A 57671-nucleotide genomic window follows, 5' to 3' on the forward strand; every position below is an offset into this window, starting at 1 on the left:
AGATATGTCTCCCAAAGATATTATGGAGCTTGAAACCACTTATCAAATGGGAGAAGATGAAAAACTTTCATACGATGCAATAGAAAAATACTTAAAGTGCAAGGATTTAAAACAGGCTGGATTTAATGAAGGCGATATCGCTTTAATGATGAGCGAAACAAAGGAAAAAATAGTAGAATGGCTAGAAATAATGAAATTGATGGATGATTATTTGCGGACTAAAGGGTATGAAGGAATATACACTCAACTTGAAGATAGCGAGGATCTTTTTATCAATTTAAACAATACATTAAAAAGATTAATATCTGGTAGTAGTCAAGTAAATTGGGGATATAATAATTTAAACATATCTAGACTTAAGGCAGTATGCTTTGATTACATAAGAGCAAAATACGAAGGTAAAGAATACAGAAATATTATAAAATTAAGCAAGAAGGATGGGGTTTTTTGTAATAAAGAGGCTTGGGACCAATTCAATAAAGAGCATAAAGAAAGTATTGACAAAGTAAGTAAAGAAGAGAAAACCGTTGAAGAGTATATCAAGGAAAATCCCGGTGTCGATTTGACGAGACTTTTAAAAGAAAGAGATTCGCTTTGGAAAAAGCAAGTTGAAGATAATATGAAGGAGAACCTTGGAAAAACGGTCGCTTGGATCCAGAATAAAAATAAAGCTAATGAACCTATAGAACTGTTAACAAAGATTTTAAGCATAATTGATTTAATAGATCCTTATAAACCTACTTTTTATGAGGATACAAAAGTTGAAGATTTAGTTAATGCTATTAATTCAGCTACGTATGATTATAAGAAAATAATAAAAGAGAAAAGGAAGAGTAAGTGATGGGAGCTATTCAAATAGATATTGATAAAGAAAAAAATTCATACATACTAAAGGGTGATTTGATAGAACTTAAATCGGATGTAACAGCAGTATTCTTTTTAAAGGATTTTCTTCATGCCGAGTTTCAAAATCCAGAAGAGATATTAGTTCCATTTGAGAAAGACACTAAAGAGTCAATCCTTAACCAAATTAGAGAAATGTTAATAGAATTTGGTATGGCTGAATATCAATCTGAATATTTAAAAAAAGAGATGGAAGATTTCCTTCAGGAGGATGTTAATTTTAAAGAATTTTCTAAAAAGGCTTATAATATTCGTAATAATAACTGCGACAGTACAGAATTTGATAGCTTTATTAAAAGTTTAGAAGCTAATTTACCTGAAAGGACGTTATACCCTTTACAAGCTTTATGCTCATTCCATCTCGCTTTTTCACAGAATGCTTGTAATTTTTCTGTACCTGGAGCTGGAAAAACAAGTATTGTGTACGGAACATATTGTTATTTGAAATCATTAGATACAAGAGATAATAAGCATGTTGATAAGATACTTGTTATTGGGCCGTTGAGTTCCTTCGGCCCATGGGAGAATGAATATGAAGAATGTTTTGGGGTAAAACCTAATTCTAAAAGACTTTCTGGAGGAGTAAATAGAGAGGAAAAAATCGATTATCTATACTCAACAGAGACAGCAGAGGTGACATTAATATCTTACCAAGGGATATTAAACATTTTTCAAGAATTGGTATACTTTTTAAATAAAAATAAGGTAATGGTAGTTTTAGATGAGGCTCATAGAATTAAAAATACTTCAGGTGGTAGTATTGCATCAACTGCTCTTGAGCTTTCTAGATTTTCAAAATCACGAGTGATTTTGACTGGTACGCCTGTGCCGAATGGGTATGAAGATTTATATAATTTATTTAAATTTATTTGGCCCACAAAGAAAATTATTAGATTTCACCTTTATCAACTAAAGGATATGTCGATTCATCGTGATGAGGAAAGAGTTCGTATGCTTATTGATGATATATCACCTTATTTTATAAGAATTAAAAAAAGTGATTTAAAAATTCCCGAACCGATAGAACATCCACCGATAAAAGTTGAAATGGGTTATCAACAGAGACGGATTTATGAATACATAGAAAATAATTATGTGAGGTCTTTTAATTGCATGCAGGGTACTGGAATTAGAGATGCAATAATAAATGCAAAGCTCATAAGATTGATGCAGACAGCAACTAATCCATTCATGCTAAGAAAACCGATTGATGAATATTATTCACAGGACGGATTTAATGAAGGGGTCTTTATTGATGATTATGAAATCATTCAAAGTATAATTAATTATAAATCAAATGAAGTACCTCAAAAGTTTATTAGAACAGCAGAACTAGTAAAAGAGATTTTAAATCGTGATGAAAAAGTTATTATATGGACTGTATTCATTCAAAACATTTTAGATTTACAAGAATATCTTATGTCAATAGGAATAAATGTTGAAGTCTTGTATGGTGCTGTGCCTATTGATATGGAAGAGAATGAAATAACAGCATATACACGAGAAAGTATAATAAGAGAGTTTCACAAAACAGACTCTATGTTTAAAGTTATTATTGCAAACCCTATGGCTGCCTCAGAATCTATTTCTCTACATAAGGTATGTCATAACGCAATTTTCCTCGATAGATCTTTTAATGTTTCACATTTTATTCAATCAAAGGATAGAATCCACAGGTATGGCCTTGAGAAAAAAGTCAACTATTATTATATTCTATCAAATAATTCAATTGACGAGGTCATTCACGAAAGATTGGCAATAAAGGAGAAAAGAATGATGGAAATAATAGAAAATGAGCCAATACCTCTCTTTAAAAATATAGAGGATGACTATGATGAAAGTGATTTTAAACTCATATTAAAGAGATATACAGAAAGATTAGGTTAATCCTTATTAATCTTTAATAAAGAAATTTAAAGAGAGTTTAAAACATATTTACTATATATACCGTAAGGCTTTCTTCAACCACACAACCACTATAATAAAATATGTTAAGCCAAAAAGGAAAGAAGCGTTTTCAATATTAAATATGATAATATTATTTGTTCTGGTGATTAGGGTTACAAGTGCGAATAAGGCTGACAATACGTGAAAAGCTATTCCCCAGAATACACTTCTTTCTATTTTAGCCCAATATCCAGCTTTTATTAAGGTTTGAATGAAACTTTTATCCCTAATACTAATCATTATTCCTATGCCTGTTAACAAAAAACCAGCTAGTGTCAAATTAATAGTAAGTATAGCATTTTGGTCAACTTTAGTTAAATCAAGTTTACCATTAATATTGATTATCCAAAAAAATAGCTCAAAAAAGAGTAAAGCAATAACAGGAAAGAACCAAATATAATTTTTCCTAAAAAATCTATTTATATCTGAAATAGCATTAAGAACTTTAAACACATTAAACCCCTACCTTCACATGAAGAACAATGTTTTCTAGTAATTCTGCTTTAATAGTATTATATGCTTCATAAAGAGCAATTTTTATTATTTCCTCTGTAAAATTTTCATCAATTTTTATATTCATTCCTTTAGTGAAATAAAGTTCAAGGACGTTGATACATTGCTGATGGTCATCAGTTGGTTTGGCTAATAATTCTAACTTCTCAAGTTTGTATTCATTTTCAAAAGAGCCATTAACTAATTTATAAGTTTCTTTTGTATGATTTATTATATCATGGGGATTCTTCCGCTTTGGGTTTTTACTATCCATGTATAGCTTTAACTGACAACGCTCAAAACCATCCTTTTTAAATTGATTAATAATTTCAAAACTTGTACATAATTTGTTATCACCTAATAGCTCTTCTGGCGGAACTGCAAATGATAACTCAACAGCAGCCACTTCCTCGATTTTATCCAGGGACCTGTTTACATCCCGATTTTTAATAGCATATATTTCTGGATCTAACTCAGCATCATGGTTAATTATATTTTTTAGAATCTTTATATCAGGTGCACCTTTAGCACTCATAACAGATATTATTCCAGTAAAGTAGTCCATATAAAAATATGTATAATCTTCAAGAATTGTGTTGGGAGCCAAACTTAATTCACTATGAGCCAAATTAGTGATATCACGGATTCTGCGCTGCCGCTTTTCATTTCTTGTCCTTCCAATAGTACCAAATAAACAGGTCTTATTATGTTCTAAAATATCTACAAAGTGATCATTACAAATTGAACACGATGAGTATGGACCCCAATCAGGATCTTTATTTGCTTTTATATCATTCATATTAAATCTTTCATCGAAAATTTTGTAAAATGTACTTTCAGGGAAATAATCTAATTGAAACAATTTTTTAATATCAAGTTTATAAAAATAAATATTTTTATACATAGAATTACTCCTTTATTTTATCACAAAAATTCTAAAAAGAGAACATATGTTTTACAAAATAATTCCAAGCTTTACAAAAATATTATCATTTGTTGCTATAAAAAACAATGAAATTGTGTAAGATAATGTCACAATTCTTATAAAATTAAAAAACAGCATATAAATGCTGTTTCCTAAATAAAATTTACTTCCCTTTCAAACCCCCATCCGGGTTATATTTCAGTTTTATAAGTTCGATATAATCTTCCACTTGCTTTAAAGCTTCATCCGGCAAGCCAGTAACATCAAGATTGTAATAGGCCTTTGTTGCAATTTTGGATTCATTAAAATTCTGTATATTTGAACGTCCAAGTAAATAATCAATGGAAACACCGAAATAATCAGCTATTTTGATTAGCATTTCAGGGACTGGTTTACTTTTTCCTGACTCATATTTAGTATACGTGCTTCTTCCAATTTTAAGAGCAGAAGCCACATCAGCTTGGGTTAATTTTTTTGATTCTCTTAATTTCCTAAGTAATTTTTCTTCCATAAGTATACCTCTATATTATTGTATGTGAATTATTTTCACCTTGTAAACGTGAAATGTGAATATTACCCTTCACTTGATATGGAAGTAAATGAGAAATGAAGTGGTTTAAAATCATTAGAGAAAACTCAGACTTAACACAGGGAAAGATTGCCGAGAGAAGGGTGATTAGTAAATTTGAAACTGGAAGTGCGGAACCTTCACCTGACACAGCAAAAGCGATTGCTGTGGTCTTGGATTTTGAATGGACAAAGTTCCTTTATGAAAAGCAAGAATCCGAGGCAAGGGAAATATGAATATCCCTTTTAAAAACAATATTCAAAAATTACGGGTACTTGCTCATATAAAATATTTGAATCTTTGAAATTATTCTTTCTATGGACATAATATAAAGTATCTTTATAAATATTTTAAATAAATGCAAAAAAGGAATGTACTTTTTATTTATAATTTACTTCTTTAAACTCCCATCCGGGTTATACTTCTGCTTTACAAATTCAATATAGTCCTCAACCTGTTTAATGGCTTCATCAGGCAGGCCAGCAATATCAAGATTGTGGTAAGCCTTCGTTTCAACTTTTCCGGTTTTACGGATATCAGATCTACATAGGAGATAATCTATAGATACATCAAAAAAATCAGATAGTTTTCTTAATGTATCGGTATCAGGATCTCTTTCTCCTGTTTCATAGAACCCAACTGATCTGTCGGAAACATTAAGTTGTTTAGCTAATTCCATTTGGGTTAAACCTTTTTCTTTTCTTAATTCCCTTAATCTATTATTCAAAAAATTCACACTCCTATTACATAAATTATAACTAATTGTTCGATTTATTTAAACAATGTGAACTAATTGTACAGAAAAATAAAATAATAACTTGACATCGTACAATATGTTCAATATAATAAATCGAACAATAAGTACGGAGGTGTGCAATGGATACGCTTAAGGAAATAAGAGAATCAACTGGTTTAAAACAATACGAAGCAGCAGAAAAGCTCGACATTTCAAAAGATTATTTGTGTATGCTTGAAAACGGTAAAAGGCAACCAAGTAATAAATTGATTTCAAGAATGTCAACATTATATGATATCAATCCAGAAAAAATTTTTTTAGTATGCAACAGAACAATATGTACGGAAAAGGTTTGCCGAGAATCCGCATAGGAGGCAAGGGAAATATGAACATTCCTATCAAAAACAATATTCAAAAATTACGGGAGTCCAGGGGACTTATTCAGGAAGACCTTGCAGAAGCCTTGGGAGTGACCCGTACATATTTGTCCAAGCTTGAGAACCAGAGGTTTTCTCCCGGGCCGGGCCTAATGCAGAAAGTTTGCTTATTCTTTGGTAAGGAGCTGGGGGAAGTATTCTATATTGCCGGAGGTGATGGAAGTGGCAGTTGAGGCTGATGTGAAGGTTAAGCAGTATATCCATAAGGTGTCGGTTGACAGGAAAACAGGGGAGAAACTTTCCGAAACTTATGAGCCGTATGGGGAAGTGCCTGAAATAACACTTGAGGAACATACCAACAAGCTACTAAGAGCCACAGTCGGAGATGTTGACCGCTATGTTGGCAAAATGCTTGAGGATTTGAAGATGCAGGAGGGGGAGAGAACTCCCCAGGGACTGGAACACCGGGCGGAAGGGGCTTGAGAAGTGAAGGCATGGTATGAAGTGTTTGACAATGCCATTATATTACCAGCTACATTGCAAGTCTATTTCAGTTGGTACATTTCAACTTTACGAATAGGAGGTGAAAGTAAAATGAAGTTTGGAGAAATTGCACGGCAGGCTCGGATCACTTGTGGGCTTGGTACAAAGGAAGCGGCTGGAAAGCTTCACGTCACACGGCAGACTCTTTCAAATATGGAGAATGGCGAAACAATGCCGGATCCTCAGAATGTTTTCAATATGGCCCGGCTTTACAACGAACCTGCTCTGCTAAATGCACACTGCAAATGTAATTGCCCTATAGGAAGGAAACTTAATTTTATACTTCCAAACAAGATGCCCAAAAATCTGACTGCTATTACTGTCAGGAATATGAAGGAAGCCGAGGAGCATGTAAACAGTCTCAAGGAGTTTGCATACCAGAGTGTCACAAACACTGATATGTCCCGTATGCGGAAGATGGTTAAGGAAATACTGGAGGCTGAATACTGGATTGAAACCCTTAAAGAACAGCTTATCAGGGAATATGGTGTTGGTGAACTTGAAAGTCTTATAAGGGAAGTAAATTGCGGATATATTGACGAAGGTCTTGTGTGTTTGTAGGGAGGGGCAGAGTTTATGACAGTCAAACTTGCATTATTGCTCAGAAAGCTGGGCTTGAGTGTTTCCTATGATGGAGACAGAAAGATTGTTTTAGTAGAAAAAGACATAAAAAAGCAGCTATTGAAAGCCGCTAAAATAAATACGTTAATTTGATTCTAGCATGGGCAGTTGGCCTGTGTCAATAAGTATAAAGACACAATTCTGCCTATTTAGAAGGTCGAATAGCAATATTGAGTTATTTAAAATATTACAAATTCTAAGGAGGATTTAAATTATATGAAAGCTACTGGTATTGTAAGAAAAGTTGATGAGTTGGGTAGAGTTGTTTTACCCGTTGAGCTGAGAAGAACACTTGCTATTGAGGAGAAGGATGCTTTAGAGATTTTTGTGGATGAAGAAACTATTGTTTTGAAAAAGTACGAGCCGGCTTGTATATTCTGCGGTAATGCTAAGAAGATTACAAATTTTAAGGGGAAAAATATATGTCCTCATTGTATAGCTGATATTAGTTCGGGAGTAAAGGCATGATCAGTTTAATAAGGTTTTGTCAAAAGAAAATATTTCTTCAGTCGAGGCAACTTTCATTATTTGATTTAGCGGAGGTTGCAGTTCCAATATACAGGAGGCGGTAATATACAAGGTTTTATAAAAGAATATAGAAATATTGTTGATCATTGGGTTTTTCAAGATGCATATGCTTTTAAAGTCTGGAACTATATTCTTCTTAGTGCTGCATACAAAGACTATAAAAAGCCCTGTAAGGGAACAATGGTGACTATTCATTCAGGACAGCTGATCTATGGCCGTCCTGAGTGGAGCAGGCTACTTAATATTCCAGAGGGCAAGCTTAGAAGTATTATTGACCTCTTGAAGCAGGATTCAATGATTACACTTGACACTGTAGGCAGAAGGTATTCTGTTATTACGGTTGTAAACTGGGAGAAGTATCAGGCAAATGACACTTTAGACACTGATAGGGTAAATATACTCCAAAACATAACCAACGATACAACCAACGACAACGCTAGTAATGATAAGGCTTTAAAGGATATTGACAACCAACAAAATAACCAACAGACAACCAACCGAGAACCAAATAAAAAGAATATAAAGAATGTTAAGAATATTAAAGAAATAAAAGATATATATGTGTCAAATCCTAAAACACAAAAATTTGTTCCTCCTACACTTGAGGAAGTACAAGATTATTGTCAGGAACGAAATAATAGTGTGGATGCTGAAAAATTTGTTGACCATTACATAGCTAACGGATGGATGAGAGGTAAATCAAAAGTGAAGGATTGGAAAGCCTGTGTAAGGACATGGGAAAAGAACAGTACCTTGTTTTCCTCCCAGAAAAAGGAGCAGACATCTAACAGGAGCAACTTCGAACAGAGGGAATACGGAGACGAATACTTTGATGGTTCTTTAATAACACGGGCTGAAAATGTAAAAATGATAGAAAATAGATTGAGAAGGAAATGGAGTGATTTTTATGGTTGAATACACTGACACCTTAATTGTTTCAGAATTTAGAATCGGTAAGTCCATTGATAGAATTGCACACGATATGCTTCTGTCGGAGAAAGTCAGAGGAAACAAGGTAGATAAATGGATTTGCAAACAGAAGGTTGAAGCTGCTATTTTAAATTACTTGATACTAAACAACAGGTGCAAAAAAAGAGTAATAGGGTAAGCGGGATTTTTAGTTGGCTGGACTTTGAAAATTGAATAGGTGATATGAGGTATATAACTGTTGCTAGAATGGTAAAAATAAACGAATGATAAGCAGAAAATAATTAAAAAAATAGGCTCATAGAGCCTATTAAAAATTTATTAGAATAATACTTAGACATTAATCACTATACTTTTTCATCATTTCCATAAGACTTATGAATTTTTCTGGGTCATTTAGCAATGTAGGTAAAAGAGTTTCAATTAAAGTAGCTTCACTAGTTTTGGAACCGTTATGTAGTAGTTTATCAGCCAACACAGAAACTGTATTATTATCTTTAGATGATATTTCATTTGTTAATTGCATAATTAAATCTTGAATTTTAAATATTTCTTGTAAAATTTGCTCATTAAAATTAGGTGTCTGAGTTTGTATAACAGGTTTAACATTATCGAAGTTCATACTTTGAATGGTTTTAACTAGCCTGTTTTTGAGTTCATACACTGCATCCAAATCAGAAAGATCATAAAAAAATGTTCTGATTGCAGCCAGATCAAACGGAAGGGGTGTTCCTTTTTCACATAATAGAATTACCGGTTTACTTAAAGAAAATCGGTACCCTAGTTCAAAAAATGCATTAGGGTTATGGTCTGTTAAATCTGCTAACACCAGATCAGATTCATGGAGATTATTAATTATTGATTCAGTAATTGAACCAGTGTCGTTTATCTGATCAACTCTAACAGGTTCAAACTCACAAGACGAACATACAGCAGTAATTATATGCTTAAATAGCGAGTCAGATCGCTTACGCGTTGGAGAGTTGTCGTCTCCGATAGGGCACACAATAAAACATTTTTTCATATGAATCAACTCCTTTATGAAATTTTATCATAAAAAAGTCGATAATACAAAAGTTTTACTAATATCCCATTAAATTCAAATATGTAAAAATTATTACACATTACGCAAAAAAAAAGGGCTCTCTCGCCCAAACACATGTTCATTTTTATTATAACACAGATGCAGAAGAAAACAAGATTAGAGAGAGAAAGGCGGGAGATGAAGTGGAATTTTCAATTGACAAGATTATTCAGATTGGAGTCCAAGCCGGAGTCAGGGAAGCTCTGGACAGGATCAACAAGGAGAAGGAGGAAAAAAGGAAATCAAGGTTTGACAGGAGGTTAAGGAACACTGATTTACTGCTTAAGAATTACAACAAATTTGTTGCACACTGCAACACAGCATTGTATACCAGCAAACAGCTAAAGCAGGCCAATGCAATTGATATTCTGGATGAGGTGGAGGACGATGAGGACGAAGTTTATGTCCGTTCAATTATGAGGACAAGGGAAAGAACATTTCTTATTGTTAACCACATCAAAAGGATTCTTGGGTACTACAAGTACATAACAAAATCCGAGCCGGAAAAGGAGAGAAAATACAAGGTGCTTGTGGGTCTGTATATTGACAAAAAGACTTACAACCAGATGGCCGAAGAGCTGTATTGCAGTACCAAGACTATTGAAAGGGACAGGAAAGATGCCATTGAAGAATTATCGGTTTTGATATTTGGTGTGGATGGGTTGAAGCTGGATGCATAAATGTCCAAAACATGTCGATGCAATGTCACAATGAATGATGTTATTATGTAATCTGAAAAGTACCGTTTCGGGGTGAAGGCCGGAGCGGTATTTTTGTTTTCCTAAAGATTTAAATAAAAGAAGGTGGTTTGAGATGAACACTGTTGACCCTATAAGGGATCCTGAAAAAATCAAACAAATTTGTTCGTACCTAAAGATGAATAATAAAAGAGACTTTATTATGTTCTACACTGTTGCTTATTCAGGACTTAGAATTTCAGACATTCTTAAACTACGGATATGTGATGTTAAAAATAAAGACGTAATCGGGATTCGTGAAAAGAAAACTAAGAAAGAGAAAAAGTTTGAAATAAATCCTGAGTTAAAAAAAGAATTAAAAAAATATTGTGAAGGGAAGAACCCTAACGAATATTTAATACCAAGTAGACAAGGGAAAAATACTCCTTTAAGTCGGGTAAGAGCATATCAGATAATGAAAGAGGTTGGCAATTTATTTGACATACCTGACCTCGGTACTCACACATTAAGAAAAACATTTGGTTATCAACACTATAAACAGTTCAAAGATGCAGCATTGTTAATGACAATATTCAATCATTCAAGCCAAAACATCACTTTAAGGTACATTGGGATTGAGCAGGAAGACATCAATAAGAGCATGAAGAAATTTCGTTTATTTTGATTTGACATTAACATAACGAGAACGTGTTAAACTCATTTGCAATGTTATCCTAAGATGCATTAATACAAGGCTTTACAAGGAAAATGCCAGTTTAACAGAATAGTAGATATGTTAAAGTGAGAAAATTTTTCCTTCTATAATATATGTAAATTTTAATTTGTTGAGGTGTTAATATGATTGATTATAATTCCAAGCGGTGGGAACGGAAAAGAAAACACATTTTAAAGCGTGACGGTTATATGTGTCAGGAAAGCAAAAGGTATGGAAAAAGAATCGATGCTGATATGGTTCATCACATTTGGCCTGCTGATGAATATCCAGAGTACGCATGGGAGGATTGGAATCTCATATCCCTTGCAAATAGCGTACACAACAAGATGCATGACAGGCTTACAAAGAAATTGACAACACTGGGAGAAGCATTGAGGAAAAGAACCCCCCCACCCAATAGCAAAAATAATTAACTTTGGGACACCGGGGATAGGGAGGCTTTTCCAATAGACCGGAATTTTTTAAAAAAAGGGGGTTGTTAAAAATGTCAATGTCACCGGAACAAAAAGAAGTTAACAAAATCATTAAAAACACAATTAAAGAAATGCAGGAAGTCAATACTTACAAACCACAATTTGATGCCACTGTTAAAATTTATGCTGAGACTCAGCAGATTTACAATCGGGCATACAAAGATTTCATTATCAGCGGCGGCAAGATGATGGAGGAGTACACCAATAATTCAGGATTCACAAACATAAGAAAAACAGCAACATATTTGGCTATTGAAAATTTGCGGAGTGACCTGGTCAACTATAGAAACATTTTGGGATTGACTCCATTAGGTTTGAAAAAAATAAATGACGAAATGAAAGCTAAGAAAAAAACAAGCAAGCTCACACAGGTGATGAGTAAGAATGGCTAATTCTAAAGTTAACAATTTTGATATTGTAATGGAGTATGCCAGAAGTATCACAGGCCATAGAAAAATTGCTTGTAAAGAACAGATTCAATGCTGTCAAAGGTTTTTAAAGGACATAGAAAATCCACTATACGACTTTAGGACTGATGATGCCGAATTCGTTATTGAGTTGATTGAAAACACTTTCGTACATATGCAAGGGGAAAAGTTGGACGGCACTCCACTTCGGGGTACGCCTTTTTTATTGGAACCGTTTCACAAATTCATTGTATATAACATTTTGGGGTTTTACCACAAAGGGACCAAAAGAAGACGCTTCAAAGAGGCGTTTATTTTTATTCCACGAAAAAATATCAAGACAAGTTTTGCCGCTGCTCTTGCATGGGCCCTTGGTATTTTGGAAAGGCGAAGTGGCAGCAAGGTATATATTGTTGCAGCGGCCTTGAAACAGTCCCTTGAAAGCTTCAACTTTATCAATTTCAATCTGGAACAGATGGGAGAGAAGGAAAACTTCCGGGTTATCGACAATAATCAGGAACACAGCATTAGCGGGGATTTGGATGACGGTTCTTTATTTATTCAGGCATTGGCGGCGAACCCTGACAGTCAGGATTCACTTAACTGTAATATCGGTATAGCTGATGAAATACTCGCGTATAAGACACCAAAGCAGTACAACATTATCAAGGAAGCAATGAAGGCATACACAAATAAATTGATGATAGGTATTACTACTGCCGGAGACAGTATGACAAGCTTCTGTTATCAAAAGCTTCAGTACTGCAAAAAGATACTAGATAGGACAGTAACCGATGAGCAGTACTTTGTCTTTATTTGCAAGGCAGACGAAAAAGAGAACGGGGATGTTGACTATACAAACCCGGTAATTCATGAGATGGCAAACCCGGCATATGGAGTCTCAATCCGGCCCGATGATATTTTGAATGATTCCTTGCAGGCCATGAATGATCCTCAGTTGAGAAAAGACTTTTTTGCCAAATCATTAAATGTATTTACTGCTGCATTAAGAGCATATTTCAACATTGATGAGTTTAGAAAGTCTGACACAGCTTCCGAAGCAAAGCTGAACATCAAGCCTGAGTGGAGACTGGATAAAAAAATTGAGTTTTTGAAAAACCTGCCCATTGAATGGTATGGCGGTGCGGACTTGTCAAAGCTCCATGACTTGACTGCAGCTGCTTTATATGGAAGTTGTATGACCGGGCGGATGATTAAAATTACAAATGAAAAGGGAGAGACAATAGAAGTCCCTGAGGAAATAGATATTATAATCTCCCATGCATGGTTTCCTATAGTTGCGGCAGCTCAAAAGGCAGATGAAGACAGCATCCCGCTTTTTGGTTGGAAGGATGACGGCTGGCTTGATATGAGTAATTCGGCAACAGTTAATCATGCTGAGATTGTCAACTGGTTTAAAAAAATGAGAAACATGGGCTTTAAAATAAAGCAGGTTGGGCATGATAGAAAATTCTGTAGAGAATATTTTATTGGAATGAAGAAAGCAAACTTCAATATTATTGACCAGCCTCAATATTTCTATAAAAAGTCTGAGGGTTTCAGAAGAATAGAGCAAAAGGCAAAAGACGGCAATTTATATTATCTCAGCTCCCAGGCATATGAATATTGTGTTCAGAATGTAAGAGCGATTGAGAAAACGGATGACATGGTACAGTATGAAAAGGTTGAGGACTCCCAGAGGATCGATATATTCGATGCCTCTGTTTTTGCATGTGTAAGGAAATTGGAAGCATTGGAAAAAGGTAAACTAAGCGGATGGTTTTAGAAAGCTGGTGATGAAATTGAAAAATCCATTTAGAAGGCATAAGACACGGGCAGACCCGGTAACGTTATGGCTTAGCGGTACGGATGCCAGAGACATACTTTGCCCGGAAGGCTATACGCCATTATCCAAAAATGAAGAAATAAGAAGGTGTGTTTTTAAGATAGCTGATTTGGTGTCCAACATGACAATCATGTTAATGGAGAACGGAGAAAACGGTGATATACGGCTGAAAAATGAACTATCAAAGAAGATCGATATATATCCAAACAATAACATGACCCGAAAAAACTTCATTCACAAGCTTGTTACAGACATGATACTAACCGGTAATGCGGTTGCATACCCACAGATAAAAAACGGCTTGATTGATAACCTGAAAATACTTAATGCCGACAGTCTGCATTTTGATGAAGTCGGGGACAGTTATCAAATAAGGTATAGAGGTACACTGTATTATCCTGACGAAGTACTGCATTTTGTTTTGAATCCCGATGATGATTACCCCTTTAAAGGACAAGGCTACACACAGTTGATTAAAGAAACGGTGATGAACCTCCTGCAAGCAAATGCAACTAAAAAAGGGTTCCTGAAAAGCAAATGGAAACCGAGCATGATAATATCAATAAATTCTGATGCAGAAGAATTGCAGGATCCTGAAAAGCGGGCAAAAATTCTCGGCAGCTACACTAAGACAACTGAAATAGGTGAGCCGTGGTTGATTCCGGCCGGGGAGATAGATGTTAAAACAATACAACCCCTTACCCTTAATGACCTTGCAATACAGGACAGTATAACCCTAGACCTGAAAGTTATAGCGGCGGCAATAGGAGTTCCCGGCTTTATGGTCGGAGTAGGTGCTTTTAATAAGGAAGAGTACAACAATTTTATTTCAACGAAGATAATGTCCATAGCCATGATCCTGCAGCAGGAGTTGTCCAAGAAACTTTTATTTTCACCGACAATGTACTTTAAATTTAACCCTAAATCTCTTATGCAGTACAACCTTACAGAGCAGGTTCAGTTTGTGAAGGAGCTTGTTGGCGGAGGTATGCTGAACAGGAATGAAGGAAGGGCAGAGTTTGATTATCCTCCTGTAGATAAACCCGGAATGAACGATTATATTGTGCTTGAAAATTATGTACCTGTGGAGAGGGTTGGAGACCAGAAAAAATTGAAAGGTGGTGATACTGGTGCTGAATAAAAGATACTCCTATTTCAAAAGTGAACTTAAAACCCGGGCAGAAGGTGAAAATGAAAAATACATAGAAGGATATTTCGCAGTATTTGAGCAGGAAACCGAACTCTGGCCCCGGTGTTTTGAGAAGATAGCAAGAGGGGCATTCGACAATTCAATAAAAAATAACGATATCCGCTGTTTGTTCAACCATGACAGCGGATTTGTTTTGGGCAGAACAGCAAGTAAGACTCTTGAACTGAGAGTGGATGCATATGGCTTGTGGGGCAGTGTAAAGATTAACCCCAATGATTCACAGGCAATGGACGTCTATGCACGGGTTGAAAGAGGGGACATATCAGGATGCTCCTTCGGGTTTGAGCCTAAAGGAGAGGACTATGAGGAACGGGATGACGGATTGCACTGGACAGTGAATGAAGCAGACACAATGGAGGTTTCAATATGTACATTTCCGGCATACCCGCAGACAGAAATACAGGCAAGGCAGAAAGACTTTGAGGTGTCTCAAAAAAGAAGCCGGGAGCAAAGGAAGATAGATTTAAAAAAGAAACTGGAGGGGATTAGATGCTAAAACAGCTAAAATTACAGGCCGAGTTAAAGCAAAGAAATGCTGAAATGCAGATTCTACAGGAGAAGAGAACCGATTTTAAGAAAAGGCAGGACGAACTTAAAACGGCTCTAGAGGAAGCCAAGACTGACGAAGATATCGCTCTTGTACAACAGGGTATTGATGACCTTGAAAATGAAATTACTGAAGCTGGTACAGATGAAAAAATTACAAGTGTCTCAGCTGAAATCACACGTATTGAGGGTGAAATTGCTGAAATTGAAGCAAGAGGAAACAATCCAAAACCACCAAAAAAAGAAATTGAAGAAAGAGGAGGAAACAGTATGAACAGGTATCAGGTAAGGGAGCTTTTGAAGACAGGGGAGTACTACGAGAGGGCAGAGGTTAAAGAGTTCTATAACAAATTCAAAAACCTCAGAGCAATCGGTGGCGAAGGGTTGACAATACCAGAAGTAGTTATTAACCGCATAATGGATATATTGGGAGATTACTCAACGTTATATCCATTGGTCGATAGAATAACCGTAAAAGGAACAGCCAGAATATTAATTGATACTGATACTACCGCAGCAACATGGATTGAACAGACTGGCACAATACCAACTGGGGAAGTCGGAACAATTACTGATATTAGCTTTGACGGTTACAAGATTGGTAAAGTTACTTTTGTTGATAACTCAATGTTACAGGATAGCATAATCAACCTTGATGATTACGTAGTCAAAAAAATTGCACGTGCAATATCAATTGGTCTTGACTTAGCAATATTAAAAGGGACAGGAGCTACTGGTAAACAGCCCGAAGGGATTATCCCTCAGTTGCCAACATCAAACAAAGTAATAGTTACAGATCCAACTGGGTATGCCGATATTGTTAAACCGATCGCTGTAATAGACACAGGTAAAGACAGCATAGGTGAAATTGTTGCAGTCATGAAACGTTCTACATATTATAACAGACTGCTTGGATATAGCGTTCAGCCTACTTCTACAGGGGAAGTTGTTGCAAAATTGCCAAACCTAAAGAACCCTGATTTGCTAGGTTTAAGAGTTGTGTTCAATAATAACATGACGACGATACAATCCTTTATGGAGATTTTAGCAAGTATACACTCGTTGAAAGAGAAAATGTATCAATCGACAAGTCAGAGCATGTTAAGTTTACCGAAGACCAGATGGCTTTCAGAGGTAAGGGCAGGTTTGATGGCAAGCCAACCAAGAAGGAAGCTTTTGTGCTTGTAACACTGGAATATACATCTGAGGCATAGGACATGGAAATTATATTAACTCTTCTGAAAATTGACCTTGGTATAACTCATAACTTAAGAGATGCTTATTTCATTTCAACGATTCTGGCAGCACAAAAAGAAATTGAGTATAAGAGAATAACTCTGGATTTAAGTAATGTGGAAGACCAAATGCTATTATCCGACTATGCCGCATGGAAGTACCGGAAACGGCAGGAAGATGTAGGATTACCTCAAAACTTGACATACAGGTTGAGAAACCGGGTAGTGAAAGCGAGGTCACAATATGCTGAAACTTAAAAGTATATCTAATAAGGAAAGCATATCGTTAGACCTTGTTTGCTATCTGCTATCTACAACCGTTAGTGATGACAATATAGGGAATCAGTTGGAAACACCAATGGAGAGGCTTGTTTACTGTGTTGAGTTACCTGTCAATTCATCTGAATTCTATAATGCAGGACAGTCTGGAATAAAACCTGAACATTTGCTTGTTATAGATTTAGAGGAATACGATGGGGAAACAGCCCTTAAATATGAGGACAAGACATATAGCATATACCGTACATATCCGCGGGGCGGCGGGTTGTTGGAATTGTACTGTAACAAGAAAGTGGGTGTTACATGAGCGACCTGGAAGCACAATTGGCAGCAGTATTGTCTGAGTATTCTACAGAGGTAACTCAGGAGGTAAAAAAGACCTGCAAGGATGTAAGCAAGGAAATGACCGAGGCAATCAGACAGGATAGTAAAAACCTATTTGATGGTACGGGGAAATATGCTAAAGGTTGGCGGTCAAAGGTGGAATACGAAGACAGAGACAATATCCGGCTGACCACTTACAATGCAACAGAATATCAGCTGACACACCTACTGGAATTCGGCCACGCTAAAACAGGCGGCGGAAGGGTAGAAGGCAGGCTTCATATTTCTACTAATGAAGAAAAGGCGAAGAAAGAACTTGTTGAACGGCTTGAAAGGGCGGTGCAAAAATGACACAAATAGAGCTGTGCAATCAGCTGAAAACAATTGGATATCCCGTGGCATACCACCATTTTACAACATCGCCGGATCCGCCTTACATCGTTTACATTAGGACTACTGATGATAATATTTCATCTGACTACAAAGTGCATGGAAAGTTTAAAAACTATCAGGTCGAACTTTACACTGTTAAAAAAGACTTGGAAGCAGAGCGGAAAATTGAAGAAATATTAAACACAATAGACCCTGAATACAAAACCTTTGAGGAGTACATACAATCAGAGCAAATGTATCAAGTGGTTTATCAAATCAAAGTTATAGAAAGAAGGTAGAAAAATGGTTACAGATGGTGAAAAGATAGTGTTGGGTAGTGGTACTTTATACTGTATGGAGTTCACAGGGACACTCCCGGAAAAAACAGCTTTAGAAACAGAAGAAAACCAATTAGGGGCTATTCTGGGTGGAGCAAGCTTGGAGTATAAGCCCAAATTTTATGAAGCTAAGGATGACATGGGAAAAGTAACAAAAGTGATAATTACTGAAGAAGAAGCTTCACTAAAATCCGGAATAATGACCTGGAATGGGAAAACACTTACGAAACTTTGTAGTACAGCAAGAGTAACCGAATCTGCCGGGGTAAGAACCGTAAAAATCGGTGGAGTAGGAAATGAAAACGGCAAAAAATATGTCTTACATTTTGTACATGAAGATTCCACCGACGGTGATATTAGAGTTACTATTGTTGGGCAAAATCAGGCGGGATTTTCCTTGGCTTTCAAGAAGGATAAAGAAACAGTGATTGATGCAGAATTTAAGGCACAGCCACAGGACAATGAAGGAACACTTATAAAATATGAAGAGGAAATTCCGGTAGCAGGTTAATTAACAAGGGGCCTTCTGGCCCCTTGAATTTTAAAGAGGTGATAATAATATGTTTGATATAAGCACTATAAACAAAAGATTTTTTCATATAAAAATAGACGGGTTGGAGCTTGATGTGGAGCCGCCAAAAATAAAAGTATTAAAGAAAATCCTTTCCTTATCAAATCAACAGGGCGAGCAGTCAATAGACAAACTGTCCGAGGCGATAAGCTTGATTTTGAGTAAGAATAAATCAAACTATAAAGTGTCCGAAGACATAATTGACGAACTGGATATTGACCAGTATAAAGCAATACTGACTGAATATTTTAAATGGATAGCAGTGGTCAAAAACAGCCCAAACTGAAAATCCCTCGCTGTCCTGATGATACAGACGAGGGACATTATAAACTTAGTTATATTGAAGAAAAGCTGGTATCTGAATATACCGGCTTTAATTTTGCTCAAATCTATGAACTTAACATTTTTGAGTATCAGGCAATACTTCGGGATGCAGTGATATATAAATATATGCAATCGGAAGATGGACAAAAGTATTTAGAAAGGTGCTGGATCCTTGAACAGACCAAACCAGATAGAGCCAAGTTGAGGAAGAATTTCGGAAAGGAGGAATGACATTGGCAGGAGGAACAATAAAGGGAATAACAGTTGAAATTGGCGGTAATACAGGGCCATTAAATAAAGCACTTGGTGATGTAAATAAGACAAGCCGGGATTTGCAGAACGAGCTTAAACAGGTTGAAAGGTTATTAAAGCTTGACCCCACCAACACTGAATTGCTGGCACAGAAGCAGAAACTTCTTGCAGATTCGGTTGATAACACCAAAAGCAAACTGAATACCCTCAAAGAAGCTGAAAAACAGGTTCAGGAGCAAGTTAAGCAAGGGAAAATATCCGAAGAGCAATACAGGGCCTTTCAAAGAGAAGTTGCAAAAACCGAAACCGAACTAAAGAAGGTAGAAGATCAGGCTAAAAAGACCAATAAAGAAATTGATTTTCTTGGAGAAAAATCTGAGAAAATGAATAACTTTATGAAGGGCGCAACAGTTGCGGCAGCTGGAATAGGTACTGGGTTAATAGGTATGGCTGTACAAGCAGGAGCTGCAGCTGACGATATCAATACACTGGCAAAACAGACGGGATTATCAACTGAACAGATACAGAAATTCCAGTATGCTAGTGATAGAATTGATGTATCCATGGAAACTTTAACAGGTTCTATGGCAAAACTCACAAGAAATATGGAAAGCGCACGACAAGGCAGCAAAAACCAAGAAGAAGCATTCAAGGCTTTAGGAATAACCATAACAGACAATGAAGGGAAATTAAGAGATAATCAAGACGTGTTTAATGAAGTAATAGATGCTCTTGGTAAAATGGAGAATGAAACCCAAAGAGATGCATTTGCTATGCAAATATTTGGTAAGTCTGCTCAAGATTTAAATCCATTGATACTTGGGGGTGCCGAAGATTTAAAGAAATATGGCGAAGAAGCGGAAGCAGCTGGTTTGATTTTATCCCAAGAAGCTTTAGATGGTGCTAATACCTTTGCTGATGGGGTAGACAAATTGAAGGCAACTACTATGAGCAGTTTCGGAGTAATTGGAGGTCAAATCGCTGAAAAGTTAGTGCCAGCTATGGAAAACTTGTCTAAATTAATTGAAAATATTGTCAGATGGATAGTACATAATCAAGCTATTGTTTTAGCGACTATCACGGCAATTGGAGTTGGTTTGGCTACTTGGAATATAGTTACTATGGTGCAAGGAATTATTGGGTTTACAAAAGCGCTAGAAGGTGCTACACTAGCTCAAAAACTATTCAATCTTGCAATGACAGCAAATCCTATAGCTTTAATAGCAACATTGGTGGCTGGATTAGTTGCTGCAATAATAGTGTTGTGGAATACAAATGAAGGTTTTAGGGATGCAATAATCGGAATATGGGACAAGATAAAAAGTGCCGTGTCTACAGCCGTTGAAAAAGTGAAAGGTATTTTTAATACCGTAATTGACTTTATAAAAGGTAACTGGCAAGCACTGTTATTAATGATAGTCAATCCTTTTGCGGGAGCATTTAAACTACTCTATGACAACTGTGACGGTTTTAAAAACTTTGTGGATGGTTTTATCAATGATGTGGTTAAATTTTTCAAGGGACTGCCGGGCAAGGTGTGGAATGCAATAATCGGAATTAAGGATAAATTCAATAATCTCAAATCAGAACTTATCAATTGGGCGAATAATAACTTACCTTCGTTTATAGCGAAATTTGTTGGGTTCATGTTGGAGCTGCCAAACAAAATGGTCAATATAGGCAAGAACATTGTTGAAGGGATATGGAATGGCATGTCGGGTGCAGTAGGATGGCTAAAAGATAAAATTACCGGATTTGCAAATGGCATAGTAAACAGTATTAAGTCGGTTCTTAATATACATTCCCCTTCTCGTGTGTTGGCTGATGAGGTTGGAAAATACATGGCCCAGGGAATCGGGGTTGGCTTTGAAGCAGAAATGGGTAGTGTATCGTCAAACATGGCAAAGGCAATACCTGTTAATAAACAGGATTATATACCGGGCAACAACAGTTTATCTAGTGGAAACGGACATTCGGGAGATTACAACCAAACTGTTAACATTTACAGTCCTACACCGTTAACACCGTCCGAAGTTGCAAGGCAGACCAGAAATGCTTCAAGACGTTTAGTTCTGGGGGTGTAAAATGCCAAAGATATTAACATATATAAATAATAAGGGTCGAAGTATTCAAATAGGGTACTTTGATCCTTTCTATTTAGTTAACTTTGATGGAGGTACAAATACCCCTAAGACAAAAATCAATACCTCCAAAGGCTCGGGTCAGGACGGTGAAAGCTATATAGGTAGCACAATAGAAGTGAGGAATATTGTTATTGATTTTCAGATTGAGAACAACTATTCAGCCAACAGGAATCTTCTATACAGTGTTTTTATTCCTAAATCGGAAGGTACTTTGATATTTGAACAGGATAACATAAAGAGAAAAATTTCATGCAGAGTTGAAAGTCTTGACCTTAATGATAATAAAATTCCAAAGACCGCATCACTAAGTTTACTGTGTCCTAGCCCATTTTGGGAGGATATCAACAGTATCCGCAATAATATTGCTTCATGGCTTCCGGCATTTGAATTTCCACTTAAAATAATACCTGATGGTAGTGAAATGGGCCAAAGACAGTTGAGTCTTGTGGTCAATGTAATTAATAACGGAGACATACCACTTGGGATGGTAGTAGAATTTAAAGCTTTGGGAAGTGTGTTAAATCCGAGTATTTTTGATGTTTACAAGCAACAGGAGCTTAAAATTAATATTGAAATGGAGGCCGGAGATATCATAACGGTAAGTACCCTATATGGAAAGAAAAGAGCAGAATTAAACAGATCAGGAATTATAACAAACGTGATTAATGCTCTTGATCCTGACAGCGTATTTCTGCAATTTGAACCGGGAGATAATCTTATCAGGTACAACGCTGACCAAAACCTCAATAACCTGGAAGTATTAATTTACTATACTCCGGCCTATCTGGGGGTGTGATATGGAACTTTACATATATAACAGAAGCCTTGATTTAATTGGACTTATTGATGTGTTTGACAGTTTGAGGTGGCGGAGAAGGTATTTTCAGCCCGGGGAATTTGAACTTCATTTAAAGTACACCGCTGATAGTATGAAACTACTTGAAGAGGACAATATAATTGCTCGAAGGGATGTAGATGAAGCCGGAATAATTGAAGGAATCAGTATAGATAAAGAGGACCTTATAGTCAAAGGACGCTTTTTATCATCCCTCACTGAACGGCGAATAGTAATAAAGGAAACCGTGTTAAATACCACAGCAGAACTTGCCATGAGGACACTTGTCAGTAATATGAATGCAATACCGTTTCTGGAGTTGGGAGAATTAAAAAATTATACAGAAACAGTTGATTTGCAGGTAACTTATAAAAACGTATGCACTACATTAACTAAAATCGCTCAGGTAAGCAATATCGGATACAGGGTTAGATTCGACAGAAAAGATAAAAAGCTTTTGTTTGAATGTTATCGGGGGGTTAACAGAAGTGCAGCTCAGAACGTAAATCCAAGGGCCATTTTCTCCGAAGAATTTGAAAATGTAACCGACAGTAAATATTCTCTTGAAACTGAAAATTATAGGACTGTTGCAATAGTGGGCGGTGAAGGAGAAGGAGCATCAAGGGTAATTGTTACAGTGGGAGATATAACAGGCCTTGAAAGACGGGAACTATTCGTTGATGCCAAAGATATACAAAAAGGTGATTTAACGGACAATGGCTACAAGGCATTGTTAATTCAGCGTGGTAATGAAGCTTTGGCCCAGGCAGTCAAAAATGAGACTTTCGAAAGCAATGTAAACCTTCAATCAAGTTTGGTATATAAAAAGGAGTTTGACCTTGGAGATATTGTTACCTGTAGGAATCGAGCATGGAACAAAGCCATTGATTTTCGTATAACCGAAATCGAAGAAGTATATGAAAACGGTATCATAACACTAACACCTACTTTCGGGAGTCCACTTCCGGAATTGAAGGATATTTTGAAGGGGGAATAAACAGTGCAAAAAAGCAGTTTTTTTAACAGTATAAACGGGGACAGAAAATACAATGCCTCCGATTATGCTGCCTATTTCGGGAGCTTTATCGGAAACGGAGTTTATCCAAATCCGGGTAACAATTTAGCCGTGACAGCTTCAGGTGGAATGAATATATCAGTCGCTGCAGGGAAAGCATGGATAAACGGCTATTACTATGAAAATACTGGTGTATTCAATATTTCAATAGATGCGGCTGACGGAGTATTAAAGAGAATTGACAGGATTGTATTGAGACTGGATCACCTTAACAGACAAATTGTTTTATCAGTTTTGAAAGGAACACCTTCCAGTACCCCTACAGCATCGTTATTAACAAGGACCTCGGACATATATGAACTTGGTATAGCTGACATCCTAATTAATAATGGAGACATAGGAATTAATCAGGCACATATAACAGATTTACGTTTCAATGCAGCCTTGTGTGGCATAGTGTCAGGAGTTGTGGAACAAATAGATACTACAGGCCTTTTCGCCCAGTATGATGCAGCCTTTAATAGCTGGTTTGGCCAGGTGCAAAATATATTAAGCGGTGATGTGGCTGGAAATATACTAAATCAAATAAATATTCATAAGTCAGAAAATATCTACCAATTGGCAGGAGGTACAGCAACAGCTATAACACTTACAATAAGAGAAACATTAGAAAATGGGTTACCTATTAATTTTATTGCAAGTGCAAATAATAGTGGCGCTGATACAACTATAAATGGTAAGCCATTGTACAAACCAAACACTACCACTGCTCCAACACTAACAGCAGGAAGGGCTTATACAGTTTGGTATAACTTAACTAGTAGCTGTTTTTTTATCAAGGCTAGTGCCACAGGTACAACAACCTCTGGTAAGGTACTGGCAGGAGAAACATATAGTACAGAGGTAGACACAGACCAAGTTGGTACAATGACAAATAATGGAGCAGTTACTATTACTCCAAGTCTAGTAGACCAAGTAATTGTAGAAGGATACCATAATGGAGGTGGAAAGGTTAGTGCAATAAAATTAATTGCAGGAAATATTTTAATAGGAAACAGCGGTGACCCAGCACGTACTACCAATACATGGTATACAAAAGTGAGAGAAATTACTACATCATTGTTAGGCGGTACTATTAGAGTTAAATTCTATTTATCGGCAGGCTCATCAACAACTACAGCCTATGGTCGTATATATGTTAATGATGTCGCTATCGGTACAGAGCGTACTGTGAAAGGCATATCCTCAATAATATTTACTGAGGATATATCAATAAATGCAGGGGACAAGGTTCAAATATATATAAAAACATCAAATTCAGACTATGCCTCAAATGTTAACGGTTTTACATTATATATAGCTACTGTAAGTTGTTCAAGTACTTTATAAGAAGGATGATATTTTTTTATTTTTAGAATTAGCGGAGGTATTATATGATTATTATAAAATACACAACAGAGGAAGAAGGACAGCAAATAATTGCTGATAAAACAAGTCAAGGATATACATTAATTGAAGTTCAAAATATAACTGAAGGAAATTTTCTTGGATTTTTAGAACCTAATGAAACTTTACCAGAAAAAGATAAAACCGAATTACAAGTTTTACAGGAAACGGTGGATACATTGGTTGCAGATAATTTAAATTTACAAGCACAAATTGACACTTTAATCACATCAAATTTACAGGAGGTATAAGCATGTTTGAAAGGTTGAATTATTTATACAGTATAGGAAGAGTAACAGCAGAACAACTGGATATTGCGGTATCAAAGGGATGGATAACCGCCGAGGAAAAAATGAAGATAATAGGATAATATCACGAACCAAAAGGATTACTTAAAAATGGGTAGTCCTTTTAATTTACTCAAAATTAGCAACTAAGGGAGGACAGTATGAAGGATTTCATTATTAAGTATTGGATACAGTTCTTATTTGCAATTGTATCGGGAGGGTTGGGAGTGGCGTATAAAGCATTAGCAAAGCGAATACATAAACAGTCATGTGACCAAAAAGCATTAAAAGACGGTACACAATCTCTTTTAAGAAGTGAGATTATACGATGCTATGACATGTATATGGAAAGAGGATACATACACTGTTTTGAGAGCGTTTTAGCAATGTATGATGCATATCACAAGTTAGGCGGCAACGGAACAGTTACAAAACTTGTTGAAGAATTAAGGGAACTACCAGTTAAAACCCATAAAACAATAGAACAAAATGGAGGGATTTTAAATGAAAGGTATTGACTACACTACTCAAACAACAGTTTCACAGGCAAAGGCATTAAAGGCGGCAGGCTACAACTTTGTATGTAGATACTTGGTGCCGGAGAGCATGGCGTGGAAGAGGCTTACAAAAACAGAGGCCGAGATACTAACTAACGCAGGACTAAACATTGTATCAGTATACGAAGCATCAGCAAACGGAGCCTTAAAAGGAGCTATACAAGGTACAAAAGATGGCAAAGCAGCATATTCAGAAGCAAAAAAAGTTGGGCAGCCTGCCGGGAGTACAATATATTTTGCAGTAGACTTTGATGCACAGTCAGTTGATTATCCGGCTATATATGCATACCTGAAAGCAGCACAAACACAAATAAAAGGTTATAACATTGGAGTATATGGCAGTTGTGCAGTATGTGAGGATATGCACAAAAGGGGAATTAAGTATTGTTGGCAGACCTATGCATGCCGAGGCAAAAAGTCACAACATGCTAATATATATCAGTACAAAAATGATGTAAATGTAGTCGATATAAGTTGTGATATGAATGAATCATATGGAAATGAAGGGTTCTGGAATTTAAAACCTGTAAGAAAAGAAATGACATACAACGAAGCATTTAAAATAATATTGAAGAGGTTGGTTCGCCATACGATTATTGGTCTGGAAAATTGCCGGAAGATAAAGCAAAAAAGACCGTATCAAGTTTACCGGCATTATTTATAAAAATAGCCAAGGCACTTAAATAAGGAGAATTAGGATTTATGAAAGAAAAATTTGCAAAACTAATAGACGTCAAAACAATTGTAACCTTTGCCCTTGTGGGCGCAATGATATTTTTTACCGCAACCGGTAAGATAGCCCCCGAAAAGCTTGCATCTATGGCAACCATGGCTGTGAGCTTTTTCTTTGCGGTGAAATTAAATAAACAATAATAAATAGAGGTTATAGCCTGTCGTGATGATAGCCCCTCTAACCTCTCAATATTTAAAAGAGCTTCGGCATAATTGCCGGGGCTTTTATTTTTGAGGGGAGATAATAAAAATATGAATAATTTAGTAACCATAAAAAGAAAAAATGTACTTACAAATAGCTTAATAATTGCGGATGGGACAGGTGTAAAACACAAAAATGTAAAAGAATTGATTTATACATATGAAGATAAATTTAAACAGCTTGGGACTTTAGCGGTTTTAAACGGAAAAAGTACAGGCGGCCGGCCAGAACAATATTTTAAACTTAATGAACCACAGGCCACATTTATATTGACCTTAATGAGAAATTCCGAAATCGTAGTCGATTTTAAGCTTGCACTAACTAAAGAATTCTACCGCATGAGAAGCTTTATTTTGGAACGTCAATATGCAGAATGGCAGCAATTCAGAATAACAGGCAAACAAGTCCGCAGGGAAGAAACAGACATTATACTTGGAAAACTTATACCACATGCAGAATCACGGGGAAGTAAAAATGCAGGCAAGCTTTACATGACTTATTCTAAGCTTGTAAACGCCACGCTAGGAATTTAAACAGGACCAAAGAGACAAGTTACCACTTGCTTATATAGATGCCATTAGATTCCTAGAGAGAGCCATAGAAAACATTATATCTTTAGAAGTAGACAAAGGTACTTATTATAAAGAAATATACCAAGTATGTAAAGCTAAGTGTGGAATAATAAAAGAGTTAGCATTTCTGCCGACTTTACAACTCGGAGCATAAAAAAATTGCCCTCAGAGATTTCCCTCTGAGGGCAAAATAATATCAAAAGCGTCAGCTTCTCGTTTTATTTATTATACTAACTAGGTCCTACGATAAGTAAGCGAATAATTGTATGTAGAAGAATAGGATGAGTCATGGGAGTGTACTCTTATATATGCCTTTTCACCCGGATTAAGTATGAAATATGTTGAATCCCTTTGACTTATCCCGTTGTCTTCAATGTTTTTATTAAGATACGAGATTTGTTTAGTCTCGTTATAAATTACAACCTGCATATCAACATTTGCACTAACGGGGGATTGCAAAGAAAAAGTATAAATGTAAGGTTCGATAGAGCTTGAGGGATTGTATACCATATAAAAATCAGAATCATTTGGACCATCTAGCGGGGTGGAATTTGTAAAAAAATTATTATTAACATCTGTTAGGTTGCAAGCAGTAGCTTCTGTATTAAACTGAAGGGCATCTGCATTTACTAGATTTACACCTGACAATAAAATTGAGACAACTGTCGCTAAAAGTAAAAGTTTTTTTGGCTTTTTCATTAGAATTCTCCTTTTTGAAATTACATTTTGGTTCTTCATAAACTACCTCCATTTTTGTATTTTATACTACCATTTATTTGAAATTATAGTACAAACATACAAATATTGTCAACATAAAATGCAAATTAAAGTTATTGCACATAAAAAAACGAGCCGAGCTTTCTTCTATCTGGATCCACCTTATTACGGGACAGAAAAGTATTATCAGGCTGAATTCAAACCGGAGGATCATGAGACACTTGCTAAAACGTTGAAAAGGTTAAAAGGTAAATTCCTGCTGTCATACAATGACTGTGAGTATGTAAGGGAACTGTACAAGGACTTTACTATTGAGGAAATTCAGAGGAATCATAATTTACTGAACAGATATGAGGGAAAGGAAAAGACGTATTGTGAGGTGTTGGTGAGGAATTATTGAGTTAATTATTAATAAAATTATATGTAATTGGTAAAATTATACCAAAATTATAGAAAATGCTGAAAAAATTAAATTTGGTGTTACAAAATTTTACAAATTTTACACATAATATAATGTAAACTTGGAAAAGTACGCGTACACTATTCAAATTATAGGAGATGATTTATTGAAATTTAAAAATTTAAAAAGGATTTTAGCATTAACATTAATGGTTACGATGATTAGCAGTAGCATGGTATTTGCGGAGGAAGGCAATATTGAATCTACCAAAACCGATGTAAGTTCAAGCTCTAGTCTAAGCGATAAGGAAATAGCAATTAATAATTTGCTTAATGGTGGTTGGACGATGTCTGAAATTAAAGATCTGATTTCAGATTCTGAATTGACTAAATATACAAACTTAAAACCAGTTAAAAGTGTTACAAAGTATTTAAAATTGGTTCAAAAAAAGAAAGATGTTAAGGAGTCTAAAATAAAAAGTAAACAAAGTATACAAAACACTGAGATTGATGAAGATACAGAATTTGTTGAGATAAGTGAGGATCAATGTAAATTTGAACTAGAACAAGCAAAGGCTAAGGAAAATAGTAGTGATGGCAGTGTTAATTTATCCGATACATTGAGTAACACAGGAATATTAAATTTAACGCAATTGGCAAGTACGCCGCCACCTGAAGGTAGTAGTGACTTTTACTCAAACGATGGATATCTTAAGTACACAATTTCAGCATGGTATGCGGGTGGTACTAAATATTCAATAAATTACCGATGGCAGTGGCTGAAAGATCCCAAATATACAAGCGTCGATGTATTCGGTTTGGGACATGATGGAGGGATAGTACGTTCTGTAAGCGACCCAACTACATATGTATATAAATATGATTATTATGTTAATGGTTTTGCTACAGAAAATCAAGAAAATACACCTGAATATATAAAGGCGGATACAGGAGGAGTAGTATTTGCAACTAACCTAAAAGATAGGTCTGAGGCAATAAATGGAACATATGTTTCGTGGTATGGGAATCACAGGGGATACGTGAGCTACTATGTTAATAAGCAGTCTCCAGATATTTCTGTAGCATATGTTTATGGGTGTTATAAGCATCTTCAAAAAACAGTTGAACCAGAAGTAAGTATTTCATGGCCACTGAGTGCAAGTCTTACGGTAAGTCCTAGTGATGACTACGTAGAAGAGTTACCAAATGCAGAATTTGACTTCAGTCCTTATAAGTAAAATCTTTAAGTAAATATTTAAAAAAATATGTAGAGCTCTAATTTGAGCTCTACATATTTATTTTGAATAATTTAAAAGCGCTATTTACTAGATTAACTTATTTAACTTTGGTTAACATTGTTGTTGGTCTTAATAAGGACATAGGACTAAGGTCAGGCAATATAAATGTGGCTAATATAATTAGTGCTAATTTGATTGCGGCGATGTAAAGACTGATATAGCGATTGTAAAAGTGGACGATAAAAATAAATTAGCATCACTTAAATTTGTACATTCCACAAAACGTAACGGGGTGGATAATGTAATTGCAATTAGAATTCCGCTATCAGTATATATAAAAAGTACGATAGTTTAGCGGGATAATCAGTACAACCGATAGAATGGGATTAGGAAACTATAAGTTAATACAAGTAATGTTACCAAATTATGGTTCAAACGGGGGGACAACTTTTTAATTCGAACTAAGAGGTAATAGGAATTAATTCTTTTAAAGCAATCGAATTTGGTATGAGGGACTTTCTTTTTTTATTCCTTCAGAAAATGTACTTTCCGCAGTTTCCAAACTGGAGAGGATGGTAATCTAAAAATACCATATGTAGACATAAGTTTTGCCGAAGATAATTTTAGTAAGTATGGTATATGATATAAAAATAGCAAAACAAGGTATAAAATTAGAATTTTAAAAAAGGTTTGAAATAAAAAATAATAAAAATCGATAATAGGTAAAACCTTTTAATCCTTTAGATTGTCTAATTATAATGAGAGGTTAATTCTCTATAACTAAATGGGAGATATATATGAGGGCTGTTGAATTAGAAAAAGTAAGAAATGCTATTAGAGGTAATAAAAATGCGTTTGCCGAATTAATAGACGAAAGAAAAAAAGACATATACAGGATAGCTTATATTTATGTGAAGAATAATTCAGATACAATGGATTTGTTCCACGAAACAGTATACAATGCCTTTGCAACAATAAAAAAACTTAAAAATCCTGAATTTTTTAATTCATGGATTACAAGGATAACAATAAATTGTTGTATTAATTTTCTGAAGAAAAGAAAGAGAATCACTGAAAATGAGGTACAATGTCTGGATTCAGATGATATATACCAATATTCAGATGGTACACCTGATTTGTCGGAAGTTCTTTCTTCAAATATTGACCTGATAGGAGCAGTAGAAAAATTAGATATTAAGTTGAAAACAGTAATACTTCTAAAGTATTATCAAGATTTTACTATTAATCAAATAGCTGAAATTTTAGAATGTCCCACAGGTACTGTTAAAACCAGACTTAATAGAGCGTTAAACCTTTTGAGACTTGAGCTAGAGGATGTTAAAGGAGGTAATTTTAATGAATAACTTTAAAAAACAATGCGAAGAGATTTCCGTGCCGGATAATATTGATATAGTTTTGAAAAAAGCAATAAGAAAAGGTAGAAATGGTTTAATAACTAAAAGACTAATAACATTAACTATTGTTTTCTGTTTATTAGTGACAAGTTTGATAGGAACAGGCTACGCATACCCTCCGGCGGCTGAAGCATTTAAAACTATACCATTTATTGGTTCTATATTTCAAAAATTTACTGATAATGATTTGAAAATTGCCAGCCTAAATGGATTGACCCACTTTCCAGAACAGCAACAAACTAGAGATGGTGTGACAGTAACTCTTAAGGAATATTATTATGATAGAAGCAATTTTAATTTCGGCATAGTAGTAAAAGGAAGAAATCCATATAACTTTGAAACCCATTTTACATTGTATTATAATAACAAACCCTTAAATAAGGGTAGCGCTGGAGGAAGTACAGAAATCACAAAAGACAGTTTTTATAGATTAGCTGAAATGTCTCTAACTGAGACGCCTCCTGACAAATCTACTTTAAAATTGATTGGGACTGATAATACTGGAAAAATTAAAAAATTTGAGTTTGATATACCTATTGACTACAGTAAAGTGGATCCTTTAACTACAGAGATTAAATTAATGAAAAATATTAAACAGGGAAACAGAACAATTACAGTTAAAAATATAATTTTTACTCCGATTGCAACAACTATCAACTACGAGTATACCTGTCCAAAAGACGAGCACTATGGTATGCAGCTATATAATGAAAATGGAAGATTAGTTGAATCGAAAGGTAACATTGGGTCGCATGTAGTTAATGGAGATTTTACAACGTACTCATTTACTGACACTTTTGAGTCGATTAAAACAGTACCCAAATATTTGACACTAAATATAATTGATACCACAGGGATTAAAATATTGAATAATATACCTATTGTTTTGTTAAGTACAAAATTAGATTTGAGGGAGAATGGCAAGTAGTAACTGTACTCTAAGTAATTTGTATTTATTGGCTATGCCTATACCCACTTATATCCGTTGTTATCTTTGACTGGTACGGTTCGCCTCCACCATCAAAGTCCACAATTGTATAGGTGTCAATCCTATCATTGTAGACAATAACTTTAACGACATAAGTCTGGATGATCCGTTTCTGATCTTCCAGGCTTTTGTTTTTTATGTCGGAATCCTGGCTGAGGTAGTAGTAAATCTGATCTCTGGATGGGGAATTGATTTCAGCCTGACGCTTTGCTTCCTCGATTCTGAAAAGCCAACATCAATGACAACAATGGCAGTTTGGATCAAAAATAAAATAATAAAATAAAAGTAGGAGCATATATTCTGCTCCTACTTTAAGTTGAACCTGTTTGACCAGAGAACCATTTACTGTTTAACACATGTGCCCACTGTTAATCCCCTGTGATACAAGGAAGATCCTTTAGCTGCTGTATTCTATAAAGAGAAAGATGATATATTGCCAAGTAGATACATTTTAATCATTGCAAAGTCAATGGAGTCAACTTGTCCGTTTCTGTCCACATCAGCATTTTTAAGAGCATCTCCCGTAAGCGGTGTTATATTGAGCATATGCATTTTTAAGAGAGCATAATCTGTCGAGTCAACTGAACCATCGTTATTCAGATCACCCAAGGTTTGAACCGGTGCTATATCTTTAAACAAATCCGGCAATACGTTATAAATGTACTGATTAATCCAATTCCATGCATGTGTACCACCATTTGCAACCATAAAATAGAAGTTTCCGTTTTTTATGTCAGATGAATATATGAAAGTATCTGTTAGTTTTTTCATTGCATCTATCTGGGGTTTCATATTAGGATATGCAATATCATCACTGCCTGTAGCACAGAACAGCTTGAAGTCATGCGGTGCTTTATAACCGGCTTTCTTTGCAACATCTGCCAGATACTGTGCTGTTTCCGTTGGTTTACTGCTTCCAGCTGTTGAACCTAATGCCCAACAGTCACCACTATAAGGCATAAAATATTTAATATAGTCAAGGCAGTTAATATATGTATACCAGGTACATACCGAACCCATTGAGAATCCGCCAAATGCCCTGTGATCTCTGGAAGCCTTCATATCAGCAGTGCTTTTTGATTTTAAATAGGTATTATATTTGGTTTCAACCAACGGAATAAGTGTAGTGCTCAATTCCTGAGGAAAACCCGCAACATCATTATTACCTTTGTAAAATGAAGGTGTAACAACTATAACCGGTTCAGTATCTCCTTTTGCAATCATATTATCAATTATTACCTTTAATTCCTTGTTCTGACCTGGTCCGCCGAATAATAAATTCTCATCTTCGCCGCCACCGTGCATCAGATATACAACGTTATACTTTTTAGAAGTATCAGACTGGTTATATCCGTTAGGAAGATAGACGTTAAAATATTTAGTACCATTACCAAAATTGTAGCTTAACCTTTCAATAGTACCTTGCTTTGAACTAGTCATTTTGTACTCATAAGGAAGCGGTTTGAAAACTTTCTCACTAGCATCAGCTGCAGATACCGACATATTAGCAGTAGCCACCATGCTGAGGGTCATGATACTCGACAGAATAAAACACAAGCTCTTTTTAAAACCTTTTTTCAAAATCACGATACATCCTCCTTTAAAATTAAAAAATTATTTTACTTTCATCATCTATTTATTTTGAAAAAACATTTTACAAACCAAACGAATTTTCAAAATATAGGTGTAGCGTATATAATTATTTTACAATATTTTGTAAAAATGCACACCAAGAATTTACATTATATCAATCTAAAGGAAATAGGGAAGTACACATAGTCACTGTTTTGTCTTTATTTAGGAGGGCATTTATGAATAGATTTATCGGATGGATCGGCAGAAGGAATTAAAAGGTATGTAAGGGAACTGTACAAGGACTTTCATATTGAGCAAATTCAGAGAATTTAAAGGAAAAGAGAAGACATATTGTGAAATGTTGGTGAGGAATTATTGAACTCATTAATAAAAGTTTAGAAAGTTTGATTGTATATGAACCGAAATTGCAGAGTTTAATATGTAATAATGTTGTTAAGGATAAGCAAAAAGATGTTGTAAATTATTAAAGGTAATAGTATAGTAAATTTTCGTATTTTACAAAATTATACTAATAAGGTGTAAAGATGGTGTTGTTCAAAACAATCATCCGAGGTTGGGAACTAGTGGATTGCATCATTATGATTTTACATTGTTGGTATTAATTAAATAACAAAAGGACTCATTATAAAAACACAAAAGGAATTATTAATTTGAAATAAATATAATTAATTTCTTTTGTGTTTGTAATTTATAACATGCCTAAAACATTTTTGGAGTATGAAATGGCAATGAACTACTATAAATGGGATGATGAGACAATTAACGAAAAGGAATGGATCGATATTCTAGAAAACCATTCTGCTAATTACATGAATTGTTTTTAAAAAAGAATCTCAGAGAATTAACAGTTTAGATGAAACGGACCAAGATTTGCAACTTCGCCAATTGGGTAGGATAATGGGGGAAATGACCAAGCTTCAGGAAATGGAGAAAGAGCGAAACAGGAGAGAAGTGGAAAAAAGGTTAATAAGAGAAGGGGTTGTTTTTAAAGAGGCCCCGTATACCTCTGAGGAACTGAAAAAGAAATGGGAGCAGGCATTTTTGTCACATATGACACAATAATTTCAACCTAAGATAATCATGGTCCTGACGATGGGACTTTATTTCTTACACCAAATTCAATTTCTGGACATCCGTAAATAGATTTAACAAAGAAATTACTCTACCTTAATATTTCCATAATAATACAATTATAAGTTGTAGGTGAGTGTAGATATATGGTATTATATTCCAATAAAATATAAAAAATCTTTATTAAATTTTCTGTAAAATACAAATTTTATCTGCACTAATCTTAACAAAGGAGAATAGGTATATGAAAAAAAAAATTTCTTTATTAATGTGTTCGTGTTTTGTGTTTTTCAGCCTTACAGGTATTTTTCTTAGCTCAACTGTGGATGCTGCTTCGGCATCTCATGTTGTTATCAGTGAAGTTTACGGTGGTGGGGGAAACAGTGGTTCGTCCTACAACAATGATTTTATCGAACTTTACAACCCGACAGATTCCAGTATAAACTTATCCGGATGGTCTGTTCAGTACGCTTCTGCCGCCGGTTCATTCAATAACATCACAAATTTATCAGGAAGCATAGGTGCACATAAATACTTCTTGGTTAAGGAAGCAAGCGGAGGAAGTAGCACTGTTAACCTACCCACTCCCGATGTAACAGGTACTATAAACTTAAGTGCAAGCAGCGGAAAGGTTGTATTGGCAAAGGTTACTACAGCGGTATCCGGTTCAACAGGCTCAAATGTTGTTGATTTTGTAGGCTTTGGTTCTACAAACGATTCGGAAACTTCTCCGGTAGGTACACTTTCCAATACTACAAGTGCAGAACGTAAAGACAACAATGGTGGAACAACCCAGGGTCAAGGTAATGGCTGGGACACTAATAATAACGCAAGCGACCTGTATATTACAAGCAGCATAAATCCTCAGAATTCCTTTTCTCAAGAGGAACCGTATCTTGGTACTGAAACACCCACGCCTACCGCTACCGATAATGATAATATAGCATTAGGTAATCCAAGCGGTGCTACCAGCAGTACATCCAATTCCAATAACTATCTGATGGTTAAGCTCCAATACGATCTTTCCTATAATAACAGCAAACACGAGCCTAACTGGGTCAGTTGGCATCTAGGTTCAACTGATTTAGGCAGTGCTTCCCGACAGGATGATTTTCGTGCAGACACAACACTGCCGTCAGGGTGGTACGAGGTTACTGCAAGCGAATTTTCTGGTAGCGGGTTTGATAGAGGGCATATGTGTCCCTCCGCAGACCGTACATCTTCTGTTGTTAACAATTCTGCAACATTCCTGATGACCAATATGATACCACAAGCCCCAAATAACAACCAGATTACCTGGAACAACCTGGAGACATATGGACGCACACTTGTTTCAGCCGGTAACGAGCTATATATTATATCGGGAGGTTACGGAACTGGCGGAACAGGATCCAATGGATACATGACTACTGTGGGGAACGGTGTTGTGGTACCGGCTAAGACCTGGAAGATCATTGTAGTACTGCCTAACGGAAATAATGATATTAGCCGTATAACAACGCAAACCAGAGTAATAGCTGTTTTGATGCCAAATGATCAGACATGTAGTAGTAAACCATGGGGCAACTACCGGGTAAGTGTAGATAGCATCGAGGCCCTGACTGGCTATGATTTCCTTTCCTCAGTGTCCGCTAGTATCCAAAATATTATTGAAGCTAGCACTGATAATGGTCCTACAAATTAATATAATAATATCTAAAATGTGCATCAAAACATAAAAAGTTTTTTTGTATGTTTAAAGGGATCGGTAGAAATTATTCTGCCGATCCCTCATTATGATAGGTACTTTTTCTTAAATAATATTCTTGATGCCTTCGCAGATCCTCTTTGCAACTATAGGGTTATTCATGGTATACAGGTGTATTCCATCCACATCATTTACCAACAAATCAATAACCTGACTGAGAGCATATGACATCCCTGCATCAAAAAGTGCTGTTGGTTCATTCTCATATCTATTGAGTATTTTTCTGAATCTGTTTGGCAGTGATGCTCCGCATAAATTTACTATTCTTTCTATTTGAGCTTTATTGATAACAGGCATTATTCCGGCAGTTACAGGTACATTTATTCCTGCTATCCTGCAGCTTTCAATAAATGAATAGAAAAACTCATTTTCAAAAAATAATTGTGAAATAAGAAAATTAGAGCCTGCATCAACTTTTTCTTTTAAATGGCTTATTTCTGAAATTCTGTTTTTTGATTCCGGGTGGCATTCAGGGTAACAAGCACCTGCGAGACAAAAATTAGCCGCCTTATTCAAATATCCGGTTAATTCAGAAGCATAATGAAAATCACTCTTTTCTAACACATTGGGATTTTTATCCCCTCGGAGTGCTAAAATATTCTCGATACCATTTTCACTAAGTATAGATATAAAGCTGTCAATTTCTTGTTTTGTATAGCTTGAACATGTAAGATGAACCAATGTTTCGATACCATACTGATGCTTGATTTTCTTGGCTATTTCAATTGTTTTATTATTATTAGAGCTTCCGCCTGCACCAAAGGTAACGCTTATAAAGTCAGGGCTAAGTTCACTCAAAATAGCAAGGGTCTCATCTATATCTTTTAGTTCAGAATCCCTTTTAGGTGGAAATATTTCAAATGATAACACAGGCATTTTCTTTGCAAAAATTTCTTGTATTCTCATATATTAATCTCCTATCTGTACTTATAAATTTACTGCCATACAAAGATTATCGAGGATTATTATCACTTCTCCAACAAAGGTGCGTTGTTCTGCTTAATTCATAAAGTTATGAATTGTGTAAGACTAATTTAAATGATTAGTGCATTTTATTTGATTATAACATAAATATACAACACAATATAGAAATTAACAGAAGTTAATGTTATATAAATAATTAAAGAAAATTGATAAAAGACAAAACCTTTTTATCCTATCAATTGTCTAATTATAATGAGAGGCTAGGTCTCTATCAAAAAGTGGGAGATAAATATGACAGCTGTTGAATTAGAAAAGGTAAGAAGTGCTATAAAGGGTAATAAAAATGCTTTTGCTGAATTAATTGATGAAAGGAAAAAAGACATATACAGAATAGCTATTATTTATGTTAAGAATAATTAGATGCAATGGACTAGTTCCACTTTGCCTCTTTCATTGCTACTTTTATTTTTAATTTTATCATAGAAGCTGTCTGTTGCCGGATAACATCCCGGACAGGCTTTTCTAAACTTCTCTAATACGTAATCACCATTGGCCGGATTATATAAATATTGAAACTGTTGCCTGATTATCTCATTATCAGGTATACCATGATGACTTGCACTTAGAACCGATTCCAGCATGTTTAAATAGCGAATATTATTGGTAATTATGGCAATTATTTATAATATAACGTATAATTAAAACAAAGGCTAGATTGTTGCTTTATATCAAGAATGGGAGGTGATACTTCAAAAAGCAACAGCCTGTTATATGATTCTTCTCTTGAGTTTAGCAGCATTTTTCTTTGCGTAGCTCTGTCAGATACTCATTTTTACAATCCATATAAACATTTTCATTTTCTTTATACTAACCGGTTTCATATAGGGAAAGCTGTTGATTTGGTTATGCAAAAGCAGCATGGCCGGCTTTTTAATCGACCGATTTAATGGTTGAAATATTATTTATAGGAGATGAAAAGAATGACTTTGAGCTTTAAAAAGACGATTAGTGTTTTAATGGTTTGCTTGATTGTATTTTCAATGGTATTTGTTGCCCCTGCATCTGAGGTCTTTGCAGCCAGCGATGTAACAGTAAATTTATCTGCCGATAAGCAAGTGATTCGTGGTTTTGGAGGAATGAACTACCCTGCTTGGCAAGGTTCGGATTTGACAGCTGACCAAAGAGAGACTGCTTTTGGTAATGGTAATGGTCAGTTAGGTTTTTCTATTTTAAGAATACATGTAGACCCGGATAAAACTACTTGGTCTAAAGAAGTGGATACTGCAAAAGCAGCAATTAAAAACGGTGCAATAGTTTTTGCCTCACCATGGAATCCCCCTGCTGACATGGTTCAGACTGTTAATGGTCAAAAGCATGTTATCCCTGCAAAATATGGCGCATATGCACAGCATCTGAACGATTTTGTTGCGTATATGAAGCAAAATGGCGTTGATTTATATGCTATTTCAATCCAGAATGAGCCGGATTACGCAAATGAATGGACCTGGTGGACTGCACAAGAAATGCTTACTTTTATGAAGGATTATGCCGGAACTATCAATTGCAGAGTAATAGCACCTGAATCTTTTCAATATATTAAAACTATGTCAGATCCCATTTTAAATGATCCTCAGGCTCTTGCCAACCTGGATATTCTCGGTGCCCACCTTTATGGTACTCAAGTGAGCAATTTCCCATATCCTCTTTTCAAACAAAAGGGAGCAGGAAAAGATTTGTGGATGACGGAAGTTTACTATCCTAACAGTGAAGCTAATTCCGCCGATCGCTGGCCGGAAGCATTGGAAGTTGCAAACCATATGCACAATGCAATGGTTGAAGCAGAGTTCCAGACATATGTATGGTGGTTTATCCGCAGACAATACGGCCCTATGAAAGAGGATGGTACCATGAGTAAGCGTGGTGCTATGATGTCTCAGTTCTCAAAGTTTGTTCGTCCCGGATATACTAGAGTTGACGCTACAAAGAATCCTAATACCAACGTTTTCGTTTCTGCTTATAAAGGGGATAATAAAGTTGTTATTGTTGCAATCAACAAAGGCACTTCTGCAATAGGTCAAAAATTTATTATGCAAAATGGTGCTTCAGCATCAGCAACAAAGGTAGCTACATGGATAACTGACAGCAGCAAGAATGTTGCAGCAGGTTCAGATATTAATGTTTCAGCAGGTACATTTACAGCTCAACTTCCTGCTCAAAGCGTTACAACCTTTGTTGCAGACCTTGGAACTCCAACACCGGTTATTAAATTAGGTGATATTAATTCAGACGGTGCCATAGATGCACTGGATTTAATGGCTATGAAAAAGCATCTTTTAGGAATGGAAACCTTGGCCGATATAAAGCCAGCTGATTTAGATGCTAGCGGAACAGTAGACGCATTGGATTTCTCACTGCTTAAACAATACTTACTGGGTAAAATAACTACTTTCCCAGGTAAAATTTAAGTATAATCAAATACTATCTGATTGATAATAAAAGCCCCCAAGAAAGCGAATTAACTTTCTTGGGGCTTAGATTTTGTTCAAAGGAACCCATCCTTATATCCCAAAGTTCGAAATATTATAGGCAGCGAAATATCTTACAGGGTATGTACAATAATTACCATTATCATCAGGTTGATTATAATACACTGGTGATACGGATTCATAGACAATATATGCATAGGTAGTACCCATTACTACACCCTCTGACAAGGGAGGAAGTGTTGTTGTGCTTTTCAATGTGGGTATCTTTGTGCTTTGATTCCATGTGTATGAATACAATTTTGAATCATTTGTTCTTCCATAAGATGAGGATATCATCATTCTGTCCCCTCTGACTGAAATACCCTGGGTTTTAAGAGGAACTGAAATCTGGAATTGATATGGAAGTGTTGGACTGGTTGATGTCTTACCCTCTACAGCATAGCAGCGTGCAAATGAATTGTCTTGATTTGTATTATCGAATTGTGCAATCCAAAGATAATTGTTCACTGCGTCATAACACATAGTTGAAGCTTGATAGCTCAAATTAGCTACCCTGTTATATGAGATACTTAAGACTGTATTTTTACACTCGGCTAATTTGGAGTATTTAAAACATCCAACGGCATTTCCATTTGAAACCCATATGTTGCCGCTTCTGTCGCAGTCATAAGCTACTCCTCCTACATGCGCAGTGCCGGGTAATTTGATTGTTCCAAAATAAGATTTGTCACTCTCATTAAAAACATATATGACTGAATTATGTTTAGTGGTTTCTTCACAACACGCAGAAATTAACAGATAATCCCCTGCAAAGGTAATTCCTTGCGGAACCATTTTTGAGCATCCGGCTGACAAAGACGAATTTCTCACAAGATTGTAAATATCATATGTGGCTGCTGGCGAGGGGTATGATGCCGCAGAGGTAACAAAGCTGCACATTACTGCGAAAATAACTGTAAGAGTCAATAAATTTCTAATTGCATTTTTCATTTCAATAGTCTCCTTTACGTTTATATTATGTTATTCAAAAGTAGTTCCTGTAAAATCAACATTCGGAAAAAGATTGGGATCAAATGATTTATTATTTTTGAATTTACAATTAGTAAATTTAACACCATTAGATAAATGAACTGTCAAAACATCACTTGAAGTATTATCAGATATCTCACATTTGTCGTATACAATATTTGTTGAAGAATCAATTTCAATCAGATTAAAGTTTTCACACTTTCTGATTACACTATTTGCAAACACAAAATCTTTGCAATCATATAATGTCATTGCTCCATATGTACACTCTTCAACTATGGAATTATTAAATTTCAAATTCTCAGTATCTTTTGCTATAATCCCGTAAGTTCCACATCCATATAAAATGCTGTTTGATATATCTATATCCTTTGATAAATCAAAGTTAAATACACCTCCTACACACTCACCCTTCTCTATGGTATGCCCGGCTTTAACATTCTTTATAGATATTTTTCTGGAGTTTATAAACGTCAGAACATTTGCATATCTTGGCTCAACAACTATTTCAACGGGTTTATCCCCCAAACCTTCCAACGTCAGATTATTAATTCCATCCAGTATTAATTCATTACCGTCGTACACACTTTCCCAATAAATATTTCTACTTTTACTGTAATCCTGATTCAAATCTGAAATATTATAAGTTCCCGGTTTCAGCTTAATATGTTTATTAGAACCAAGTGCGTCAAACAGTTCATTAACATTAGAAACCGTTACTTCTTTAGCTTTTGAATCAGGTTGTCTTCCTATATAAATACTCTTTGCCTTTCCATCCCAACTAACGTCTTTTCCAAGAGCCTTACTTAATGCTGCAACAGGTAAATATGTAATTCCCTTTGAAATAAAAGGCTTAATATCTTTACCGTTAGCGTCCTTAGGTTGGAAAATGACTCCATCCACATAGATTTTAATGTTATCATACATAACTGATATCTTGCTTTCTATAGGTGCTGCAAAAACTGTTACTCCCAATGCAAATGCCCCCATTATTACTGAAAATATTATTCCTGAAAAGAAGCCCTTAAGTCTATCCTTGTTTTTCATGTATACACCTCCGTAATTTAATGTTTTATGTATATTTTACCATATAATAACATATTTAGGTAATAACGAAACCAAGCATTAAACTTTAATTGTAATAGAATGGGATAATAGGAAAGTATAAAATATATTCCTATTATCCCATATAAAAGTTCTAAATCACCTTTGTTAGAAATTTGCTTTTCCTAACAAGAATGACTTATATAATGCCAAATCCATAGCATCAACACTGCCGTCATTGTTTACGTCAGCATTCTGAATTGAAGTATCTCCATTCAAAAGAGCCTTCTTAATTAATGCAAAGTCTATAGCATCCTTTTCTCCGTCACCGTTAACATCACCTAAGTTAATAATAGGTGGTAGTTCTGTTCGGCCTTCTTCATCAAGGAAAGCTGACATCCATGCCAGTGGAGCGTTCCAGTTTATGGCTAATTCGTTTGTTGACCAAGATTCGATATTATCCACAAAGCATTTTTCTGCAGCCATTTGACCTGGCTTCCAACCTAAGCTCTTAACCCAAGGATCCTGTAATCCTGAGTTAGGCCCACCTGACATACATCCGGCAGGTGGCTGCGGGAATGAATTGTCTGCCTGATATGCCCAAAAACGGTGATGTGGATTTTCAAGGGGGTTATCACCATAACCTGTTACATAACTCTGAACGTTCGGGTTACGTCCGAGGATATAGTCCATTGCGGTTATAGCACCGTTTAAGTATTTGTTGCGACCATTGAAATTATATCCGCTGAATAAATAAGCATATGACATTACGATTGCATTATTAACAACAAATGAATTTGAGCCCCAAGGGAATCCGGTTAATGTATCAGATAATTTCTTTTCTTCTATAGGTACTCCATAACCCTGCACCTGTTCAATTGATATGAACTTGTCAGCAGCTGCCATGATGTTATCTTTGGCTTTGGCTATATCGGCTGCAGGCAGACCATTAGGAACCAGAGCAAGAGTTATTGTTCCCATCCCGGCTGTATTATCCAAGTCAAAACATCCTGTAGGTCCTATATCTTCACCACCGGCTAATTCAGTAGGTTCCTGGAGATAATGAGGTGAGCTCTTTATGTAGTCGAGATACTTTTGAGAACCTGTAGTAACATAAAGTTCGCAAGCTGCCCAGTAGAAATCATCCCTAAAATAGGTTTCAGCGTAAGTTCCACCAAGAGCACTACTGAGCGGAGGATATATATTAGGATGTGCAACAGCTGCATCCCATGCAGCTTCGGCTGCAGTTAAACACTTAGTTGCGAAAGCAGCATCATACTGTTTCCAGAGACGTGAACCCTGTGCAGCTATTGCAGCAAGATTCAAGGTAGCAACTGTTGTCGGGGGCTGCAAGTAACGCTTCATAGTATCCTGGTCAGGACGTGTGGCAAGTTCTAGCCAACGCTCGTCACCGGCTTTGTGATGAACCATACCGGCCAATGTATTTCCTGCCGGTACCTGCATATTCAATAAAGTCTTCAAATTATAACGAGCTTCATCAAGAATATCAGGGAAGCCATTGCCGCTTTCAGGAATGTTCAATGAACCGTCTATAAATGGAGTAACTGATGTGTCTCCCAAGTAAAGTGCGCGTTCATATGAATTCATAAGAGTCCAAGTAGAAATACCGCCGTTAACCACGTATTTACCATAGTCTCCTGCATCGTACCAACCACCTGTTACATCCAGTGTGTAGTTTGCACTGTAATCTTTTGTTGGGTCGGGAGCCAGTATATCAGTGGTGTGTCCAGCAGGACGAGCCCATTGTGATTGATCACAGTATGGCATTTCTATTGTAATACCACTTCTGTGATGATAAAAATATTTAATTGAGTCATATTTCATTTTGGAATAAATATCATTACCAATATTAAATGGCATACTTTCATTGTCAGTCGGGTGGTCTGAAGTATTGGCCTCAGGAACATCTGTTACTATCTTGTAGCCTGTACCCACTGTTCTGTAATTTGAGAAATCAATAATATGAACATTGTTACCTGATGCATGGTCATACCCCTTAATAGTTGATTTGCCTGCAAAAACTACTGTGCCTGTACTATTAACTAACTGCCAGTTGATAGGAATTGTTGAGCTTGTAGCTACTGTTGCAATCTTATCAGAATTCGGATAAAATCCTTCCTGATTTAAACGTACAACATTTGTAGGCTCTGGTGCAGTCTTTGGATATCCTATAAACTGTGGGTCCTTAAGGTACATATCATCAAAAGTAAATGTTATTGGTCGGAAAGTACCGGTATATTCTGAGGGTGCCATACTTCTATCCGGAGCAAGGTGAAAAGCAAATTCAACGTTGCTCTTGTCTCCCTTTTCTTGCTTAAATGTCTGAGTTACAGTTGTTGGTTGATTAGCCTTCAATTGCAGAAATTCCCACTGACCTATATGCCAGTATTCATAATAAGGATCACCCTGGTCACCGATTCTGGGATAGATTAGACAATCTCTATCAGCGGTAACAGTGAACTGTACAGTGTAAGTATGTCCCTGCAGCAAAGTAAGTCCTCTGTGACTTAGCTGAACATCCCATCTCTGTCCGGTTGCAGCACTACCAATCTTTGAAACTGTTATTTTGAACTTACCGTCAGCTGTAATATCGAAATTAGCTGTTGCGGGGTATGTTTCAACCACGCGCCATGGAAGACCAATTCCATTGTCAAAGGTGTGGTTTCTAATCAAGTCGCCAGCACCTTCATACTCGCCTGCAGATGCTTGTACTACACATGTGGATAGAATAAGCACTATTGCCATAAGCATAGCAATTTTTTTTACTAACCTTTTTTTCATATTTACCTCCTAATTAAAATTTTATTTTTTAAGCCCATTCAACAAATACGTGTTTCATGTAGGCATTAAAAACAATATCTCATTGGAAAAATTGCTTATCGATAGAGTTAGAGGCATTAGTGCGTAAATATGTTTTTGAAGAATGAAGTAAGAAAGTTTTAACTTTGCTTAGTAAAAATGGTAAGAATATTCCTTAACTCAGGAATTTTTTATGTATCAACTATTGATTATCGTTTGGTTATGATGGTTCTTATTTATATACAATATTTTACCATATTACGTTGAATTAGTAAATTTTGTAAATTTTCTTTAACCTCTTTATCAATATATACCTTGTTATATTATCAGGTGTAACAACCGTTTCAGCTCTTAATAGAAAACACCACTTAATAGATGTACCAGTGATATGAAGTTGTTAATCATCAGTTTTTTACACTTAATATAGTGAGAGAATAATTGAATTTAGTCGCAGAGGATTAGGGATAAATTCTTTGTATACTGATATCCCATTCATTTATTTTTTTCATTATTAATCGTTTATGGAGGGTTACTATGGGAAAAATTGAAGTTGCAACACAATGGATGATTGACTTGGCAAATGATAACACCCATGGCTATGATCAGGGATATAGGTGGGGTGAGTATGGTGACTATGATTGTTCTTCTGCCGTCATTACTGCCTGGCAGACTGCAGGTGTACCGGTAAAAAGCAATGGTGCGACTTATACCGGTAATATGAAAAATGTTTTTCTTAACACCGGTTTTTCTGATGTAATATCATCAGTAGTGCTATCAAGCGGTTCTGGCCTGGTACGTGGAGATGTGTTATTAAATTCAACTTCACATACTGCAATGTATATCGGAAACGGACAAATCGTTCATGCAAGTATAAATGAAAACGGTACTGTAACCGGAGGACAAGCAGGAGATCAAACAGGAAAAGAAATCTGTATCAGAAGCTATTACAATAAACCATGGGATTGTATTCTCAGATATAATGAAGGAAGTACTCCCCCAACAAATGGTAATACAATTGTACAGAAGGGACAGGTTCAAGCTAACAACTTTACCGGTTCCAGCATTGCTACTGATGGCATAAGAGGGGCTGAAACAAAAAAGGCAGGTATTAAAGTTTTACAAACTGCCATGAATTTAGATTATAATGCAGGTCTTGTAGTTGATGGTATTTGGAGTACTACATCAAGTAATGCTCTTGGAAATCATTATGTAACTGTCGGAGAAACTCAATACATGGTCACCGCAGCTGAAATTCTGGTAATGTTACGTGGATATGATCCAAATGGTGTAGAATATCCGGGAATATTTGGCTCTGGACTAACATCAGCAATAAATTCATTTAAAAGTGCCAATGGCTTACCCGCAAATGGGGTATGTGACAGCTCTACTTTTCTTTCACTTATTAGTTAATAAGTAAAAATACAATGGTTAATTTCAAATTTTGTGTAAACTTCCATGATTGATATTAGAATTAATATCAATCATGGAAGTTTTTTATGGGAAGAAATTTGTCAGTAATACTGCTTTTAATACCACTTTACTTTCTATAATTAATATATTCTTACACTTTTTTCTATTGTTCACTATTAAATTGCTTTGAATGAATACTATCCCCAAAATATAACAATAAATTAACTGTAAATAAATAAAAAAATAGTTGATAACTGGTAAAATCAGTAATATAATCAATAATATAATTAAAATTGGAAGAAATGTTATTTAATAGGCGAATCTAGGGATAGAAAAAGGGGATAAAAAATAAGGGATAAAAAGAGGAATAGGAGTAGAGAATATGCTGAAAAGAAGACCGATAATGGAAATAATGGAATCTACGAAACAGAATGATGTGATATTTATACAACCGCATCTATTAACAGATGAGCTAAAACACGAACAAAACAAGATTGTTGTAGAATTCTGGGAAGCAATGCATAAACATGCCGTTTTATTAGGTGATATTCCATCGGAACCTAATCATGGCATTTTTTTTATAGCCGGAACTTTACTGAAGGCAGGGTATGCTGTTGATGCTCTTGATTTTTACGCTTATGACCGTTACCTGAGATACAAGGAAGGAAGAAAGATTGAGTATAGTGATATTGAAAATGCAATAAAGACTAAGAATGCAAGGGTTTATGCCATATCTTCTAAAACTGTTGCAATTAACAGAGCTATTGAGATAGCAAGAATAATTAAAAAGTTCCACCCGGAAGCAATCACAGTTTTTGGAGGGCTCCATCCCACACTTTACGGTGAAGAATTGTTGAAAGAACATTCTGATGTGGTTGACTATGTTTCCAGAGGAGAAGGAGAGGATAGTACTCTTGAATTTTTGGAATACCTCGATGGAAAGAGAGGTATTGAGGAAGTCAAGAACCTGATGTATATGGGGAAAGATGGCAAGGTTGTACATAATCCGAGAAGACTTGTTACAGATGTAGACATAGACAATCTTCCATTTCCGGCATATGAATTGATTTGTCAGGAGTCTAGTCCGATCGTACCTAGAGTTCTTGCTGCAAGAGGCTGCCCGCATGGTTGTGCCTTCTGTACTATTACTCACTATTATGATAGAAAATTTAAGCTAAGAAGTCCTGAATCGGTTATAAGTGAAATACAATATATGAAAGATAATTTTGATATTGAATTTTATTGCATGGGTGATTTGACCTATTCAATTAATCGTGAATATGCACACCAGATTTGTAATTTGTTGATTGAGAGAAAATTAAACAATATCAAATGGTGGTGTCAGACAACCGTTGGAAGATTGAATGCTGAGGACCTTGCTTTAATGAAGGAGGCTGGATGCATTCAGGTGGCCTTTGGAGTAGAGGCTGAAGACCAAAGTATATTAAATAACGTTGATAAACCTCATGCAGCAAGTAAAACGGAGGTTCAATGTCAACTCGTTAAAGATGCAGGGATGACAGTTCAAACATACTGGTTAATCGGTTTGGGCGGAGATACCAAGAAATCGGTTGAGCATAGAATACAAAAGATCAAGACCTTTATTGAGACAGGGTTGACAGATTCAATACATATTTCGGTTCCTGTTCCATTCCCCGGAACTCCTATATGGTATGAGCCTGAAAAGTACGGATATACAATAAATCATACTGATTTCAGCAAATACTGGATGAACTGTGATGAGTTAGGGTATGGAAAGCCAGTGTTAAATACTGAAAAATTATCGGCAGACCATCTTTATATGTATTGGCAGTTAGCATTATCTACTGCAACGGCAAGCTTTGAAAAAGTTGCAAAAGAGCAGGCCAACAATTTTGCGCACTTCCAGCCTAAAGGATTATTTACACCTAAAAGCGAAAGTGAAATGCCTGCATTTGTATAAAGACTTTTATAGATTGGTGAATTAACAGAGTATGGTGCATATATTTTCAATAGCCAGTTATGGATTTTGGCTTTCGATAAGTCTGATATTGCCAATAGGTCCACAGAATATGTTTATTTTATTACATAGCCTTACACAGAAAAACATAAAGCATGATTTTATTATTGCAAGTGCAGCAGCCTTATCCGATACAATTTTGATTTTTTTAGGTGTTAGTGGATTCGCAAATATAATATCAGAGAACCAGATTGTAATATATGCACTGTATATTTTCTCCGTAGGATTCCTTACGTACATAGGAATTAGCCTTTGGCGAAGAAAGTTGCAGGTTGAGCAAATAAAAGGTGAAGCCTTTAACAAGAATCTGTTACGGAAAAGTATGCATATATTTGCTATATCAATGTTTAACCCACAGGCTATTTTAGATACTGTTGTAGTAATAGGCATTGCATCCGTTGACTACAACAATACCGCCGATAAGTTTATATTTGGTTTAGCATGTGTACTTACATCTTTTATATTTTTTTACACTATTGTAATCATAGGAAAACTGGTTAATTCCAACATAAGTCAAAGAAATTATAAGTTGTTGGATCGCTTATCTGCAATCCTTATGTGGATTTTTGCTTGCAGATCGTTAATTAAGCTTTTTTAAAGCTAGGTCTTTATAGTTGATTTGAAGGAGGCTAGCTGTGAGTAATGCTAATTTAATAACTCTATTTGATAAAGCTGTAGAAATATATAGAAATGAGCCTGCGATTATTTTCGAAGGAAAGACCATAACATATACCGAGTTAGAGAATAATATAAACAAGCTGGCTGAATTATTAATACATAAAAATATAAAAAAAGGTAATTATGTAGGCGTTTGCATAAGAAAATCACCTGAACTGATATATGCCGCAATGGCAGTTCTGAAATTAGGTGCGGTTTATGTGCCGTTAGCTCCTGAGTATCCTGTGGCCAGAACAGATTATATAATTAAGGATGCTGGTATTGATTCACTTATTGCCGATTCTGATATGCGTAACAAGTTTAATGTGAAAAATGTGGTTTGTCCCACAGAGGACCTCTCTGAAACAAATGTCCCTAAAATAGCAACAGAAATAATGCAGCAAGATGATTTGGCTTATGCTATATATACCTCCGGTACAACGGGAAAACCCAAGGGAGTTATGATACATTGCGGAGGGTTTTTAAACAGGATTCAGTGGCAGAGAAAATATTTTAATGTTGATTCAAAGGATAGAGTTTTACATAAAGCACCTATCGGCTTCGATATTTCTTTGTGGGAAATGTTTTTACCCTTAGTATCCGGTGCAGCTTTGGTTATATCCAAAGAAAACGGATATATGGATGTTGAATATATTATAAATCTTATAGAAAGTACCCGGGTCACAATCTCTCAGTTTGTTCCTTCAATTTTACGTATACTTGTAGAATATACAAATACCAATGGCAACAGTAAGCTGGCCTGCTTAAGAAAAATCGTAAGCAGTGGAGAAGAACTTACTTTTGGTCTGCTAAAGGCATTTACACAGCACTATCCCAACATAAAGCTATACAACTTTTATGGACCTACAGAGGCTTCTATCTGTGTTACAGCATGTTGCTTAAACGAATGTGAACGCAAAAGCTATGTTCCGTTAGGTGATGCTATAGATAACATGGAAGTGTTTCTACTGGATGATGACAACAGGCTGATTACTGATAGTCATATTAAAGGTGAAATATGTATAGGTGGAATAGGAGTAGGAAAGGGCTACATTAACAAGCCTCAGGAAACAGAGTATGCATTTTGCAAACACTACAGCAGAGAGGGCGAGGTAATGTACCGAACCGGTGATATCGGCTACTACTGTGATAATGACCTTGTATATGTGGGACGTAAGGACCAGACAGTTAAGATAAGAGGAAATAGAGTAGATTTAGGTGAAATCGAAGTAAAAATATGTGAAATACATCAGATAGAGGCTGCGGTTGTAAAATGCTTTAAGACAGAACAGGAATCACAGATATTGGCGGCTTTTTATAAGCCGGTTAATAAGGATTCAGATAGTTTGAAAATTCAGGAACTTTTAGCAGGGTATTTAAAAAATGAATTACCTGCATATATGCTTCCTCAGCAATATATTAAAGTTGATGAGTTTGAGCTTACGTCAAACGGCAAAATTGACAGGGAAAAGCTTAAACTTGAAGAAAAAACATCCCGGATAAATGAAAATAATGGCTTCTACGGAGATAAGGATAAAAAAGCAATAATAATTGAACTTTTCACTAAATACCTGAATTGTGAAATTTCTGAGGATGATGACTTCTTTATTTTAGGAGGGTCCTCTCTGGAAGCAATTCGGATGATTATGGAAATTAATAATGAACTGAATATTTCGTTAAAATACACAGACGTAATGCTGGACCTTACCGTTAACGGTATAGTTAATGCATGTGATTGAGTGTGAATATAATGCACGGGAGGTTAAACATGTTTGAGCTAGATGTTAAAGTTATTACTCGGGAGCTTAGTTTTGAAAACTTCAAATCCCACTTTACCAAACCTCTAATATACTACATGGTTAATAAAAATGATGATATGTCATTTTTTATAACGTATGTGCTTGTTGATTTTAATAATAATAAAATGACATATATTTATTCATATAGTGACAGTAACAAACAAATATTGGATATGCAGGACGAAATAGAACGGTATCATATGTCAAAGTGTCCGCATAATTCAATACAAGTAAAGGAAAATGAGAGTTTTTTGACCTTCAATGAGGATGAAAAATTCTTTACTTTTATTAACTACGTTGAAAAAAAGATGTATGTCTGTACAATGAAGGATTTAATACCTGAGTCGGAAATTAAGTTCGAAAAAATCAGCCATACATTTTATAAAGACGATACTGATGCATCGTATTTTTATCTGTCTGCGGTAGATACTGAGCAAATACTACATATCTATAGAATATCTCTTGATCTGAAGGATATTACCGAAGTCAATTCTTTCGAAGGAAAGCCAATCCCTCCTCATGTATTACGGAACCATAAGGACTATTTTTTCTTAAGTGATGAGTTCCGTTACTCACAATTTGAGCTAACAAATAAGAATAAGATTGTTACCCAGGACGAGCTAAGTCGTATGTATTTTAAGCTATCCGTTAAACTTAATGTCGGACGTGAGGTTCCAATGAGTTTTCGTGAGGAAAGAGCGGCATTATATCAGGAGATGCGCAGAAAATATGGAATAAAGTGCATGCAAGGCAGGATTATGATGATCAACCGCAAAACCAACGAACAGACTTACTATAATACAACAGGTGGAAGTCCTGCTCACTTTGAAATCGACAGCAAACAAAACTGCGTCTATACCTCTGCTCATAACTTTTTTGGAGTAAAAGACGGAGTAATCTATTTCGAGCCTGCAATAATAGACAAGTTTGAAATTGTTGATGACAAATTGGTACATAAGGGAGCATTCAGTTATGAAAAGGGATATCGTTATACGTCCCACAAGATATTCAGTGTAGGCGGAAAAACGTATATCTGTACATTCGGTCAGCCCAACAGATTGATTTTTGCCGATGCAGATACAATGGAGCTTTTGTTCTATGAGGATATAGGAGAAGACGAGCTGAGCAGTCAGGATGATGTCAGTTTGTATATAAACTCCTGCGGAAACAACACGGAGATTATTGCTATTGAGGTTTCACCTGACAATAAGCTCATAGTTTTTGTAGACGGCACATATCTATATTTGTATGATTTTGAAAAACGTCAGATTTGTAAAAAAGTCAGTCATGGATTTGATACCGGAAATGATGGTATCAACATGGAGGACTTTAAGATTAGAACAGTGCATTTTAACTACTTGAGCTAATATTACGATTAGGAGAAAAATATGAAAATAGAGATTAAAGAATCAAATGAAAACTATAATTTGTATGTAAAATCAGTTGACGGAAAACAAGTTTTTATCACGATTGCAAATCAAAATAAAGACCAGGATATATTGAAGACCGCTTCACTGTTATACAAAAAAGCCTATGAGATATTAACCAAGTATAACATAACAGTATTTCATGAAAGGTTTTTCGGAACCAGCAAGTTTTATCATGATGTACAGAAGATAAGGGCTGAGGAACTAAAACTGAATACACAAGACAAATGTTTCAGTTATATTGAAGGTTCTCCTTATTGGGGTGAAGGAATATCAGGTATTAACGTACACGGTATCATTTTGTGTGATGAAGAGATTAAAGATGTGGAGTTCAACGGAATAGTCTGCGGGAAGTTGTATAAGACCGATGCGGTGGACTATATGTTGGTACATACCGTTCATGGCAATAAGGAAAGTGACTACTATGGGCAGACATATGAGATGTTTCAATCAATGATTCAAGTCCTTAACAAATACGACTTTCAGCTTAAAAATGTTATAAGAACATGGATTTATTTGGATAAAATTTTATTACTGTATGATGAGTTCAATAAAGCACGTACAAAAGTATTTTTAGAAAATGGGTTATGGTCTGATTCCGTTGCTGTTGATAAAACTGAAGAAATATACATGCCTGCAAGCACCGGTATCAGCTGCGGTAATCCCCACGGATTGACTGTAATCTCAGATGTTTTGGCTATAAGAACTAAAAATTATGAAAAATTTAAGTTCACAAGTGAATCGGGTAAAGCTCAGAAGTCTGCAATGCGTTATGGTTCCGCTTTTTCAAGGGCTATTCTGCTGGATGACAAGACAAGCAAAAGCAAATATGTTTATTTATCCGGTACGGCATCAATAGATGATTTGGGGAATACAGTATATCTTGACGATATCGGATTGCAGATAGATAAGACATATTCCGTAATTGATGCCCTTTTGGATATAAGCTCAATGAAATTAAACAACATGACTGAAGGAACGGTATTCTTAAAAAAAGCAGAGTACATAGATGCATTTATTGAATACTGCAAAAGGCGAAATATTGAGTTGCCCGCACTGATTACAGTTGCAGACGTGTGTAGGGATAATTTGCTGTTTGAAATGGATGGAACATTTGCAGGTGGGTGTTAGGTATTTATGATAAAAGGTGGAACAAGAAATGTTAAGATATTTTAATATTATAGTTAAATTTTTAAAATATGCATTTATTCAGGCTTTGGAATATAAGGCTAACTTTATTCTGGGAGGCTTGTTTGAGTTCTTGTGGGTAATTCTAAATGTAATTTTTTTCAAAGCATTATATCAAAATACCACTTCCATTGCAGGATGGTCAGTAGATGAAGTACTGTTACTGGTATTTATATGCGGACTTGTAGATAGTGTACACTCATTTTTCTTTGCATCAGGATTTATTGACATACCAAACCTGATACGGCAAGGAAATCTGGATTTACTTTTATTAAAACCCATTAACAAAAGATTCTTTCTGTCTTTTCGGTTAATCAATGTCGGTCAGATTTTAAATGTAATCTTCAATGTAGTAATGATTATAATTTATACAAATAAGATTACCACTAATTTAAGCCTGCCCGATGTATTGTTGTTTATACTGCTGATAATAGGTGCACTGGTAATAGTAAACGCCTTCTACTTCTCATTATCCATGCTGGCTTTCTGGGTTATCAAGGTTAATGCGATTATAGGCTATTCACAGGAATTATTTACAGTTGGTAATAAACCTATTAATGTATACCCGAAAATAATACAGAAAATATTTACTTATTTGATACCTTTGGGTGTAGCATTCAGTTATCCGATTTTATATCTATCCCATAAGTTATCGACTTCCAGCTTAATTGCCGGATTTGTAATTGCAGTTATCTTTTTTGCATTATCCCATGTTTTATACAGACAAGGTATAAAAAAGTATACAAGTGCTACCAGCTGATGATTTATATAAGGAGAGGTAACAATGAAGGTCATAAATGTAAGAGATATTTCAAAAACATATCAATATTATAAAAAACAAGAGGGAATAAGGGGCAGCTTAAAAAACCTGATACATAAGGAAATCCCGAGTAAGGAAGCTGTCAGGAATCTCAGTTTTTCTATTGAAAAAGGGGATATGGTAGGGTTTATTGGGATGAATGGTGCAGGTAAAACTACAACTTTGAAAATGTTATCCGGAATTTTGAAGCCTACATCCGGTGAAGTTGATGTTTTAGGATACAATCCCTTTGATAAAAAGAACGACTTTTTAAAGAGAATATCAATGGTAATGGGAAGCAGAAGTCAACTGTGGCTTGATATACCTGCAATAGAGGCATTTGCCCTGAATAAAGAAATCTACGGGATTGAAGAAAAACAGTATAAAGATACACTGGACGAGTTGGTTGAGCTGTTAAATGTGGGTCAATTAATCAACACTCAGGTAAGGAGATTGTCTCTGGGTGAAAGAATGAAAATGGAGTTGATTCTTTCACTACTGCATTCACCGGAGATTATTTTTCTGGATGAACCTACTATAGGTTTGGACATTGTATCACAGAATGTTATCCGTAAGATGCTTAAAGCCTACAACCAAAAACATAATATTACAATAATACTAACCAGTCATAATCTGGATGATATTGAGACAGTATGCAGCAAGCTTATGATAATAGACTCGGGGCAATTGATGTTTAATGGACAACTGGAGGATTTTATTCAAAAGCAGACATCAACAAAAATTCTCAGGATTAAATGTTCCAGGGATCCTGCCAGAATTAAGGCGGTAATGGGAGAACACAAGGTTGAAATTCTCAGTGAAGATAATGAGAGAATGAATGTAAAGGTAAGCAAAGAAAGTGTTATGCAGCTGACAAATATATTGATGAGCGAATGTATGAATGACATAAAAGACATCAGTATAGAGGAGGCAGACATGCAGGAGATTATCTGTAATTTATATATATAGTATTGGAGAAATTTATTTATGAATAAGTATTTAAAAATCATGAATACTAGTTTACAGAATAACATGGAATACAGATTTCAGTTTATGACTACAATTATCTGCTCCTTCATTCCGTTTGCTGTAAACTCATTAATCTGGTTGTCTATCAATAATTATTCATCTGATCTTTATGGGTATTCATTAAATGAAATATTTACCTATTATTTTATTATGATGATTGTTAACAACCTTTTGCAATGTGATATTGCTTACACGGTTTGTGACGATATAAGGTCCGGGACCATTATACCTTATTTGTTAAAGCCTTTGGACTATATGGGCTATCACTTGTTTAACGAACTGCCCAGAAAAGTAGTGTTTATTATATGGGGAGCTGCTCCGACAGCAGTTTTATTCCTATTTATCAGAAAATCACTTACCCTGAGCTGGGATCCTATTTTGATTGCACAGTTCATGGTCAGTCTTATTATCGGAATACTCATCAGCTTTCTACTGTACTATTTATTGGGATTGCTGGCTTTTACATTTTCTCAGGTTGGAAACTTTATTATGGGGTATGGAGTTTTACTAACAATAATATCAGGAAAGATATTTCCGCTAACGCTTATGCCCGGGCTTGTTAGAAGAATTTTAGATTTTACGCCTTTTCAATATACAGCATACGTACCGGTAACAATTTTGCAGAACAAGTATGGTGGCTATACCGAAGTATTTGGTGTAATAATGCTTGGAATTGTATGGATTGCCGTATTATACGGAATTTGCAGATTACTCTGGAAAAACGGATTAAATAAATACTCTGCATTCGGTGGTTAATAACAGAGGTTAATGGATTTAGGGGGATAGATGGATACATACATATCTAATATAAGCTATGCTACAGGTGAACAAAGGGAGATTGTATCATTGTCCGGTAATGGAGTAGATGAGCGTACTATTGCAATGTTCTCAAAGTTCGGACTTAAGTATTACCGGGAATTCAACGGGTCAATTTATGATCTGGCAGTAAAGGCGGCTGAACAAACTCTTAAGGAGAACCACAATCAAATAGAGGAAATGATTTTTACCACAGGAAGCTTCCATTCCCAACCCGAACCGTATAACAGGATTTCAAACATCAGAGAGTTGAACACGGTAATTAACAAACTGGGGATAGCTGCTTATCCATATGGAATATTTCTATCTGATTGTGCAAATGTAATCTCCGCCATACATATTGGAAAGAGTTTACTGTGTGAGAACCCGGATAAGGATATACTGATTGTTTCATCGGATGTTACAGGTCAAACGGAATCGAGAATTGTACCACCCGGTTCCTCAATAAAAAGCGACGGAGCAGGGAGTTGTATAATATCCGGTAAACCCAATGGAGCCAGCTTTATGATTCTGGCAGTTAAACAGTATCATAATAGCAGAATGCTGAATAATTCAGGGTTTGCAAATTATTCTATTGAACTTATGAAATGTATGGACTTCATTAAAGATGAGTTCTTTAAGGAGGGCAGCGGCAACTACAAATTAGTTCTGGTGAATAACTATAGCACCGGGTTTGCCAGAAGTCTGGCAAAACAAATCGGTATTCCCGTAGAAATAATATATACGGAGCAAATTGCCGGTTATGCTCATTGCTTTGCATCAGACATATTCATAAACTTATCAAAATTGATTGCAGACGGGTGTATATCCGATGGAGACAATATTCTTGCCATTGCATCAGGGCCCAGTTCTATCAGTGGAATAAGCCTTAAATATGTTAATAAATAAAGGGTATTAAAATAAATCTATTAAAATATATCAGAAAAGAGGAGACGGCAATGGATAGTGTTAAGGAAATTTTTCAAAATGACTTAAAGGTTCTTCATCCGCTTCAACATATTTCATCACACAAAGAACCTTTAATTGTTGAACGGGGAGAAGGTGTATATTTATATACTTGTACAGGAGAGAAGATACTTGACGCTTTTTCAGGTATGTGGAATGTTGATATTGGCTATGGAAACAAGGAAATTGCTCAAACAGCTTACGACCAGATTTGTAAGATAGCATATGGCTCCAACTTTTCAGGTTCATCCACTATACCTCAAATTTATCTGGCCCAAAAACTAGAAGGATACGCATACAGTAGTCTGAAGACTACCTTTTTTACCTGCGGAGGTTCTGAATCAAATGATTCGGCATTCAAAACAGCACAATACTACTGGAAAAGAAAAGGTAAGCCTACAAAAACAAAGATTATATGCCTGAACAATGCTTATCACGGCATGACTATGGCGGCTGCAAGTGCTACAGGCATACCGAAGTTCTGGAATATGTTCAACAAGGTACCTGGCTTTATACATATAGCAAATCCATATGCTTATAGATTCTCTGAGGAATTAAAGGCAAATGAAACAGTGGGACAGGCAGCAGCCAGGATTTTTGAAGAAACTATCTTAAAAGAGGGTGCTGACACAATTGCTGCATTTATTGCTGAACCTGTTCAGGGTTCAGGAGGAGGAATTGTACCACCTGAAGATTATTTCCCTCTTATCAGAAAACTTTGTGACAAATACGATATTCTGATGATTGCTGATGAAATCATTACAGGTTTCGGTCGTACAGGTAAAATGTTTGCATTGAATCACTGGGGTGTTGAACCTGACATACTATGCTTTGCAAAAGGTATTACAAGTGGTTATATGCCCTTAGGCGGAATGCAGGTCAACGACAAAATAAATGAAGTTATTCAGAATGCACCCGGTGATGAAGCTTGGCTTCACGGATTTACATATTCGGGGCATGCGGCTTCCTGCGCAGTTGCACTAAAGAATCTTGAAATAATTGAGAGAGACCATTTGCTTGAGAATGCAAATGCAATGGGGGACAAGCTTACAAGAGATTTGGCAAGTATCATGAATTATGACTGTGTAGGAGAAATT

The 57671-nt window shown here is 35.7% G+C and carries 65 protein-coding genes and 1 pseudogene (2 of these 66 running past the window's edge); 55 read left to right on the forward strand and 11 right to left on the reverse strand.

The window, feature by feature from the left end:
* Positions 1 to 841: the 3' portion of a hypothetical protein gene (locus tag CLO1100_RS02570; RefSeq protein WP_014312190.1), read on the forward strand. The gene continues 473 nt to the left of window position 1, outside the view; only the last 841 of its 1314 coding nucleotides appear in the window; its start codon lies off the left edge, out of view; it ends in the stop codon at positions 839 to 841.
* Positions 841 to 2790 carry a DEAD/DEAH box helicase gene (locus CLO1100_RS02575; protein WP_014312191.1) on the forward strand — a complete coding sequence of 650 codons (1950 nt, stop codon included), beginning with the start codon at positions 841 to 843 and terminating at the stop codon, positions 2788 to 2790. Before CLO1100_RS02570 ends, CLO1100_RS02575 begins: the two co-directional genes overlap by 1 nt.
* A 51-nt stretch (positions 2791 to 2841) precedes the next feature.
* Here CLO1100_RS02575 and CLO1100_RS02580 read toward each other — a convergent pair whose 3' ends face one another.
* The 3 genes from CLO1100_RS02580 to CLO1100_RS02590 form a co-directional block, all read right to left on the reverse strand.
* Positions 2842 to 3303, reverse strand: a complete 462-nt coding sequence (locus CLO1100_RS02580) for a hypothetical protein (protein ID WP_014312192.1) — start codon at positions 3301 to 3303, stop codon at positions 2842 to 2844.
* Position 3304: 1 nt separating this feature from the next.
* A complete protein-coding gene (locus CLO1100_RS02585) occupies positions 3305 to 4246 on the reverse strand; it encodes a hypothetical protein (RefSeq protein WP_041700141.1) in 942 nt (313 codons plus the stop codon).
* Between the two features lie 184 nt (positions 4247 to 4430).
* Positions 4431 to 4778: a helix-turn-helix transcriptional regulator gene (locus CLO1100_RS02590; protein WP_014312194.1), complete on the reverse strand. Its 348-nt coding sequence runs from the start codon at positions 4776 to 4778 to the stop codon at positions 4431 to 4433.
* A gap of 95 nt (positions 4779 to 4873) precedes the next feature.
* Here CLO1100_RS02590 and CLO1100_RS02595 point away from each other — a divergent pair, with 95 nt between their 5' ends.
* Positions 4874 to 5071, forward strand: coding sequence for a helix-turn-helix transcriptional regulator (locus CLO1100_RS02595; RefSeq protein WP_014312195.1), 198 nt, complete (start codon positions 4874 to 4876; stop codon positions 5069 to 5071).
* A gap of 155 nt (positions 5072 to 5226) precedes the next feature.
* Here the strand turns inward: CLO1100_RS02595 and CLO1100_RS02600 are convergent, their stop codons facing one another.
* On the reverse strand, positions 5227 to 5562 hold the full coding sequence (locus CLO1100_RS02600) for a helix-turn-helix transcriptional regulator (protein ID WP_014312196.1): 336 nt from the start codon (positions 5560 to 5562) through the stop codon (positions 5227 to 5229).
* Between the two features lie 149 nt (positions 5563 to 5711).
* Between CLO1100_RS02600 and CLO1100_RS02605 the strand changes: the two genes are divergently transcribed.
* The 8 genes from CLO1100_RS02605 to CLO1100_RS02635 all read left to right on the forward strand — a co-directional run bounded on the left by CLO1100_RS02605 (position 5712) and on the right by CLO1100_RS02635 (position 8748).
* Positions 5712 to 5942, forward strand: a complete 231-nt coding sequence (locus tag CLO1100_RS02605; protein ID WP_014312197.1) for a helix-turn-helix transcriptional regulator — start codon at positions 5712 to 5714, stop codon at positions 5940 to 5942.
* 14 nt (positions 5943 to 5956) lie between these two features.
* Positions 5957 to 6181 carry a helix-turn-helix transcriptional regulator gene (locus CLO1100_RS02610; RefSeq protein ID WP_014312198.1) on the forward strand — a complete coding sequence of 75 codons (225 nt, stop codon included), beginning with the start codon at positions 5957 to 5959 and terminating at the stop codon, positions 6179 to 6181.
* Complete coding sequence (locus CLO1100_RS02615; protein WP_242836660.1) at positions 6165 to 6431, forward strand: hypothetical protein; 267 nt, start codon at positions 6165 to 6167, stop codon at positions 6429 to 6431. The genes CLO1100_RS02610 and CLO1100_RS02615 overlap by 17 nt, the downstream gene beginning before the upstream one ends.
* 111 nt (positions 6432 to 6542) lie before the next feature.
* On the forward strand, positions 6543 to 7052 hold the full coding sequence (locus CLO1100_RS02620; RefSeq protein WP_014312200.1) for a helix-turn-helix transcriptional regulator: 510 nt from the start codon (positions 6543 to 6545) through the stop codon (positions 7050 to 7052).
* Between the two features lie 15 nt (positions 7053 to 7067).
* Positions 7068 to 7205 (forward strand): hypothetical protein, encoded by a 138-nt coding sequence (locus CLO1100_RS20600; RefSeq protein WP_014312201.1) that lies wholly within the window; start codon positions 7068 to 7070, stop codon positions 7203 to 7205.
* Between the two features lie 123 nt (positions 7206 to 7328).
* On the forward strand, positions 7329 to 7580 hold the full coding sequence (locus CLO1100_RS02625; protein WP_014312202.1) for an AbrB/MazE/SpoVT family DNA-binding domain-containing protein: 252 nt from the start codon (positions 7329 to 7331) through the stop codon (positions 7578 to 7580).
* 75 nt (positions 7581 to 7655) lie between these two features.
* A complete protein-coding gene (locus CLO1100_RS02630; protein WP_014312203.1) occupies positions 7656 to 8555 on the forward strand; it encodes a hypothetical protein in 900 nt (299 codons plus the stop codon).
* Positions 8548 to 8748, forward strand: coding sequence for a hypothetical protein (locus CLO1100_RS02635; RefSeq protein WP_014312204.1), 201 nt, complete (start codon positions 8548 to 8550; stop codon positions 8746 to 8748). The genes CLO1100_RS02630 and CLO1100_RS02635 overlap by 8 nt, the downstream gene beginning before the upstream one ends.
* A 159-nt stretch (positions 8749 to 8907) precedes the next feature.
* On the opposite strand, the gene CLO1100_RS02640 is transcribed toward CLO1100_RS02635, so the two are convergent.
* Positions 8908 to 9591, reverse strand: coding sequence for a hypothetical protein (locus tag CLO1100_RS02640; protein ID WP_014312205.1), 684 nt, complete (start codon positions 9589 to 9591; stop codon positions 8908 to 8910).
* 203 nt (positions 9592 to 9794) lie between these two features.
* Here CLO1100_RS02640 and CLO1100_RS02645 point away from each other — a divergent pair, with 203 nt between their 5' ends.
* The 25 genes and pseudogenes from CLO1100_RS02645 to CLO1100_RS02755 all read left to right on the forward strand — a co-directional run bounded on the left by CLO1100_RS02645 (position 9795) and on the right by CLO1100_RS02755 (position 26992).
* Positions 9795 to 10331, forward strand: coding sequence for a hypothetical protein (locus CLO1100_RS02645; protein WP_014312206.1), 537 nt, complete (start codon positions 9795 to 9797; stop codon positions 10329 to 10331).
* 133 nt (positions 10332 to 10464) lie between these two features.
* Positions 10465 to 11013 (forward strand): tyrosine-type recombinase/integrase, encoded by a 549-nt coding sequence (locus CLO1100_RS02650; protein WP_014312207.1) that lies wholly within the window; start codon positions 10465 to 10467, stop codon positions 11011 to 11013.
* Between the two features lie 173 nt (positions 11014 to 11186).
* Positions 11187 to 11477 carry an HNH endonuclease gene (locus CLO1100_RS02655; protein ID WP_014312208.1) on the forward strand — a complete coding sequence of 97 codons (291 nt, stop codon included), beginning with the start codon at positions 11187 to 11189 and terminating at the stop codon, positions 11475 to 11477.
* 71 nt (positions 11478 to 11548) lie between these two features.
* Positions 11549 to 11929, forward strand: coding sequence for a P27 family phage terminase small subunit (locus tag CLO1100_RS02660; protein WP_014312209.1), 381 nt, complete (start codon positions 11549 to 11551; stop codon positions 11927 to 11929).
* A complete protein-coding gene (locus CLO1100_RS02665) occupies positions 11922 to 13730 on the forward strand; it encodes a terminase large subunit (RefSeq protein ID WP_014312210.1) in 1809 nt (602 codons plus the stop codon). The genes CLO1100_RS02660 and CLO1100_RS02665 overlap by 8 nt, the downstream gene beginning before the upstream one ends.
* A 10-nt stretch (positions 13731 to 13740) precedes the next feature.
* Positions 13741 to 14931 (forward strand): phage portal protein, encoded by a 1191-nt coding sequence (locus tag CLO1100_RS02670; protein ID WP_014312211.1) that lies wholly within the window; start codon positions 13741 to 13743, stop codon positions 14929 to 14931.
* Positions 14921 to 15496, forward strand: a complete 576-nt coding sequence (locus CLO1100_RS02675; protein WP_014312212.1) for an HK97 family phage prohead protease — start codon at positions 14921 to 14923, stop codon at positions 15494 to 15496. The genes CLO1100_RS02670 and CLO1100_RS02675 overlap by 11 nt, the downstream gene beginning before the upstream one ends.
* 44 nt (positions 15497 to 15540) lie before the next feature.
* Positions 15541 to 16760 (forward strand): annotated as a pseudogene (locus CLO1100_RS02680) (phage major capsid protein).
* Positions 16761 to 16763: 3 nt separating this feature from the next.
* The gene (locus tag CLO1100_RS02685; RefSeq protein WP_014312214.1) at positions 16764 to 17039 is read left to right on the forward strand and encodes a hypothetical protein; all 276 of its coding nucleotides are present in this window, start codon (positions 16764 to 16766) and stop codon (positions 17037 to 17039) included.
* Positions 17026 to 17367, forward strand: coding sequence for a hypothetical protein (locus CLO1100_RS02690; protein ID WP_014312215.1), 342 nt, complete (start codon positions 17026 to 17028; stop codon positions 17365 to 17367). The genes CLO1100_RS02685 and CLO1100_RS02690 overlap by 14 nt, the downstream gene beginning before the upstream one ends.
* Positions 17364 to 17735, forward strand: a complete 372-nt coding sequence (locus CLO1100_RS02695) for an HK97 gp10 family phage protein (RefSeq protein ID WP_014312216.1) — start codon at positions 17364 to 17366, stop codon at positions 17733 to 17735. The genes CLO1100_RS02690 and CLO1100_RS02695 overlap by 4 nt, the downstream gene beginning before the upstream one ends.
* Positions 17732 to 18055 carry a hypothetical protein gene (locus CLO1100_RS02700; protein WP_014312217.1) on the forward strand — a complete coding sequence of 108 codons (324 nt, stop codon included), beginning with the start codon at positions 17732 to 17734 and terminating at the stop codon, positions 18053 to 18055. Before CLO1100_RS02695 ends, CLO1100_RS02700 begins: the two co-directional genes overlap by 4 nt.
* Before the next feature lie 4 nt (positions 18056 to 18059).
* Positions 18060 to 18605 (forward strand): hypothetical protein, encoded by a 546-nt coding sequence (locus CLO1100_RS02705; protein WP_014312218.1) that lies wholly within the window; start codon positions 18060 to 18062, stop codon positions 18603 to 18605.
* 49 nt (positions 18606 to 18654) lie between these two features.
* On the forward strand, positions 18655 to 18951 hold the full coding sequence (locus tag CLO1100_RS02710) for a hypothetical protein (RefSeq protein ID WP_014312219.1): 297 nt from the start codon (positions 18655 to 18657) through the stop codon (positions 18949 to 18951).
* Positions 18918 to 19220 carry a hypothetical protein gene (locus CLO1100_RS02715; protein WP_014312220.1) on the forward strand — a complete coding sequence of 101 codons (303 nt, stop codon included), beginning with the start codon at positions 18918 to 18920 and terminating at the stop codon, positions 19218 to 19220. Before CLO1100_RS02710 ends, CLO1100_RS02715 begins: the two co-directional genes overlap by 34 nt.
* Complete coding sequence (locus tag CLO1100_RS02720) at positions 19217 to 21325, forward strand: hypothetical protein (RefSeq protein WP_242836662.1); 2109 nt, start codon at positions 19217 to 19219, stop codon at positions 21323 to 21325. The genes CLO1100_RS02715 and CLO1100_RS02720 overlap by 4 nt, the downstream gene beginning before the upstream one ends.
* Position 21326: 1 nt before the next feature.
* Positions 21327 to 22181, forward strand: coding sequence for a phage tail family protein (locus tag CLO1100_RS02725; protein WP_014312222.1), 855 nt, complete (start codon positions 21327 to 21329; stop codon positions 22179 to 22181).
* A gap of 1 nt (position 22182) precedes the next feature.
* On the forward strand, positions 22183 to 23217 hold the full coding sequence (locus CLO1100_RS02730) for a siphovirus ReqiPepy6 Gp37-like family protein (protein ID WP_014312223.1): 1035 nt from the start codon (positions 22183 to 22185) through the stop codon (positions 23215 to 23217).
* 3 nt (positions 23218 to 23220) lie between these two features.
* Entirely contained in the window at positions 23221 to 24624 is a 1404-nt protein-coding gene (locus CLO1100_RS02735; protein ID WP_014312224.1) for a hypothetical protein, read from the forward strand.
* Between the two features lie 44 nt (positions 24625 to 24668).
* Positions 24669 to 24932, forward strand: coding sequence for a hypothetical protein (locus tag CLO1100_RS02740; RefSeq protein WP_014312225.1), 264 nt, complete (start codon positions 24669 to 24671; stop codon positions 24930 to 24932).
* Positions 24933 to 24934: 2 nt separating this feature from the next.
* Positions 24935 to 25051: an XkdX family protein gene (locus CLO1100_RS20150; protein ID WP_014312226.1), complete on the forward strand. Its 117-nt coding sequence runs from the start codon at positions 24935 to 24937 to the stop codon at positions 25049 to 25051.
* A 78-nt stretch (positions 25052 to 25129) separates the two neighbouring features.
* Positions 25130 to 25486: a hypothetical protein gene (locus CLO1100_RS02745; protein ID WP_014312227.1), complete on the forward strand. Its 357-nt coding sequence runs from the start codon at positions 25130 to 25132 to the stop codon at positions 25484 to 25486.
* On the forward strand, positions 25473 to 26189 hold the full coding sequence (locus CLO1100_RS02750; RefSeq protein WP_014312228.1) for a DUF1906 domain-containing protein: 717 nt from the start codon (positions 25473 to 25475) through the stop codon (positions 26187 to 26189). The genes CLO1100_RS02745 and CLO1100_RS02750 overlap by 14 nt, the downstream gene beginning before the upstream one ends.
* Positions 26190 to 26227: 38 nt before the next feature.
* Positions 26228 to 26398, forward strand: a complete 171-nt coding sequence (locus CLO1100_RS20605; RefSeq protein WP_014312229.1) for a hypothetical protein — start codon at positions 26228 to 26230, stop codon at positions 26396 to 26398.
* 111 nt (positions 26399 to 26509) lie between these two features.
* Positions 26510 to 26992 (forward strand): Rha family transcriptional regulator, encoded by a 483-nt coding sequence (locus CLO1100_RS02755; protein ID WP_014312230.1) that lies wholly within the window; start codon positions 26510 to 26512, stop codon positions 26990 to 26992.
* 273 nt (positions 26993 to 27265) lie between these two features.
* Here CLO1100_RS02755 and CLO1100_RS02760 read toward each other — a convergent pair whose 3' ends face one another.
* Positions 27266 to 27769 (reverse strand): hypothetical protein, encoded by a 504-nt coding sequence (locus CLO1100_RS02760; protein WP_004620686.1) that lies wholly within the window; start codon positions 27767 to 27769, stop codon positions 27266 to 27268.
* Positions 27770 to 27848: 79 nt separating this feature from the next.
* On the opposite strand from CLO1100_RS02760, the gene CLO1100_RS02765 reads away from it, so the two are divergent.
* From CLO1100_RS02765 to CLO1100_RS02780, 4 genes are all read left to right on the forward strand, one after another.
* Entirely contained in the window at positions 27849 to 28148 is a 300-nt protein-coding gene (locus CLO1100_RS02765; protein ID WP_050814131.1) for a DNA adenine methylase, read from the forward strand.
* Positions 28149 to 28314: 166 nt separating this feature from the next.
* On the forward strand, positions 28315 to 29385 hold the full coding sequence (locus tag CLO1100_RS02770; protein WP_014312231.1) for a hypothetical protein: 1071 nt from the start codon (positions 28315 to 28317) through the stop codon (positions 29383 to 29385).
* Between the two features lie 797 nt (positions 29386 to 30182).
* A complete protein-coding gene (locus CLO1100_RS02775) occupies positions 30183 to 30749 on the forward strand; it encodes a sigma-70 family RNA polymerase sigma factor (RefSeq protein WP_014312232.1) in 567 nt (188 codons plus the stop codon).
* Positions 30742 to 31728, forward strand: a complete 987-nt coding sequence (locus CLO1100_RS02780) for a DUF4179 domain-containing protein (protein ID WP_014312233.1) — start codon at positions 30742 to 30744, stop codon at positions 31726 to 31728. Before CLO1100_RS02775 ends, CLO1100_RS02780 begins: the two co-directional genes overlap by 8 nt.
* A 471-nt stretch (positions 31729 to 32199) precedes the next feature.
* Here CLO1100_RS02780 and CLO1100_RS02785 read toward each other — a convergent pair whose 3' ends face one another.
* Positions 32200 to 33375, reverse strand: coding sequence for a dockerin type I domain-containing protein (locus CLO1100_RS02785; RefSeq protein ID WP_014312234.1), 1176 nt, complete (start codon positions 33373 to 33375; stop codon positions 32200 to 32202).
* A gap of 915 nt (positions 33376 to 34290) precedes the next feature.
* Here CLO1100_RS02785 and CLO1100_RS20610 point away from each other — a divergent pair.
* Together CLO1100_RS20610 and CLO1100_RS19925 are read left to right on the forward strand one after the other, a co-directional pair.
* Positions 34291 to 34446, forward strand: a complete 156-nt coding sequence (locus CLO1100_RS20610) for a hypothetical protein (RefSeq protein WP_014312236.1) — start codon at positions 34291 to 34293, stop codon at positions 34444 to 34446.
* 253 nt (positions 34447 to 34699) lie between these two features.
* Positions 34700 to 36139 (forward strand): DNA/RNA non-specific endonuclease, encoded by a 1440-nt coding sequence (locus CLO1100_RS19925; RefSeq protein WP_014312237.1) that lies wholly within the window; start codon positions 34700 to 34702, stop codon positions 36137 to 36139.
* A gap of 108 nt (positions 36140 to 36247) precedes the next feature.
* On the opposite strand, the gene metF is transcribed toward CLO1100_RS19925, so the two are convergent.
* Positions 36248 to 37108: a methylenetetrahydrofolate reductase [NAD(P)H] gene (gene metF, locus CLO1100_RS02795; RefSeq protein WP_014312238.1), complete on the reverse strand. Its 861-nt coding sequence runs from the start codon at positions 37106 to 37108 to the stop codon at positions 36248 to 36250.
* 309 nt (positions 37109 to 37417) lie between these two features.
* Here metF and CLO1100_RS21200 point away from each other — a divergent pair, with 309 nt between their 5' ends.
* The gene (locus tag CLO1100_RS21200) at positions 37418 to 37546 is read left to right on the forward strand and encodes a hypothetical protein (protein WP_014312239.1); all 129 of its coding nucleotides are present in this window, start codon (positions 37418 to 37420) and stop codon (positions 37544 to 37546) included.
* A 560-nt stretch (positions 37547 to 38106) separates the two neighbouring features.
* Complete coding sequence (locus CLO1100_RS02800; RefSeq protein WP_014312240.1) at positions 38107 to 39591, forward strand: dockerin type I domain-containing protein; 1485 nt, start codon at positions 38107 to 38109, stop codon at positions 39589 to 39591.
* A gap of 93 nt (positions 39592 to 39684) precedes the next feature.
* Here CLO1100_RS02800 and CLO1100_RS02805 read toward each other — a convergent pair whose 3' ends face one another.
* The 3 genes from CLO1100_RS02805 to CLO1100_RS02815 form a co-directional block, all read right to left on the reverse strand.
* Positions 39685 to 40602 (reverse strand): hypothetical protein, encoded by a 918-nt coding sequence (locus tag CLO1100_RS02805; RefSeq protein WP_014312241.1) that lies wholly within the window; start codon positions 40600 to 40602, stop codon positions 39685 to 39687.
* Positions 40603 to 40632: 30 nt separating this feature from the next.
* Positions 40633 to 41688 carry a right-handed parallel beta-helix repeat-containing protein gene (locus CLO1100_RS02810; protein ID WP_014312242.1) on the reverse strand — a complete coding sequence of 352 codons (1056 nt, stop codon included), beginning with the start codon at positions 41686 to 41688 and terminating at the stop codon, positions 40633 to 40635.
* A 165-nt stretch (positions 41689 to 41853) separates the two neighbouring features.
* Entirely contained in the window at positions 41854 to 44487 is a 2634-nt protein-coding gene (locus CLO1100_RS02815; RefSeq protein WP_014312243.1) for a glycoside hydrolase family 9 protein, read from the reverse strand.
* A gap of 552 nt (positions 44488 to 45039) precedes the next feature.
* Here CLO1100_RS02815 and CLO1100_RS02820 point away from each other — a divergent pair.
* The 11 genes from CLO1100_RS02820 to CLO1100_RS02870 all read left to right on the forward strand — a co-directional run.
* Positions 45040 to 45915, forward strand: coding sequence for a peptidoglycan-binding protein (locus CLO1100_RS02820; protein ID WP_014312244.1), 876 nt, complete (start codon positions 45040 to 45042; stop codon positions 45913 to 45915).
* 382 nt (positions 45916 to 46297) lie between these two features.
* Positions 46298 to 47857, forward strand: coding sequence for a radical SAM protein (locus CLO1100_RS02825; RefSeq protein WP_014312245.1), 1560 nt, complete (start codon positions 46298 to 46300; stop codon positions 47855 to 47857).
* A 31-nt stretch (positions 47858 to 47888) separates the two neighbouring features.
* Entirely contained in the window at positions 47889 to 48512 is a 624-nt protein-coding gene (locus CLO1100_RS02830) for a LysE family transporter (protein ID WP_041700144.1), read from the forward strand.
* Between the two features lie 37 nt (positions 48513 to 48549).
* Positions 48550 to 50310, forward strand: coding sequence for a non-ribosomal peptide synthetase (locus tag CLO1100_RS02835; RefSeq protein ID WP_014312247.1), 1761 nt, complete (start codon positions 48550 to 48552; stop codon positions 50308 to 50310).
* Between the two features lie 29 nt (positions 50311 to 50339).
* Positions 50340 to 51737, forward strand: coding sequence for a hypothetical protein (locus CLO1100_RS02840; protein ID WP_014312248.1), 1398 nt, complete (start codon positions 50340 to 50342; stop codon positions 51735 to 51737).
* A 21-nt stretch (positions 51738 to 51758) separates the two neighbouring features.
* Positions 51759 to 52928 (forward strand): endoribonuclease L-PSP, encoded by a 1170-nt coding sequence (locus CLO1100_RS02845; protein WP_014312249.1) that lies wholly within the window; start codon positions 51759 to 51761, stop codon positions 52926 to 52928.
* Positions 52929 to 52956: 28 nt separating this feature from the next.
* Positions 52957 to 53745, forward strand: coding sequence for an ABC-2 family transporter protein (locus tag CLO1100_RS02850; RefSeq protein WP_014312250.1), 789 nt, complete (start codon positions 52957 to 52959; stop codon positions 53743 to 53745).
* A 24-nt stretch (positions 53746 to 53769) separates the two neighbouring features.
* Positions 53770 to 54753: an ATP-binding cassette domain-containing protein gene (locus CLO1100_RS02855; protein ID WP_014312251.1), complete on the forward strand. Its 984-nt coding sequence runs from the start codon at positions 53770 to 53772 to the stop codon at positions 54751 to 54753.
* Positions 54754 to 54771: 18 nt separating this feature from the next.
* The gene (locus CLO1100_RS02860) at positions 54772 to 55569 is read left to right on the forward strand and encodes an ABC-2 family transporter protein (protein WP_014312252.1); all 798 of its coding nucleotides are present in this window, start codon (positions 54772 to 54774) and stop codon (positions 55567 to 55569) included.
* 30 nt (positions 55570 to 55599) lie between these two features.
* On the forward strand, positions 55600 to 56517 hold the full coding sequence (locus tag CLO1100_RS02865; protein WP_014312253.1) for a 3-oxoacyl-[acyl-carrier-protein] synthase III C-terminal domain-containing protein: 918 nt from the start codon (positions 55600 to 55602) through the stop codon (positions 56515 to 56517).
* A gap of 50 nt (positions 56518 to 56567) precedes the next feature.
* On the forward strand, positions 56568 to 57671 hold the 5' portion of the coding sequence (locus CLO1100_RS02870) for an aspartate aminotransferase family protein (protein WP_014312254.1). It continues 228 nt past the right edge of the window; 1104 of the gene's 1332 nt are visible here — the first part of the coding sequence; the start codon lies at positions 56568 to 56570; its stop codon lies off the right edge, out of view.

It is taken from the genome of Clostridium sp. BNL1100 (assembly GCF_000244875.1).
Lineage (GTDB): Bacteria > Bacillota > Clostridia > Acetivibrionales > DSM-1351 > Ruminiclostridium.

Excerpts from the sequence above, each read along its gene's own strand:
- CLO1100_RS02635 (WP_014312204.1), top strand. The coding sequence starts at position 8,548 with ATGGTTGAATACACTGACACCTTAATTGTTTCAGAATTTAGAATCGGT.
- CLO1100_RS02820 (WP_014312244.1), top strand. The coding sequence starts at position 45,040 with ATGGGAAAAATTGAAGTTGCAACACAATGGATGATTGACTTGGCAAAT.
- CLO1100_RS02710 (WP_014312219.1), top strand. The coding sequence starts at position 18,655 with ATGTTTGATATAAGCACTATAAACAAAAGATTTTTTCATATAAAAATA.
- CLO1100_RS20610 (WP_014312236.1), top strand. The coding sequence starts at position 34,291 with ATGACCAAGCTTCAGGAAATGGAGAAAGAGCGAAACAGGAGAGAAGTG.
- CLO1100_RS02670 (WP_014312211.1), top strand. The coding sequence starts at position 13,741 with ATGAAATTGAAAAATCCATTTAGAAGGCATAAGACACGGGCAGACCCG.
- CLO1100_RS02605 (WP_014312197.1), top strand. The coding sequence starts at position 5,712 with ATGGATACGCTTAAGGAAATAAGAGAATCAACTGGTTTAAAACAATAC.
- CLO1100_RS02740 (WP_014312225.1), top strand. The coding sequence starts at position 24,669 with ATGATTATTATAAAATACACAACAGAGGAAGAAGGACAGCAAATAATT.
- CLO1100_RS02575 (WP_014312191.1), top strand. The coding sequence starts at position 841 with ATGGGAGCTATTCAAATAGATATTGATAAAGAAAAAAATTCATACATA.
- CLO1100_RS02695 (WP_014312216.1), top strand. The coding sequence starts at position 17,364 with ATGAGCGACCTGGAAGCACAATTGGCAGCAGTATTGTCTGAGTATTCT.
- CLO1100_RS02830 (WP_041700144.1), top strand. The coding sequence starts at position 47,889 with ATGGTGCATATATTTTCAATAGCCAGTTATGGATTTTGGCTTTCGATA.
- CLO1100_RS02715 (WP_014312220.1), top strand. The coding sequence starts at position 18,918 with ATGGATAGCAGTGGTCAAAAACAGCCCAAACTGAAAATCCCTCGCTGT.
- CLO1100_RS02765 (WP_050814131.1), top strand. The coding sequence starts at position 27,849 with ATGCAAATTAAAGTTATTGCACATAAAAAAACGAGCCGAGCTTTCTTC.
- CLO1100_RS02625 (WP_014312202.1), top strand. The coding sequence starts at position 7,329 with ATGAAAGCTACTGGTATTGTAAGAAAAGTTGATGAGTTGGGTAGAGTT.
- CLO1100_RS20605 (WP_014312229.1), top strand. The coding sequence starts at position 26,228 with ATGAAAGAAAAATTTGCAAAACTAATAGACGTCAAAACAATTGTAACC.
- CLO1100_RS02840 (WP_014312248.1), top strand. The coding sequence starts at position 50,340 with ATGTTTGAGCTAGATGTTAAAGTTATTACTCGGGAGCTTAGTTTTGAA.
- CLO1100_RS02860 (WP_014312252.1), top strand. The coding sequence starts at position 54,772 with ATGAATAAGTATTTAAAAATCATGAATACTAGTTTACAGAATAACATG.
- CLO1100_RS02610 (WP_014312198.1), top strand. The coding sequence starts at position 5,957 with ATGAACATTCCTATCAAAAACAATATTCAAAAATTACGGGAGTCCAGG.
- CLO1100_RS02810 (WP_014312242.1), bottom strand. The coding sequence starts at position 41,688 with ATGAAAAACAAGGATAGACTTAAGGGCTTCTTTTCAGGAATAATATTT.
- CLO1100_RS02760 (WP_004620686.1), bottom strand. The coding sequence starts at position 27,769 with ATGAAGAACCAAAATGTAATTTCAAAAAGGAGAATTCTAATGAAAAAG.
- CLO1100_RS02815 (WP_014312243.1), bottom strand. The coding sequence starts at position 44,487 with ATGAAAAAAAGGTTAGTAAAAAAAATTGCTATGCTTATGGCAATAGTG.
- CLO1100_RS02800 (WP_014312240.1), top strand. The coding sequence starts at position 38,107 with ATGACTTTGAGCTTTAAAAAGACGATTAGTGTTTTAATGGTTTGCTTG.
- CLO1100_RS02650 (WP_014312207.1), top strand. The coding sequence starts at position 10,465 with ATGAACACTGTTGACCCTATAAGGGATCCTGAAAAAATCAAACAAATT.
- CLO1100_RS02755 (WP_014312230.1), top strand. The coding sequence starts at position 26,510 with ATGAATAATTTAGTAACCATAAAAAGAAAAAATGTACTTACAAATAGC.
- CLO1100_RS02750 (WP_014312228.1), top strand. The coding sequence starts at position 25,473 with ATGAAAGGTATTGACTACACTACTCAAACAACAGTTTCACAGGCAAAG.
- CLO1100_RS02805 (WP_014312241.1), bottom strand. The coding sequence starts at position 40,602 with ATGAAAAATGCAATTAGAAATTTATTGACTCTTACAGTTATTTTCGCA.
- CLO1100_RS02850 (WP_014312250.1), top strand. The coding sequence starts at position 52,957 with ATGTTAAGATATTTTAATATTATAGTTAAATTTTTAAAATATGCATTT.
- CLO1100_RS02780 (WP_014312233.1), top strand. The coding sequence starts at position 30,742 with ATGAATAACTTTAAAAAACAATGCGAAGAGATTTCCGTGCCGGATAAT.
- CLO1100_RS02690 (WP_014312215.1), top strand. The coding sequence starts at position 17,026 with ATGCTGAAACTTAAAAGTATATCTAATAAGGAAAGCATATCGTTAGAC.
- CLO1100_RS19925 (WP_014312237.1), top strand. The coding sequence starts at position 34,700 with ATGAAAAAAAAAATTTCTTTATTAATGTGTTCGTGTTTTGTGTTTTTC.
- CLO1100_RS20150 (WP_014312226.1), top strand. The coding sequence starts at position 24,935 with ATGTTTGAAAGGTTGAATTATTTATACAGTATAGGAAGAGTAACAGCA.
- CLO1100_RS20600 (WP_014312201.1), top strand. The coding sequence starts at position 7,068 with ATGACAGTCAAACTTGCATTATTGCTCAGAAAGCTGGGCTTGAGTGTT.
- CLO1100_RS02655 (WP_014312208.1), top strand. The coding sequence starts at position 11,187 with ATGATTGATTATAATTCCAAGCGGTGGGAACGGAAAAGAAAACACATT.
- CLO1100_RS02615 (WP_242836660.1), top strand. The coding sequence starts at position 6,165 with ATGGAAGTGGCAGTTGAGGCTGATGTGAAGGTTAAGCAGTATATCCAT.
- CLO1100_RS02720 (WP_242836662.1), top strand. The coding sequence starts at position 19,217 with ATGACATTGGCAGGAGGAACAATAAAGGGAATAACAGTTGAAATTGGC.
- CLO1100_RS02775 (WP_014312232.1), top strand. The coding sequence starts at position 30,183 with ATGAGGGCTGTTGAATTAGAAAAAGTAAGAAATGCTATTAGAGGTAAT.
- metF (WP_014312238.1), bottom strand. The coding sequence starts at position 37,108 with ATGAGAATACAAGAAATTTTTGCAAAGAAAATGCCTGTGTTATCATTT.
- CLO1100_RS02705 (WP_014312218.1), top strand. The coding sequence starts at position 18,060 with ATGGTTACAGATGGTGAAAAGATAGTGTTGGGTAGTGGTACTTTATAC.
- CLO1100_RS02825 (WP_014312245.1), top strand. The coding sequence starts at position 46,298 with ATGCTGAAAAGAAGACCGATAATGGAAATAATGGAATCTACGAAACAG.
- CLO1100_RS02585 (WP_041700141.1), bottom strand. The coding sequence starts at position 4,246 with ATGTATAAAAATATTTATTTTTATAAACTTGATATTAAAAAATTGTTT.
- CLO1100_RS02660 (WP_014312209.1), top strand. The coding sequence starts at position 11,549 with ATGTCAATGTCACCGGAACAAAAAGAAGTTAACAAAATCATTAAAAAC.
- CLO1100_RS02730 (WP_014312223.1), top strand. The coding sequence starts at position 22,183 with ATGGAACTTTACATATATAACAGAAGCCTTGATTTAATTGGACTTATT.
- CLO1100_RS02620 (WP_014312200.1), top strand. The coding sequence starts at position 6,543 with ATGAAGTTTGGAGAAATTGCACGGCAGGCTCGGATCACTTGTGGGCTT.
- CLO1100_RS02665 (WP_014312210.1), top strand. The coding sequence starts at position 11,922 with ATGGCTAATTCTAAAGTTAACAATTTTGATATTGTAATGGAGTATGCC.
- CLO1100_RS02640 (WP_014312205.1), bottom strand. The coding sequence starts at position 9,591 with ATGAAAAAATGTTTTATTGTGTGCCCTATCGGAGACGACAACTCTCCA.
- CLO1100_RS21200 (WP_014312239.1), top strand. The coding sequence starts at position 37,418 with ATGACAGCTGTTGAATTAGAAAAGGTAAGAAGTGCTATAAAGGGTAAT.
- CLO1100_RS02855 (WP_014312251.1), top strand. The coding sequence starts at position 53,770 with ATGAAGGTCATAAATGTAAGAGATATTTCAAAAACATATCAATATTAT.
- CLO1100_RS02845 (WP_014312249.1), top strand. The coding sequence starts at position 51,759 with ATGAAAATAGAGATTAAAGAATCAAATGAAAACTATAATTTGTATGTA.
- CLO1100_RS02865 (WP_014312253.1), top strand. The coding sequence starts at position 55,600 with ATGGATACATACATATCTAATATAAGCTATGCTACAGGTGAACAAAGG.
- CLO1100_RS02595 (WP_014312195.1), top strand. The coding sequence starts at position 4,874 with ATGAAGTGGTTTAAAATCATTAGAGAAAACTCAGACTTAACACAGGGA.
- CLO1100_RS02700 (WP_014312217.1), top strand. The coding sequence starts at position 17,732 with ATGACACAAATAGAGCTGTGCAATCAGCTGAAAACAATTGGATATCCC.
- CLO1100_RS02745 (WP_014312227.1), top strand. The coding sequence starts at position 25,130 with ATGAAGGATTTCATTATTAAGTATTGGATACAGTTCTTATTTGCAATT.
- CLO1100_RS02725 (WP_014312222.1), top strand. The coding sequence starts at position 21,327 with ATGCCAAAGATATTAACATATATAAATAATAAGGGTCGAAGTATTCAA.
- CLO1100_RS02590 (WP_014312194.1), bottom strand. The coding sequence starts at position 4,778 with ATGGAAGAAAAATTACTTAGGAAATTAAGAGAATCAAAAAAATTAACC.
- CLO1100_RS02685 (WP_014312214.1), top strand. The coding sequence starts at position 16,764 with ATGGAAATTATATTAACTCTTCTGAAAATTGACCTTGGTATAACTCAT.